This is a genomic window from Rhodococcus sp. USK10 (genome assembly GCF_019378875.1).
In the GTDB taxonomy this organism is placed as follows: Bacteria; Actinomycetota; Actinomycetes; order Mycobacteriales; family Mycobacteriaceae; genus Rhodococcus_F; species Rhodococcus_F pseudokoreensis.
This window is the reverse complement of record NZ_CP076048.1, coordinates 6,207,079-6,264,749: the sequence shown is the minus strand read 5'-3', so window position 1 is coordinate 6,264,749 and position 57,671 is coordinate 6,207,079. Positions and strand designations below refer to the sequence as shown.

Sequence of the window (57,671 nt, the reverse complement as noted above, 5' to 3'; positions counted from 1 at the left end):
CGAAGGCGCTGATCGAGCAGTACAACGCGTTCGAGCCGAAGGCGCTGCCCGGGCACACGGTGAACGGCGAGTTCACCATTGGTGAGAACATCGGCGACCTCGGTGGTCTGTCCATCGCCATCGCCGCGTACCGGATCGCGACGGACGGGTCCGATCCGGAGGTCCTCGACGGCCTGACCGGGATCCAGCGGGTGTTCTTCGGCTGGGCGCAGGTGTGGCGCACCAAGGCCCGGGACGCGGAGGCACTCCGCCGGCTCGCCGTCGACCCGCACTCGCCGCCGGAGTTCCGCTGCAACGGCGTGATCCGCAACCTGGACACGTTCCACGACGCGTTCGACGTCCAGCCCGGCGACGCCCTGTATCTGGATCCGGAGAAGCGCGTCAAGATTTGGTAGCCGGCTACCGCAGACGGTCGCCCGTCGCCGCGGAGAAGAAGTACACCTCGCCGGGCTTCGGCCGCAGGTGCACCCTCTCCCCCGCGGCGACGGTGCGGGTGCGATCCACCCGCACCACCACCTTCCCGGACGTGCCGGACGCGTACACGAACGACTCGGCACCGAGTTCCTCGAGCAGGTCGGTCTCGACGGTGTACGAGTCCTTACGCCACGACCCGACCAGCGTCCACGACTCCGGGCGCACGCCCACGATCACGGATCCGTCGCCGATCGCCGAGTGCGGCACGGGAATACGCAGGTCGCCCAGTTCGGCGACGCCGTCGCGAATCGGGGTGTCCATGAGGTTCATACCCGGGGAGCCGATGAACCCGGCGACGAACGTGTTGACCGGGTTGTCGTACAGATCGCGTGGCCGGGCGACCTGCTGGAGACGGCCGTCCTGCATGACCGCCACCCGGTCGCCCATCGTCATGGCCTCCGCCTGATCGTGCGTGACGTACACGGTGGTCGTGCCGAGCCGGCGCTGCAGCCCCGCGATCTGCGAGCGGGTGCTCACCCGCAGGGTGGCGTCGAGGTTGCTCAGCGGTTCGTCCATGCAGAACACCTTGGGGTGCCGCACGATGGCGCGGCCCATCGCGACCCGTTGGCGTTGCCCGCCGGACAGTTTCGCCGGTTTGCGACCGAGCAGCGGTTCGAGTTCGAGCATCCGCGCCGCTTCCAGCACCCGCACGGTGCGTTCCGCCTTTCCGACGCCGGCATTGCGGAGCGCGAACCCCATGTTGTCGGCGACGGTCATGTTCGGGTACAGCGCGCAACTCTGGAACACCATGGCCACGTCCCGCGCCCGGGGCGGCAGCGCGGTGACGTCGGCGCCGCCGATCTCGATGCGGCCCGCCTCGACGGCTTCGAGGCCGGCCAGCATCCGCAGGCTCGTCGACTTACCGCACCCGGACGGACCCACGAGCACGAGGAATTCGCCGTCCTCGATGTCGAGGTCCAGCCGATCGACCGCGGGTCGGTCGGCTCCGGAATAGCGGTGGGTGACACCCGCGAACTGCACGTTGGCCATGAATGTTCTTTTCCTCCTACTGGGGCAGTTTGGGGGTGATCTGGCGGTCGACGATGTGCTGGAGTTGTTCCCCGACACCGGCGAGCCGCTCGCGCACGGCTCCCGCGGTCACCGGCCGTCCCCGTGATCCATGATCCGCACCTGGTAGACGGTGATTCCGAGCAGGCCCAGGAACATGATGGTGGTGCCGGTGCCGAGCGGACCGCCCCTGGTCATCACGTTGATGATGTCGAACACCTGAAGCGATCCCAGCATCACCGTGATCGACAGGAAGTAGGTGGTCGGACGCAACTGCGGGAGTACGACCCGGCGGAACGTCGTCCACCCGCTCGCCCCGTCGATCTCCGCGGCCTCCGCCAGTTCGCGTCGCGTACCCTGCAGTGCCGCAAGGTAGATCACGAACGTGTATCCGAGGTTCTTCCACATATAGGTGACCGCGACCATGAACAGCGCCCAATGCGGATCCTGGTAGAAGTCGGGAACGGAGTCGACCCCGACGCGGTGCAGGAGATCCTGGATCAGCCCGAACCGGGGGTCGAACACGAATTGGAACGCCACCCCGATCGCGGCGCCGGAGATGACGAACGGCGCGAAGATCGCCGATCGAACGAGGTTGCGCCCGTGCAGCTTACGGTCCAGCAGCACGGCGAGCGCGAGACCGGCGGCCATCGATCCGACGACGGTCGCGGCGGTGAACACGACGGTGTTGCCGACGATCTGCCAGGTATCGGGGCGGCTCCACCACTCGCGGTAGTTGCCCGGGCCGACGAACGTGGCGGCGGGGTCGGCGATGTTCCAGTCGAAGAACGACAGCCGGATGTTGTCCACCAGCGGGCGGTAGGTGAACAGAACGAGCAGAACCAGATTGGGGCCCACCAACGCCGCGAACAGCGCGTAGTCCCGCCACGGACGTCCGAGGAATCCCTGCTTTCCCGGCGACGGCAGGGTTCGTTCCGGACTCGATCTCACTGCGGCAGTCTGACGACCGTTTACGAATAGCCGGTAAATTGCCGTGGCCCGCACATTGAACTGTGCGGGCCACGGGACATGCGGGTGCGGATCAGATTCAGCGGTTCCAGTCGCCGAGACCGTCGGAGCCGTTCAGCGTGCCGCCCGCGGTGTTCTGGACGACGACGGCGTCACCCTTCTTCGAGTTCTCGTAGAACCACTTGGCGTCCTCGGTGCTGACGTTGAGGCAGCCGTGGCTGACGTTCGTGTTGCCCTGGGCGTTCACCGACCACGGTGCGGCGTGGACGAAGATGCCGCTGTACGACATGCGGGTGGCGTACTCGACGTACGTGCGGTAGCCCTCGGCGGAGTCGACCGGGACCCCGTACGTGGAGGAGTCCATGTACATGTCACGGAACTTGTCGCCGATGATGTACGTGCCGTTCGGCGTCTCGTGATCGACCTTGCCCATCGACGTCGGCATGGTCTTGACCACCTCGCCGTTGCGGGTGACGGTGATCTGCTTGGTGTTGTCGTCGGCGGTCGCGACGAATGCGTCACCGATGGTGAACGTGGAGTGCGCGTCGCCGGCATCCACCGTGACCTCGGTGTTCGCGGGCCAGAACTCGGTGGGCTTCCAGCGCACCTGGCTGTCGTTGATCCAGTAGAACCCGCCCTCGACCGGCTGGCTGGTGGTGACCTTGATGGCCTTCTCGGCGGCGGCGCGGTCGCCGATGGCCTCGTTGAAGCGGATGATCACCGGTTGCGCGACACCCACGACCTCGCCCGCACCCGGGTTGAGGGACGGGGCCGAGAAGTTTGCGGGAGCCGGCGCCGGTTCGGGCAGCGGAAGCTGCGGCGCGCCGGGCAGACCGGGCAGGGTGGGAAGACTCGGAATCTCCGGTCCACCGGGAAACAGCGGTGCGGCCTGTGCGGCCCCGACCAGCGCAGTTCCGGAGACGACGGCCCCGGTCAGTGCGACAGCGACGCGTGACGACCAGATTCCTGACTTGCCCATATGACCACTCTCGTTCGACGACGTGTACAACGCGCGTCCCCGACGGACCTATCAATCGCGCACTGCCATTAACACACATCATCCGGCCACGAGCAATTTGCCCGCAATCGTTGCCGCTCCGCGGCCTGCGGGCCGTCGGTGTCACCGAGTGGTCAAGAAGAGCTCACGATCAGGTCTCGGCGCGGGCGGCGGCGAGCATGCTCTCGATGGTGATCAGCTTCGTGCGCGTGCGGCCCGCCGCCCTGCCCGCGGCACGCTCGGTCTTGTCGATCCGCTGCCAGCCCTGGAAGTCGACGGCGTCCGGCGCGCGCTCGGCGATCAGCCGGTCGAGACCCTCACGGTCGGCGGGCGCGTCGAGACGGCCGGCGGAGAAGTCGTCGATGAGCATCCTGACCGTCTCCGCGGAGCAATATTTGTTTGTGCCGATCACGCCCGTCGGCCCGCGCTTGATCCACCCCGCGACGTACACGCCGGGTACCGGCGCACCGGTCTCGGGATCGATCACGCGGCCGTTCTCGTTGGGGATGACGCCGCGCCGGTCGTCGAACGGGATACCGGCCACCGGCTGACCGCGATAGCCGATCGAGCGCAGCACCAGGCCGGTGTCCAGCGTCGAGGTGTCGTCGGACGGTTTGGCGCTGAGCCTGCCGGACGCGTCCGCGACCATCTCGTTCTTCGCGATGCGCACCGATTCGACGGCGTCGGTGCCCAGAATTTCCACGGGCGAGGTCAGGAAGCGCAGCACGATCCGCTTCTTCGCCGGGTCGGCGGTACGCCGGGAGAACTCCTCGACCTGGCGCACCTTGTGGCGCTGCCACGGCTCCGCGTCGTCGCCGTCGATGAACGCGCGGCTCGCGGGGTCGAGCACCGCTTCCTCCGGGTCGACGACGACGTCGACGTTCGGCATGCGCCCGAGCGCCAGGAGTTCGGGGTTGGTGTACGCGGCCTGGGCGGGACCCCGGCGGCCGAGGATGACGACCTCGCGGATGTTGCTCGCCCGGAGCGCCTCGAGGGCGTGGTCGGCGAGATCCGTCGTGGCCAGGACCTCCGGGTCGGTCACGAGGATGCGGGCGACGTCGAGTGCCACGTTGCCGTTGCCGACGATGACGGCCCGCTCCCCCGACAGATCGAACGTGCGGTCGGCGTAGTCGGGATGACCGTTGTACCAGGCCACGAACTCGGTGGCGGCGTGGCTCCCGGCGAGATCCTCGCCGGGAATGCCCAGTTCGCGGTCGCCAGCCGCGCCGACCGCGTAGATGACGGCGTGGTGGTGCGCAAGCAGTTCCTCGTGGGTCACGTCGGTGCCCACGTTCACGTTGAAATGGCAGTGCACCGTCCGCTTGCCGACGACCGAGCGGAACTGGTCCGTGACGCCCTTGGTACCTGGATGATCCGGGGCGACGCCGGCACGCACCAGCCCGTACGGGGTGGGCAGACGGTCGAAGATGTCGACCTCGACGCGGGGCTTCGCCGTCAGTTCCATCGCGGCGTAGCAAGCGGCCGGGCCCGACCCGACGACCGCGACGTGGAGCGTGCCGAGGGCTGCGTCGATCTGCGGCAGCTCGAGCGGCTCGGGCCAGTCGGGGCCGATCGGGTGCTTGGTGTAGTACTGCGCGTTGATGTCGAGGTACGGCTCGTCGACCTCGTCGAGGTCGTTCTCCGCGTAGATGGCCTCCACCGGGCACTCCTCGACGCAGGCCCCGCAGTCGATGCAGGTGTCCGGGTCGATGTACAGCATTTCCGTGCTCGCGAACGGCTTCTCGTCCGGTGTGGGATGGATGCAGTTGACCGGACAGACGTCCACGCACGACGCGTCGTTGCAGCACGGCTGCGTGATCACATATGCCACGGTTCTCCCCTACCTGAGTACGCGCAGTCCGACGTCGAGATATGACCCCAGACTATAACGTGTTCCACTTTTGTGCGAGAACCGTGCGCGAGGTCAGACCGCGTCGCCCGGCTCCACCCGGAATCCGACCTTGACCGTGACCTGGTAGTGCGCGATGGCGCCGTTCTCGACGTGGCCCCTGGTGTTGACGACCTCGAACCACTCGACGTTCCGCACGGTCTCGTTGGTCCGCGCAATGGCGTTCTTGATGGCCTGATCGGTGCTGTCGCTCGACGAACCGACGACCTCGACAACTCGGTACACGTGATCACTCATCAGGATTCCTTTCGTGGGTTACTTGCCGTTCCGGACGATCGCCTGCGCCTCGACACCGAGCCGGGCCAGACGAAGATCACCGAGAGCCGTGAGGGAACTGCCGAGGCGGTTGGTGACGAACCCCAGGGACAGTCCGCTGTCGAGGTCCGCGTAGGCGCCGGACCCGCCGACCCCGTAGTGCCCGATCGCGTTCCGTGGTTGTTCCAGGGAGGCGAGCATCGGCCGGTGGTAGCCGAGCGACCACTGCGGGCGGATACCGAGGACGTAGTCGCGGTCGCGCGTCTGCACCTCCGCCATCCGCGCGATGGTGGACTTGCGCAGGAACCGGCGTCCGTCAAGCTTGCCCCCGTTGGCGATGGCGCCGTACATCCGCGCGAGCGCCCGCGCGCTGAACACGCCGTTCCAGCCGGGCATCACCGCGTCGTGGACCGCGGGGTTCCGGACCAGCGCGTCGAATCCCTGCGGCATCGCCGCCTCGGCGAGCCCGCGAGTGGGGCCGACGAGCGACAGCATGTTCGAGGTGAGTTCCCAGTTGAGTCCGGCCGGGTTGATGTGCGGGAACAGCTTCGCGATCCGTGGACGGTGTTGTCCGGGAACCTGATACCAGAAGTCGTCCACACCGAGCGGGCCCGCGATCTCGTCCTGCACGACCTGCACGAACGGCTTTCCGGCAACGCGGGCGATCAGCTCGGCCACCAGCCACCCGTACGTGACGGCGTGATACCCGGGGCCGCGCAGCCTGCGCGGATCCGCCGGGGCCGCCGCGAGGGCCTCCACGACGGCGTCGTATTCGAGGAGGTCGAGCGGGCTCCGCATCAGCCCCCGGACCTTGTGTAGTCCGGCCCGGTGGGTGAGGAGTTCGCGGACGGTGATGCCGTCCTTGCCCGCCGCACCGAATTCGGGCCAGTAACGCGCCACGGGGGCGTCGTAGTCGATCAGCCGGCGTTCGGCGAGCCGGTGGACGACCGTGCTGGCCACGCCTTTTCCGGTCGAGAACGACAGTGCGACGGTGTCGCGGTCCCACCGGCGGTCGCGGTCGGCCCAGCCGGCCCAGATGTCGAGGACCTTCTCGCCCCGGAAGTACGCGGTGAGCGCCCCGCCGCCGTGCTGAGGCTGCCGGTACATCGCGAAGAATCGGTCGGCGAGCGGCAGGAACCGCGGATCGACGTGCAGTTCCGTCCGTGGCACGGACGCGGGCCGGGAAACTCGAACGCTGGTCGTCATCGACCACCTCCGATCTCGCTGCCGTAAGTCCTACGGCAGGTGCGTCAGCCCATTGTGACTACCGTCACCATACGACGCCGACCGGGGTGGCGTTCAGGGAAGCCGCCACACTGTTATGCCGTCGCTCAGACATGCTTGACCTGCAAGGAAATTGATGGCCAGCGAGGGACCGGCCGCGCACACCACGCCTTTGGCCGGATCCGCGACGAGCGCCTGCCCACCGGGACCGCTCAGCACCAGCGCCGGGCCGACGCTGTCGACCGTTCCGATGGCGACGCTCTCGGGCCCGACCGCGACCGCCGCGACGGCGCCGCGGCGTGCCTCTGCCGCGCCGACACCGCCGCCCAGTCCGGCGCCGAGCGCCGCTCCCGCGTGGGCCGCGTCGGCGAAACCGACACCGTCGGTGCCGAACGCCGCCGAATTGCTGCTGGTGTCGGCGATGGCCCCGCACGCGGTGCGGTCGACGACCGTCGTGTGACCCCGGCCCGGCGGGGACACACAGGAGAGGGAGACGGCCGACGCGGTGGCCGGCACGATCATCAGAGTCCCGAGTGCCGTCGCGACGACACCGAGGACGAGTCCGGCAGTACGAACCGTCTTACGTTCCATGGCGACCTCACATTGTTCCCGACCCGACAGCCTCCGAGCCTACGTGAGCGCCGGCTATTTGCGGTCTCGGTCCCGACTCGGTTGTACCCGCTTGGGTTCCCCGGGCATTTTGGGGTAATTGGGTGGGTACGGGAGATCGCCGAGGCCGTTCGCGGTGTCCCGTTCCGCCATCTCCAGCAGCACGTCGAGTGATTGCGCCACGTCACCCATGGTCGCCATCGGGTCGCCGCGTTTCTCGAGCAGTGCGGGCACCGTCGCGATGGTGAAGTCGTCGGGATGGACGTCGACGAGTTCCTCCCACGTGACCGGCGTCGACACGGTCGCGATCGGCGTCTTGCGGGCCGAGTAGGCGGACGCGATGGTCTTGTCCCGGGCGTTCTGGTTGAAGTCGAGGAAGATGCGTTCGCCGCGCTCCTCCTTCCACCAGGACGTGGTGGCCCGGTCGCCGCTGCGCCGCTCGATCTCCCGGGCGAGGGCGATGCCCGCGCGCCGCACCTCGATGAAGTCCCACCGCGGCTCGATGCGGAGGTACACGTGCAGGCCGCGACCGCCCGAGGTCTTGGGGTAGCCGATCAGCCCGAGTTCGTCCAGCAGCGGCCGGAGCACGTCCAGCGCGACCGCCCGGGCGTCGTCGAATCCGGTGCCGGGCTGCGGGTCCAGGTCGATGCGCAGTTCGTCGGGGTGATCGACGTCGGGGCACCGCACCGCCCACGGGTGGAACGTGATGTTGCCGAGGTTCGCCGCCCACACGATGTTCGCGGCGCTGCGCACTCGGAGCACGTCGGCCTTGCGGCCGGACGGGAACGTGACCTCGCACGACTCGACGTGGTCGGGGCGCTTCGCCGGCACCCGCTTCTGGTAGATCTCCTCGCCCTCGACCCCGTCCGGGAACCGTTGCAGGTGCGTCGGCCGATCGAACAGGGCACCGAGCAGAGCACCGCTCAGCGCCACCGTCCGGTAGTACTCCACCAGGTGCCGCTTCGTGCCGCCGTCGGCACCGAGTTTCGGGTAGTAGATCTTGTCGGGACTCGACAGCCGCACGGCGACGCCGTCGACGTCGAGTTCTTCGGCAGGACTCGCCATCTAGGAACCTCCGGCCAGGACGTCGGCAAGGTCGTATCGCACCGGGACCTCCAATTGTTGGTACGTGCACTCGTCGGGTGTCCGGTCCGGGCGCCAGCGCAGGAACCGCGCGGCGTGCCGGAACCGGGCACCCTCCATCTGGTCGTACGCCACCTCGACGACGCGTTCGGGTCGCAGCGGAACCCAGGTGCGGTCGTTGCCCGACTGCCACCGCGTCGGCGCCCCGTCGGCGACGACGTCGTCGCCGACGCGCAGTTCGTCGAGTTCGGCGAGCAGTTCGATCCGCCGCGCCGCCGTGAACGCCGACGCGCCACCGACCATCGCCATCTGGTCGCCGTCGTACAGTCCGAGCAGCATCGACCCGATTCCCGGCTGGCTCTTGTGCGGCCGGTAGCCGATGACGACGCAGTCGGCGGTGCGGGCGTGCTTCACCTTCACCATTTCCCGCTTGTTCGGCAGATACGGGCCCACCAGCTTCTTCGCCACCACCCCGTCGAGGCCTGCCCCCTCGAACGCCTCGAACCACTCGGTGGCCGTCGCACTGGATTCGGTGGCCGCGGTGACGTGGCAGGAGGGCCCGCCGCCGATATCGTCGACGAGTTGCGCGCGGCGCACGGAGAAGTCCTCCCGACTCAGGTCGCGGTCGCCGAGGGCCAGCAGATCGAATGCGACGAACTGGGCCGGGGTCTTCTCCGCCAGCATCGTCACCCGGCTCTCCGCGGGATGGATGCGCTCCGACAACGACTCCCAGTCGAGGCGGGTGCGGCCGTCGATGTTGCGCGGGACGACGAGTTCGCCGTCCACCACGCACCGCTCGGGCAGTTCGTCCTTCACGGCGCGGACGAGTTCGGGAAAGTACCGGGCCAAGTCTTTTCCGCCGCGGGAACCGAGCACCACCTCGTCGCCATCGCGGAAGACCAGGACGCGGAACCCGTCCCATTTCGGTTCGTACGACCAGGCGAGCCCGGACTCCGGTTGCGCCGGAACGGACGACGCAGCCTTCGCGAGCATCGGCTGTAACGGGGGCATCACGGGGAGGTCCACCCGTCCATACTGTCACCACGATTGGCAAATCGGACAGCGATGTAATCAAATAATGCGCGACACGGCAATCGCGGTGGACACGGTCGAGGTGGCAACGGTCATCTCAGAGGCACGGGTGGCGGGACGTCACCCGACGGAGGGGTCAGACATGACAGGGTTAGTTCGGCGGGTGTGTACCGCGGTCGTCGCGTTGTCGGCGACGGCAGTTCTGGCGGCAGGGTGCGGTTCGGACACGACGCCCACCGCGGTGCCGGAGTCGGGTGCCTCCGCGGCCACCTCCACGAGCGAATCGACCACCGTGATCGACGGGCAGGAAGGCGAGGACGCGGGCGGCGACGTCGACTTCGAGGTCGCGATCGGTGAGTGCGTGAAGCTCGGCGGCACCGTCACCGACGCCGAGATCGACAAGGCGGTGTGCGGCAGCCCCGACTCGAACTACAAGGTGATCGCGAAGGCCGCGAAGAACAGCCAGTGCATCAGCGACGCCGACTCGTACTACTACGAAACCCTCGGCGGCATCGAGCAGGGCGCGATCTGCCTCGACGTGGACTGGGTGATCGGCGGCTGCATGGACGTCGGCGGCGAGGATCCCGCGCGCATCGAGTGCGGTGACACGAAAGCCGTCGACGGTGTGAAGGTGACGGAGATCGTGCAGGGCGCCACGTCCGTGGACTCGTGCAGCACGTCGTCCAACGGCTACGAATACTCCGAACGCAAGTTCGTCGTCTGCGTCGACGAACTCTGACGGCGGGTCAGGCCGGCTGCGAGTCCCCGCCCGCAGCCGGCCTCGCTCACAACCAGCCCCGGCGTTTGAAGATCGTGTACAGCCCGGCACAGGTGAGCATCATCAGCGACAACGCGAACGGATACCCCCCGACCCAGTGCAGTTCGGGCATGTGGTCGAAGTTCATGCCGTACACGGTTCCGATCAGGGTGGGCGCGAAGAGGATCGCCGCCCACGCCGACACCTTCTTGATCTCCTCGTTCTGCGCGTAACTGGCCTGGGTCAGGTTGCGCATCTCCTCGTTCTGCTCCTGCGACACCAGGGTGGCGTTGACGGTGAGGATGTTCCCGAGCAGCTGACGGAACCCGTCCGCCCGCTCCACGACGACCGTCGCGTGGTCGGTGACGTCGCGAAGGTAACGCTGCAACTCCTCGTCGGTGTTGTACTTCTCGAAACCCTGCGACAACCCCCGCAGCATTCCGAGCAGCGGCCTTGTGGCCCTCTGGAATTCGATGACCTCGCGGGTGAGTTCGTAGATGCGCCGGGACACGCCGGGCGCCCCACTGAACACCTCGGTCTCGATCTCGTCGATGTCGTTCTGCAGCCCGGCCACCACCGGCGCGTACCCGTCGACCACGGCGTCGAGGATGGCGTAGAGCACGGCCTCGGGTCCGAGCCGGAGCAGGTCCGGGTTGCTCTCCATCCGCCTGCGGACCGCCGACAGGTCGGGGGATTCGCTGTGCCGGACCGTGAGCACGAACGTCGGACCGCAGAAGACGTGCAGCTCACCGAATTCGACGCGCTCGGTCTCGTCGCAGTACCGCGCGGCCCGGAGCACCACGAACAGCGTCTTGCCGTAACGCTCCAGCTTGGGCCGCTGGTGGGCGACAATGGCGTCCTCGACGGCCAGCTCGTGCAGGTCGAATTGCTTTGCCGCCGCGTACAGCTGGGCGTCGTTGGGCCGGTACATCCCGATCCACGCCATCGACGCCGCATCCGGCAGGCTCGCGAGCGCCTCCGACAACGTGGCCGGGGTGGCCGTCTTCCGGCCGTCGCGGTAGACGGCGCTGTTGACCACCGTTTCCTCCGCCGGCGTCGGTTCGACGGCGCGGCGTGTGACGGCGTGACCGGCGGCCGCGTCGGACAGACCGGCGGAGCGGCTGGGCAGGAGGGAACGGATCGGGCGCAACTGAGGCATGGCACGGGGCTTTCGAGGGAAAAGGGGCAGCGCGGGACGGCGCTGAGGAACACGGACCGTGAAACCGCGCACCTACCGGTGGAACGGTTTCAGTTGGTACTGGGAGGTTGGCTTCTCATCGGATGCCACACCTCCTTACCCTCTCGCACACTTCCCTCGAAAGAACGCTCTCTCGAGATAACACAGTTCACGACCTCGGCGAACTGCAGACCGCAGGACACGATACCCCCGGCGACCGGCCACGACAACCTGGGATCCCCGCCGTGTCGGTCCCCGATCCGGCGCCCGCCGCGGCAGATACTGGGCGCGCACCGAATCACCACCGAGAGGCCCCCATGACCAGCTGGTCGGACAGACCGATCTGCGCGTTCGATCTGGAGACGACGGGGCCCGACCCCTCCGACGCCCGCATCGTCTCCGCGTGCATCGCCGTCGTCGACGCTCACCACGTCGAGTCGCGCACCTGGTTGCTCGACCCGGGGGTTGCCATCCCGCAGGGCGCGTCGGACGTGCACGGAATCTCCACGGAGTACGCCCGGGCCCACGGGCAGGACTACGCGACCGGGTACGCCGAGATCCGCGACGCCCTGTCCGACGCGTGGACCCGGGACCACGCCGTCGTCGCGTTCAACGCCTCCTACGACCTGACCGTCATGCACACCGAGGGTCTACGGCTCGGCCTGCCCGAACTCGTCACCGGCATCGTCGTCGACCCGTACGTCATCGACCGCGAGATGGACCGGTACCGAAAGGGCAGGCGCACCCTCGGTGCGGTGTGCGAGTACTACGGCATCGCGCTGGAGGACGCCCACGAGGCGGAAGCCGACGCGCTCGCCGCCGCACACCTCGCCCGGACGCTGGCGCAGGAGTTCCCCAATCTGCGGGCCCTCGACATCATGACCCACCAGGCCGACTGGCACGCGGAACGGCAGCGCGACTTCGCCGACTACCTCGTCCGGCAGGGACGTGACGCGTCGGACGTCAACGGCGAGTGGCCGATTCGCGGCCTCACCCCGTTCCGCATCGCCTGACCCGGGTCACGGGCGGTCGGTGAGCGCGCGCGAGAGCACCGGCCCGATGACGGCGAGGGACTGCGGCTCGATCATGTCGTTGTGCCCGCAGTCCACGGGCTGCTCGTCGATGCGGCCGGTGACGAGCGGCCGCCATTCGCCGGCCGAGTGCGCGCGGGCGGTCCCGTCCCCGTCGCCGGTGGCGTGGAAGACGAGCAGGTCCCCGTCGTAGGCCCGGGGCACGAAGTGGTGCGCGAGCCACCGGGAGTTCTCGTAGCCGGCGGAGATCCGTTCGAGGTCGCGTCCCCGCACACCGGTCTCGGTGCCGAACGACTCGTCGATCAACCGGGCCGCGTGCTCGTATGACATCTCGGCGTCCGGGTCGGCCTGCAGTCCCAGCCCGCGCAAGAGGTCCCGGATGTCCAGCCGGCCGGACGGCGGCTCCTCGCCGCCCACGGGGTAGCTGTCCATGACGGCCAGCGTGCCGACCTCCTCGCCCGCCGCCTGCAGTTCGACGGCCATGGCATGCGCGATGACCCCGCCGAGCGACCAGCCGAGCAGGTCGTACGGGCCGGTGGGCTGGATGGCCCGCATCTCCTCGAGGTAGCGGTGCGCCAGGTCCTCGATCGTCCGGTAGTCGCCCTCCCCGCTGATCGTGGGCAGTTGCAGCCCGTACGCGGGCCGGTCCGGCGGGAGGTACTGCACCAGACCGGCGTACCCCCAGGACAGCCCGATTCCCGGATGCACGCAGAACAGCGGCCTGCCGCTGCCCTGCGCCCGCAGCGGAATCACCACGGCAAGCGCCTCTTCCAGGCCGGCGCTCCGGTGCGGAAGGTCGAGGCGGCCGGCAATCCCCGCCGGGGTCGGGTCGAGGAACATCCATTGCAGCGGAACCCGCCGATCCAGTGCGGCCTGCAGTGCGCTGACGATCCTCGTGGCGAGGAGGGAGTTTCCGCCGAGATCGAAGAAGCTGTCGGCGGTGCCCACCCGGTTCAGCCCGAGCACCGACGCGAAGACGTCCACGACGACGCGCTCGGTCTCCGTGGCCGGCGCCCGGAACGCGGCGCCAGTCGAACCGAACTCGGGGGCAGGCAACGCCTTCCGGTCGAGTTTGCCCACCGGGGTCATGGGTATCCGGTCGAGTACGACCACCGCGGACGGCACCATGTGGGCGGGCAGGCGCTCGGACGCGTAGGTGCGCAGCCCGGCGGGCTCGATGTCCTGGCCGTCCTGAACCCGCACATACGACGCGAGCATGGTGTCGCCGGACGGGCCGGTGTGACCGACGGTGGCGGCGAACGCCACCGCCGGGTGCCTGCCGAGCACGGCGTCGATCTCCCCGAGTTCGATGCGGAAGCCACGGACCTTGACCTGGAAGTCGCTGCGGCCCAGGTACTCCAGGGTGTGGTCATGTCTCCAGCGCACCACGTCGCCGGTCCGGTACATCCGGCACCCCGGCTCCCCGAAGTTGCAGGCCACGAATCGTTCCGAGGTGAGCGCAGGCCGGTTGTGGTACCCGCGCGCCATACCCGGCCCGCCGATGTACAACTCGCCGGGCACCCCGGCAGGCACGGGCTGCAGCCGCTCGTCGAGAACGAGGAAAGCGAATCCCACTGCGGGCGAACCGATGTTCACACCCTCGCCGGGGCGCATCGGGGCGCTGACACTCGCCTGGATGGTGGTCTCCGTGGGTCCGTACCCGCTGTGCAGGCTCCGGCCCGGCGCCCACCGTGCGACCACCTCCGGCGGGCACGCCTCGCCCACCAGGTCGAGGACGCGGAGCGAATCGAGTCCGTCGTTGTCGAGCGCCGCCAGCGCGGTCGGGGTGATGGTCGCGTGGGTCACGCGCTCGCGGCGGAACAGGTCCGCCAACTCGCTACCCCCGAGGACGGCGGGCGGCACGATCACGACCTGCGCCGACGCGCTGAACGCCATCATCAGTTCGAACACGGAGGCGTCGAAACTCGGGGACGCCAGTTGCGACACCCGGGACTCGTGGGTGACCTGGAACCGTTCGTGCGTCTCCGCGGTGAAATCGGCCATCCCCCGGTGGGTGACGGTGACGCCCTTCGGCCGTCCGGTCGACCCCGACGTGTAGATGAGATAGGCCGGGTGGGCGAGGTGCAACGGAGTCGTCCGATCCTCGTCGGTGACCGGTGCGGGGGACACCGCCGCCACCCGCGCGGCGGCCTCCTCGTCGTCGAGGATCAGCCACGGGACGGTGTCCGGCAGGTCGCTGCGGCGGCTTCTCACGGTGAGTCCGAGTGCGGCCCGGCAATCGGTGAGCATGTAGTCGATTCGCTCGCGCGGATAGGTGGGGTCGACGGGCACGAACGCCGCACCGGCCTTGGTGATCGACCAGATCGCGACCACCGATTCGATCGAGCGAGGCATTCCGACGGCCACGAACGTCTCCGGCCCCACCCCACGGCCGCGTAGGATCCGCGCCCACCGGTTGGACCACTCGTCGAGTTCGCGGTAGCTGACCTGCCGGTCCTCGTAGGACAGGGCCACCGAGTCGGGGGCGAATGCGGCGGCCGCGGTCAGCAGGTCGGGCCACAACTGCGCTCGCACGTCCGGCTCGCCGCGGGCCGGCGCCATCGCCCGCAACTCCGCCTCGTCGAGCATCGGGAGGTCGCCGACCGGCCGGTCGGGGTTCGCCGTCACGGCGTCGAGGATCCGCACGAACCGGTCGGCGAACCCGCGGACGGTGCCTGCGTCGAAGAGGTCGGTGGCGAAATCCACGGCGCCGCTCATCCCCGCCGGAGCACCGTCCACGTCGAACTCCTCTGCCAGCAGGAATTCGAGATCCACCTTGACCACGGCGAGCCCGGAGTCGACGGCGCGGACGTCCAGCCCCGGCAGCGTCAGGACGGGCCGCTCGTTGTTCTGGAATTCCAGCGAGACCTGGACGAGCGGCGCATACGCCGTCGACCGGGTGGGCCCGACCGCGTCCACCACGCGCTCGAACGGAACGTCGGCGTGGGCGAACGCCCCGAGGTCGACGTCCCGGCAGTGCGCGGCCAGAGCGGTGAACGACGCGGCCGCGTCCACCCGGGTGCGGAGCGCGAGCGTGCCCACGAACATGCCGACCAGACCGTCGAGCGCGGGGTCGCCGCGGCCGGCGATCGGGGTGCCGACGGCGACGTCCGCGGTGCCACCGAGCCGGCTGAGCAACACGGCCAGGGCTGCGTGCACGGTCATGAACTCGGTGGAGCCAAGGCGTCGCGACAGCTCCCGTACGCGTCGATGCAGGTCGGCATCGACGGAGAAGTGGATGCGCGCGCCGCGGAAGGACTGCTGGGACGGCCGATCCCGGTCGGTGGGCAGTTCCAGGAGATCGGGAGTACCCGCCAGCGCGGTCGTCCAGTAGTCGAGCTGCCTCGACAGCAGCGACTCGGGGTCGTCTTCCGAACCGAGTAGTTCCCGCTGCCACAGCGCGTAGTCGGCGTACTGCACCGGAAGCGGTGCCCAGTCGGGCGCTCCGCCGGATGCGCGGGCGCCGTACGCTGCCATCACGTCGCGCACCAGCGGGCCCATCGAGAACCCGTCCGCCGAGATGTGGTGCACCACCACGGCGAGGACGTGCTCGGTGGCGCTCAGCGAATACAACCCGGCCCGCAGCGGAAGCTCCGCGGTCACATCGAAACCCGCCGAGACGAACCGGGACACCTCGTCCCGCAGGTACTCTTCCGCGACGGGGACGGGGATCAGCGGGGGCACCGCGCCCGCCGCCGGCAGGATCTGCTGAACCGGCCAGTCCCCGCGGACCGGGAACATCGTGCGCAGCGACTCGTGCCGGAAAAGGACGTCGGTGAGGGCCGAGTTCAGAGCTCCCACATCGAGATCCCCGCTCAGTGTCACGACGATCGGGATGTTGTAGGCGGCCGAGGTGGTGTCGAGCTGGTTGACGAACCACATCCGCTGCTGCGCGAACGACAGCGGAATGTCGTCGGGCCGCGTGCGGGCCCCGAGTACCGGGCGGCCGGCCGTCTCCGCCCCGGACTGCTCGATCCGGGCCGCCAGCGCCGCGACCGTGGGCGCCTCGAACAGGTCCCGCACACCACAGTCGGTGCCGAGCAGCGCGCGCAACCGCGCCGTGACCCGGGTGGCGCTCAGGGAGTTGCCGCCGAGGTCGAAGAAATCGGCGTCGGCGCCGACCCGCCCCAGCGCGAGCACGTCCGCGAAGACACCCGCCACCGTTTCCTCGATCGGGCCGGCCGGGACCCGGTAGTGCCCTGCCCCGGACAGCAGGTCGGGTTCCGGCAGCGCCGAGCGGTCCAGCTTACCGACAGCCGTCAGCGGAATGCGCTCCAGCACCGTGATCGAGGTGGGCACCATGTGCGGCGGCAATCGGTCCGCCACGTGCCGGGTGAGTGCGGCGGTGTCGAGGGAGCCGCCCGAAGACGGCACGACGTAGGACACCAGCAGGGTGTCGCCCGCCGGCCCGCGGTGCGCGAGCGTGGCCGCGAATCCGACGTTCGGCTCCGACATGATTGTGGCGTCGATCTCGCCGAGTTCGATGCGGAAACCGCGCACCTTGACCTGGAAATCGGTGCGGCCCACGTATTCGATGCTGTGGTCCGGCGTCCAGCGCACGATGTCGCCGGTGCGATACATCCGCTCGCCGGGCCGGAACGGGTCGGCGACGAACCGTTCCGCGGTCAGCGCCTGGCGGCGGTGGTAGCCGCGGGCCAGACCTGCCCCGGCGAGATACAACTCGCCGGCAACACCCACGGGGACCGGTTGCAGCCGGGTGTCGAGCACCAATTCCGTCACGCCGCGGATCGGACCGCCGATGGTGATCGGCTCCCCCGGGACCATCGGTGCGCCGATGTTGGACATGATCGTGGTCTCGGTCGGTCCGTACGCGTTGTACAGCCTGCGGCCGGGCGCCCAGCGGGCGACGAGTTCGGGTGGGCACGCCTCGCCGCCGAACACCAGGTCCGTGAGGTGCGTCAGCCCTGCTGGATCGAGTGACGCCAGCGCGGCGGTGGTAATGAACGCGTGCGTGACGTTCCGGTCGGCCAGCAGCCGCGCGAGTTCGTCGCCGCCGAACACGGTGGGCGGCGCGATCACCATCGTCGCGCCTGCGCCGAACGCCTGGAGATACTCGAACAGCGACCCGTCGAAGCTCGGGGTGGAGAAGTGCAGGGTCCGGGATTGCGTTGTCGCACCGAAACGTTCGAGTTGGTCGAGGGCGAAGTTGTCCAGACCGCGGTGGGTGACCACCACCCCCTTGGGCAGGCCAGTGGACCCCGACGTGTAGACGGCGTATGCGGCGGTGTCCAGCGTGACCGGTCCGCTCCGGTCGGCGTCGGTCACCGGTGTCGCCGGACGCCCGGCGCATTCGCCCGCGAAACCGGGTTCGTCGAGCAGCAGCCACTGCGCGTCCCCCGGGAGCCGGTCTCGGTTCCCGGTCGTGGTCAGGCCGAGCGTGACTCCGGAATCGACGAGCATGTGGGTGATGCGCTCGTCGGGGTAGTTCGGGTCGATCGGCACGAACGCCGCGCCGGTCTTCGCCACCGCCCACACCGACAGCACCGAATCGAGGGACCGCGGTATCCCGATGGCCACGAACGTCTCCGGGCCCGCCCCGCGTGCGATGAGGGCGCGGGCCAGACGATTCGACTGCTCGTCCAGCGCACCGTACGTCACGTCGACGTCCTCGAAGGTCAGGGCGACCGCGTGTGCGTCGAGCGCGGCACCCTCCGCGAGGATCTGCGGCAGTGTGCGGGTCGATCCGCCCGGACTGCCGAGGACCGGCACCAGTTCGGCGCGCTCCCGGTCCGTCAGCAGCGACAGAGCGGCCAGCGGCCGGTCCGGACGGGTGCAGGCGTCGAGCACCCGGAGCACCCGGCCGGCGACGTCTGCGACGGTGTCCGCGGCGAAGACGTCCGGGAGGTACTCGAATTTCAGGTGCAGCCGCGCGTCGACCGACGCCACCAGGCTGAGCGGGTAGTGGGCGGCGTCCCGCGCGTCCACCCCGGTGACGCGCAGGCCGGCGATGTCGGTGTCGGTGGTGAGCCCGGCGCGGTCGACGGGGTACGACTCGAACACGGTCAATGTGTCGAATCCGACCTCCGGCCCCGCCGCGGCCTGAATCTCGGACAGGCCCAGGTAATGGTGATCCAGCAGCGCCGCCTGCTCGGCCTGCACCCTGTCCAGCAGCGCACCGACGGTCTCGCCGGGGCGCAGCCGGATCCGGACGGGGAGGGTGTTGATGAACAGGCCGACCATCGTCTCGATGCCCGCCAGCTCGGGCGGCCGCCCCGACACGGTGGCACCGAACAGCACGTCGTCGCGGGCGGTCAACGCGCCCAGCACGATCCCCCACGAGACCTGGACGAGAGTGTTGACGGTCAGCCCCCGCGAACGCGCGACGTCCCGCAACCGGGCGGTGCGCTCCTCGTCGAGGTCGAAGACGAACTCGTCGGACATCGTGGACAACCGGCCACCCCGGTCGGAATGCGCCAGCAAGGTCGGACCGTCCACCCCGGCGAGTGCCCGGGCCCACACCTCCCGGGACGCGTCCTGATCGCGGCGGATCATCCACGCCAGGTAGTCGCGGTATCCGCGCACGCGGGGCAGCGGCGACGCGTCCCCGTCGGTGGCGTACAGCGTCAGCAACTCCCGGACCAGCAACGGCATCGACCAGCCGTCGAGCAGGATGTGATGGTTCGTCGACACCAGCCGGTATCGGTTCGGCCCGGTCGCGATCAACATGAACCGGATCAGCGGGGCGCGGGTCATGTCGAACGGGCGGGCCCGATCCTCGGCCAGCAGGCGCGTGATCTCGGATGCCGCGCCGTCCTCGCCGAGATCCGTCAGGTCGACCTGGTGCCAGGGTGCGTGGACCCGTCGCCGGATCACGTGTACGGCGTTGCCCTCGGCGTCCCGGAGGAAGCCGGCGCGCAGGTTGTCGTGCCGGGCCAGCAGCACATCGGCGGCGCGGCGCAATCGACGCGGATCCACGGCGCCGTCGAGCTCGAGGCTCACCTGCACCAGGTAGGCGTCGAGGGAGTCGTCGGCGAGTTCGGCGTGGAAGAGCATGCCGGACTGCAGCGGCGACAACGGCCATACGTCCGTCAGGTCCGGGCAACGGCTTTCGAGTGTCTCGATCGCGTCCTGCCGCAGTGCGACGAGTTCGAGGTCCGACGGCGTGAACCCGGTGCCGCCCGACTCCGCGTGGGCGCCGAGGGCGGCGAGGGCCTGCAGCCACAGCCCCGCGAGTTCCTCGGCCTCCTCGCGGGCGAGGACCTCCGGTGGGTACGTCCACGTGGAACTCAGGAGGGGGCCGTCGTCCGAATCGACAGTCATGGCATTGATGTCGACGACGGCCGCGACAGGAACGGCCGGGTTCTCGCGCAGTCCGGGTTCGCCGATCGGCACCCACCCCTCCGCGGTCTCCGTGGCGGTCCCGCCCATTCTGCCGAGGTAGTTGAAGCTGACCTGGGGCATCGTCAGCGGTGAAAGAGACTGTGCCGTGTCGTCGTTCAGGTACCGGAGTAGCCCGAACCCGATGCCGTGGTCGGGGACGGCGAGGAGTTGTTCCTTCACCGACTTGAGTGCGGCCCCCGCGGACGGACCTGCCGCGAACGCGTCGTCGAGGTCGACCCCGCTGAGATCGAGTCGCACGGGGAAGATCGTGGTGAACCAGCCGATGGTGCGCGCGAGGTCGGCGCCGGGCACCACCTGTTCTTCACGACCGTGGCCTTCGAGCCCGACCAGTGCGCCGGGAAGGTCGATGCCGCGGTGTCGCTGCCATCGCGTCAGCGCCATCGCCAATGCCGTCAGGAGGGCATCGGCCACGCTGCCGTGGAACGCCCGCGGCACGGTCGTCAGCAACGTCTCGGTCAGCGCGGCGGGAACAGATACCGCGAGGTCGGCTGCGGTGGCGGCGGTGTCCGACAAGGTCAGCGGGCGTGACCCCAGCAGCGGGTCGGGTGCGTCCAGCATCGCGCGCCACAGGTCGAGTTCGGCGGCGCGCCGGGGCTCACGCGCGGCGTCGGCGAGGCCGTGCGCCCACCGGCGCATCGACGTTCCCGGCCGCTCCAGGACCGGTGCGCTGCCGGACTGCAGTTGCGCGCACGCCGCGGCGAGGTCGGGGATCAGGATCCGCCAGGACACCCCGTCCATCGTCAGGTGATGCACGACGATCAGCACGCGACCCGGACGTTCGCCTTCGTCGAACCAGACCACCTGCATCAGTACGCCCGACTCCGGGTCGAGCCGATCGAGAGCGCTGTCGAATTCGGCGCCGATCTCGTCCGCCCGGCCCCGGCGCAGCACGGTCGTCGCCCGCACCGACCCTTCGGCCTGCACCTCCATCGACCAGCCCGGTTCGGTTCGGGACGTGCGATACAACCGCGCCCGCAGGACATCGTGCCGGTCCAGCACGGCCTGCAAGGCCTCCGTCAGGGTGTCTTCGGTCATCGTTGTCGGGAGCGTGAACAGCGCGGACTGCGCGTAGCGGCGGAAATCCCCGCCCCTGGCGAGCATCCACCGCACGATCGGCGTCAGCACGATCTCCCCGACCCCACCGCCGGGCAGTTCGTCGAGAACCACCGCCTCGTCGTCCGTGCAGGCTGTCGCTGCCAGCCCGGCAACGGTTTTGCGCTCGAACACGTCCCGCGGCGAGATCAGTACCCCGGCGACCTTGGCACGGGTGACCAGCTGGATCGACATGATCGAATCGCCGCCGAGGGCGAAGAACGAGTCGTCGACACCCACCGAGTCGAGACCCAGGACCTCCGCGAACAGGCCGGCGAGGATGCGTTCGGTCTCGGTGACCGGTCCGCGGCCCGCGGTCACCCGCTGCCCGAAGTCCGGTTCGGGCAGCGCCTTCCGATCGAGTTTGCCGTTCACCGTCAGCGGCATTGCGTCGAGCACCACCACCGCGGCCGGCACCATGTGCGACGCCAATCGCTCCGTGGCGGCGTCGGCAATCACGGCCGGGTCGATTGCGACGCCGGCCTCCGGCACCACGTACCCCACCAACCGGTCGCCGCGCGCCGCCACCGCCGCCTGTGCCACCCCCTCGTTGGCGAGCAGGGCCGACTCCACCTCCCCGAGTTCGATCCGGTAGCCCTTCACCTGCACCTGGAGGTCGTTGCGGCCGAGGTACTCCAGCTGTCCGTGCGCGTTCCACCTGCCCAGATCGCCGGACCGGTACATCCGGTCCCCGGGCACGAACGGGTCGGCGACGAATCGGCCGGACGTGAGGGCGGCCCGGCCGAGGTAGCCGCGCGAGACCTGCGGCCCGGCGACGTACATCTCCCCCACCACTCCCGGCGGCACCGGGTGGAGTCGTCCGTCGAGCACGTACACGTGCAGTCCCGGCACACCCCGGCCGATCACAGACCCGGACGCCTCCTCGACGAGGTCCCGGTCGATCGGCAGGTGGGTGACGTGCACGGTCGTTTCCGTGATGCCGTACATGTTGGCCAGGACCGGCGCGGTGTCGCCCCGGCGGGCGTACCAGCGCCGCAGGTGGCCGAAGTCGAGGGCCTCCCCGCCGAAGATCACGTACCGCAGCGACAGTGCGGGGCCGCCGGCGAGGCGATCCGACTCCGCCAATTGGTAGAAGGCGGTGGGAGTTTGATTGACGACCGTGACATGTTCGTCGCGCAGAAGTTCGAGGAACTTCTCGGGTGAGCGCGCCGTGAAGTAGTCCACCAGAACCAGTCGGCCGCCGTGCGCGAGCGCTCCCCACATCTCCCACACCGAGAAGTCGAATGCGGCGGAATGGAACATGGTCCACACGTCGGCCGGTCCGAACCCGAACAGCGTCTGCGTGTTCGCCATCAGCGTGACGACGTTGCGGTGCGAGACCTGCACGCCTTTCGGCTGCCCGGTGGAACCGGAGGTGTAGATCACGTAGGCCACCGAGTCCAGGTGCAGTGGCGTGCGGCGGTCGTCGTCGGTCACCGGCAGCGGTGACAGCGGCTGTAGTGCAGTCACGGTCGCGGGGTCGTCCACCACGATCACCGGCACCCCGGAGCTTCGGAAGGTCTCGGCGTCCGCGGCGGTGGTGAGCACACAATGCGGCCGGGCGTCGCCGAGCAGGAAGGCCAGTCGCTCGGCGGGAGAGGCCACGTCCACCGGGAGGTACCCGGCGCCCGCCTTCACCACCGCCACCAGCGCCACGACGAGGTCGGTCGACCGCGTCATCCCCACCGCCACCAATGTTTCCGCGCCCGAGCCCCGCGCCACCAGCAGTCGGGCGAGGCGGTTGGCCCGCTCGTCGAGTTCCCGGTACGTCACCGACGAGCCCTCGCACCGCACCGCGACGGCGTCGCCCTCGGACGCCACCGCCCGATCGAACAGATCGACCAGCGACAGCGGTGCGACGTCGGTCCCCGGCCGATACGCGGAGGTGAGCACGAGTTCGCGTTCGGGCTCGTCCAGGATGTCGACGTCCCCGACGGGCGCGGCCGGGTCGGTGGTCACGGCCTCGATCACCCTCGCGAGGCGCTCCGCGAACCTCTCCACCGAGGCACGATCGAAGACGTCCGTCGCGTAGCGGACACCGGCGTCGATCCCGGCGTGCACGCCCTGCTCGTCGACCCGCTCCACCAGGCTCAACTGCAGATCGAATTTCGCCACGTCCAGGTCGACGTCGAGCGACCGGGCGGTCAGCCCGGGCAGTTCCAGGTGTGTGCGGGTGGCGTTCTGGAATTCGAGCAGCACCTGGAACAGCGGTGAGTGCGCGGTGGACCGCTCGGGTGCGAGTTCGTCCACCAGTCGCTCGAACGGCAGGTCTGCGTGCTCGAACGCACCGAGGTCCACCGACCGCACGCCGGTGAGCAACTCGGCGAACGACGATCCGGCGCGCACCGGGGTGCGGAGTACCAGCGTGTTGACGAACATTCCCACGACGTCGTCGAGGGCGGCGTGGCCGCGGCCCGCGATCGGGGTTCCCACCACCACGTCTTCCGATCCCGTCACTCCCGTCAGCAGCACGGCCAAGGCGGCGTGCACCACCATGAACAGCGTCGAATTACTCTGGTGTGCAAGGTCGGCCAGGGTCTTGTGGACGTCGGGTGGGATGTCGAACGGAACGACGGCCCCGACCAGGGACCGCTGCGCGGGCCGTGGCCGGTCGAGGGGCAGCGGCAGCACGTCCGGGATGCCGGACAACGTCCGGGTCCAGTAGTCGAGCAGACCGGAGATCATCGAATCGGGCTGCGTGTCGGTGCCCAGGGCCTCACGCTGCCACAGGCTGTAGTCGGCGTACTGCACGGGCAGCGGCGCCCAGCCGGGCGCCTGCTGTTGCACGCGTGCCGTGTAGGCGAGCATCACGTCGCGTGCCAGGGGCGCCATCGAGAAGCCGTCGGCCGCGATGTGGTGGACGACGAGGGCGAGGACGTGCCGCTCGGGGGTGAGTTGCAACAGCCGCACGCGAAGCGGAAGGTCCTCGGTGACATCGAATCCGACGCCGAAGAACGCGATGAGCGAGTCCCGGAGCGCTTCTTCGGCAACCGGGACCGCCTGGAGGTCCGGGGTGACGAGTGCGGAATCGGCGATCATCTGCCAGGGACCGTCCGCGGAACCGGGGAACACGGTGCGCAGCGATTCGTGTCGCTCCAGGACGTCGCCGAGTGCCGCGCGCAGTGCATCGAGATCGAGAGCCCCGTCCAGTTGCAGCGCGACCGGAATGTTGTAGGCCGGTGAGGCGGTGTCGAACTGGTTGACGAACCACATCCGCTGCTGCGCGAGCGACAGCGGAATTCGCTCGGGTCGTGGCCCCGCAGTGAGCGCCGGAGTGCCGGAACTCGGCATGTCCGAGTCGATCCGGACGGCGAGATCGGCCACCACGGGTGCGTCGAACAGCGCCGCGACACCCAAGTCGGTGTCCAGCGCGCTGTTGATGCGTCCCACCGCACGGGTGGCGCTGAGGGAATCTCCGCCGAGGTCGAGGAAGCTGTCGTCGGCGCCGACGCGGTCGATGTCGAGGACGGCGGCGAAGGCGGACGCGACCGCTTCTTCCGCGGGTGTCGTCGGTGCGCGGTATCCGCGGGTGGTCGTGCCGAAGTCGGGTGTCGGCAACGCCTTCCGGTCGAGTTTGCCGTTCACCGTCACCGGCAACTCCGGCAACACCACCACCACCGACGGCACCATGAACCCCGGCAACACCATCGCCGCCGACTCCCGCACCGCCCGCTCGTCCACCACCATCCCGGCCACCGGCACCACATACCCCGCCAGATACTCCCCCGCCGCCCCGTCCCCACGCAGCACCACCACCGCCTGCGCCACCTCCGGCCGGCGCAGCAACACCGCCTCGACCTCACCCAGCTCGATCCGCTGACCCCGCAGCTTCACCTGAAAATCCGTGCGACCCAGATACTCCAACTCCCCCGACCGCAACCACCGGACCCGATCCCCCGTCCGATACAAGCGCGCACCCAACCCGAACGGGTTCGCCACGAACCGATCCGCCGTCAACTCCGCCCGCCCCGCATACCCCCGCGCCAACTGCACCCCACCGAGATACAACTCCCCGCCACCCCCACCGGCACCGGCCGCAACCGCCCATCGAGCACGAACGTCTGCGTATTCCACACCGGCGCCCCGATCGGCACCACCACCGAATCCGCCCCAGTGACCTCGTGGAACGTCACATCCACCGCAGCCTCCGTCGGACCGTACAGGTTGTGCAGCGCCGCGCCGCTCGTCCCGCGCAGCCGTGCCGCCGTCTGGGCGGGCAGCGCCTCACCGCTGGTGAACACCCGGCGCAATGCACCGCAGCCTTCGACGTTCGCACCCGCCAGGAACACCTCGAGCATCGACGGCACGAAATGCACCGTCGTGACCGACTCCTCGCGGATCACCCGCTCGAGGTACGCGGGGTCGCGATGCCCGTCCGGGGCGGCGATCACCAACCGCGCCCCACACAACAACGGCCAGAACAACTCCCACACCGACACATCGAACGTCACCGGAGTCTTCTGCAACACCACATCATCAGCATCCAGCAGATACCGGTCCTGCATCCACAACAACCGATTCACAATCCCCGCATGCGGAACCGACACCCCCTTCGGACGACCCGTCGACCCCGACGTGAACATCACATACCCCGGATGCTCCGGCCGCAGCCGCGACACCCGCTCCTCATCCCCCACCGGACCCGCAGGCAACCCCGACACATCCAGCCTGTCCACCGCGACCGACCCCGGCAACGCGGCCGCATCCGCGGCAGTGGTCAACACCACCACCGGATCAGCCGTGCCCACGACGTACCCGACCCGCTCCGAAGGCTGATCCGGATCGATCGGCACATACGCCCCACCCGCCACCACCACCGCATACATCCCCACCACCATGTCCACCGACCGCCGCACCGCCACACCCACCGACGACTCCGGACCCACCCCCACACCGATCAACCACCGCGCCAACCGATGCACCCGCGCAGCAAACTCCCCATACGACAACACCACACCCTCGAACACCACCGCCGGCGCATCCGGAGACCGCACCACCTGCGCCTCGAACAACTCCACCAACGTCGAACTCGGCACCACGTGCGACGTCGCATTCCACGACCCGACCACCAACCCCCGCTCACCCGCCCCCAGAACCTCCACATCACCGACCACAGTGTCCGGATCATCGGCGATCGTCGCGAGGATCCGGACCAGGCGGTCGGCGAACGTGGTGACAGTGGCCCGGTCGAGGATTCCCGGCTGGTAGCGCAGACTCAGCCGCAGTCGCGGTTCGACGATCGTGAGCAGCGTGACCGGGTAGTGCGTCGCGTCTCGGGCATCGAGACCGGTTACCCGCACGCCACCGATGTCGGTGCTCTCGTCCAGTCCGGACGTGTCGATCGGGTACGACTCGAACACCGACAGCGTGTCGAACAGGCTGCCCAGACCCACCAGCGACTGAATGTCGCCGAGGCCGACCTGATGGTGGTCGAGCAGGGCCGTCTGCTCGTCCTGCAGGCGGGCGAGCAGTACCGCGATGCTCTCGTCCGGGTCCAGCCGCACGCGCACCGGGACCGTGTTGATGAACAGTCCCAGCATGTTCTCGACACCGGACAGTTGCGGCGGACGTCCGGACACGGTGGCCCCGAACACCACGTCGTCACGGGAGACCAACCGGGACAACAGCACACCCCACGCGGCCTGGATCACCGTGTTCATCGTGACACGCGCGCGTTCGGCCGTCGTCGCGAGCCCGTCGAGAATCCCGGAGGGCAGGTCGACGTCGAGTTCGTGGGGCACACCGTAGAGCGCCGCGGACGCGTGCGGCGCGACCAGCGTCGGCTCCTCGAGACCGTCGAGTGCTCGTTCCCAGGCCAGGGCCGAAAGGTTCGCGTCCCGGTTCGCGACCCATTCCAGGTACGTGCGGTACGAGGGCGGCTGAGACAATCCGGCCGGGTCGCCGCCCGATGCGTAGCGGACCAGCAGTTCCCGTACCAGCAGCGGCATCGACCAGCCGTCGAGGACGATGTGGTGGTTCGTGATCGACAGGACGAAACTGCTTGGAGCGGTGTGGAACAGCGTCAGGCGGAGCAGAGGTGGCCGGGCGAGATCGAATCGGGCACTGCGGTCCTCGTCGAGCAGTCGCGCAAGTTCCGACTCGGTTCCGGCGATGGTGAGATCGACCTCCCTCCACGGCACCTCCACCGCGTCGAGAACGATCTGCGCGGGTACCCCGTCGTCGTAGACGAACGCGGTGCGCAAATTCGCGTGGCGAGCCAGTAGTCCTGCGGCGGCCGCCCGCAGGCGCACCGTGTCGACCTCGCCCTCGAAATCGATCCGCAGTTGGGCCGTGTAGACGTCCATCGACTCCGCGGCCAGCGCGGCATGGAACAGCAACCCCGACTGCAGCGGCGACAGCGACCACACGTCCTGCAGTGCCGGGAACCGCCCCTCCCAGCGGTCGATCTGCTGCTGGTTCGCAGGCACCAGCGGAAGATCGGACGGTGTCAGCCCGCCCGCGTCCGGTTGTGCCGTGTGCGCGGCGAGTCCCTCCAGTGCACGGCGCCACAGTTCCGCGAACGCCGCGACCTCGGTCTCGGGGAGGACACCGGTCGGGAACGCGAACGACGCCCGTAGCCGGGGCCCGTCGGGGGTGTCGGAGACGAAGGCGTTGATGTCGATCACGGACGCGACGGGCATGTCGGGGTTCCTGGTGCCGCCGAGTGTGCTCTCCACCGGCAGCCAGTCGTCGCCTCCGCCGGAGAGGGTCACCCGCCCGAGATAGTTGAAACTGACCTGAGGAGAGCGGAATCCGCGGAGCGCCCTCGACGTCTCGTCGTCCAGGTAGCGCAGCAGTCCGAAGCCGATGCCGTGATCCGGGATCGCGAGCAACTGTTCCTTGACGGCCTTGATCGCCTGCCCTGCCGCGGTGCCGCCTGCCAGGGCGTCGTCGACATCGAGTCCGGTGAGGTCCAATCGCGCCGGATACACGGTGGTGAACCATCCGACGGTGCGGGAGAGGTCCGCGCCCGGGACGATCTGCTCCTCGCGGCCGTGGCCTTCGAGGGTGAGCAGCGCGTCCGAGACGGCGGCGCCGCGTTCCCGTCGCCAGGCGATCAGCGCCAGGGCAACCGCGGTGAGCAGGCCGTCGCCCACCGTCCCGTGGAATGCGTCGGGCAACGTGGTGAGCAGGGCGTCGGTCACCGCCGGCGGCACATCGACCGTGACGGTGCCGACGGTCGCGTCCACGTCGATCGCGGGATCCAGGGGACGCGAACCGATCAGCGGATCGGGGCCGTCGAGGATCCTCTTCCACGACGCGAGTTCGCCCGTCCGGGTTCGAGCGGCCTCGGTCAGGCCGTGCGACCACCGCCGCATCGACGTTCCGACTGCCGGCAGCGCAGGTGTGAGTCCGGCCTGGAGTCGGCCCGCCGCCGAAACGAGGTCCGCGACGAGAATCCGCCAGGACACACCGTCGACCACGAGGTGGTGCACCACGACGAGCAGTCGCCCGACGTCGTCCGGGACGTCGAACCAGACCACCCGCACCATGCGGGCCGCGGCCGGGTCCAGGTGGTCGGCCGCGGCCTCGAGTTCGGCGCCGGCGAGTGCGGTGAAGTCTTCGCCCTGCAGCGCGTCGACGGGCACCCGGCGGATGTCCGCCGGTGCCGAACCCGCATGCAGCACGTCCATGCCGTCCGCGGACACCCGTGCCCGGAGCATGTCGTGCCGGTCCAGTACCGCCTCGACGGCGCCGACGAGCACCTCGTGAGTGAGACCGGCGGGGGTCGCCAGCAGTAGCGCCTGCGAGAACCTGTCGAGCCGTCCGCCGCTGCGCTCGAACATCCAGCGCGCGACCGGTGTCAGCGGCAGGGGGCCGACGCCGGCACCCGGCAACTCGCCGAGAGCGGTGCCGTCGTGGTCGAATCGCGCGGCCGCGGCGAGTCCGGCGACGGTTCGGTGGTCGAATACGTCGCGGGGAGAGAGGATCACACCGGCGGCGCGTGCGCGGGCCACCAACTGGATCGACAGGATGCTGTCGCCGCCGAGGGAGAAGAACGAATCGTCCGCGCCGACCGAATCCAGTCCGAGCACGTCCTCGAACAGTCCGGCGAGAAGTTCCTCGGTCTCGGTCTGCGGCGGCCGGCTTCCGGACCCGGTGAAGTCGGGTGCCGGAAGGGCTGTGCGGTCGATCTTTCCGTGAACGGTCAGGGGAATCGAGTCGAGTACCATCAGCGCGGCCGGAACCATGTACGACGCCAACTGGCCGGCGACGAAGTCGAGGACTGCCCGCGAATCGATCGCCGCACCGGATTCGGGCACCACGTACCCGATCAGCCGGTCGCCGCCGCCGTCGGCGTTCCACACGCTCGCCGCCGCGTGCGCCACGGAGTCGTGGGTGAGCAGCGCCGACTCGACCTCCCCGAGTTCGATCCGGAAGCCCCGGATCTTCACCTGGGAATCGGTGCGCCCGAGGTACTCCAACTGACCGTCGGCCAGCCAGCGCGCCCGGTCCCCGGTCCGGTACATCCGGCTGCCCGGTGGACCGAACGGATCGGCGACGAAGCGTTCGGCGGTGAGCGGGTACCGCCGGCGGTAGCCGCGTGCAAGGGCCGGACCTGCGAGGTACAACTCCCCGGCGACACCGGCAGGCACCGGGTGCAGTCGCGAGTCGAGCACGGTCTCGGCGAAGCCGAGGGTGGGTGTGCCGATGGTGACCGGATCGCCCGGCACCAGTTGGTCGCTGATACTCGACACGACCGTTGCCTCGGTCGGCCCGTACGCGTTGAACATGCGCCTGCCCGGCGCCCACCGGGCGACCAGTTCGGGCGGACACGCTTCCCCGCCGGTCACGACGCACTCGAGCGCCGTGAGTCCGGCGGGGTCGACCGACGCGAGTGCCGCCGGAGTGACGAAGCAGTGCGTGACCCGCTCGGTTTCGAGCAACTGCGCCAATTCGGCGCCGCCGTAGACGGACGGTGGTGCGATCACCATCGTCGCTGCGGCGCCGATCGCCAGCAGCAGTTCGAGGACGGACGCATCGAAACTCGGTGATGCGAAGTGCAGGGTCCGGGATTCGGGCGTCGTGCCGAACGTCTCCCTCTCCTGTGCCGCGAAGGCAGCGAGACCACGGTGGGTGGTGATCACTCCCTTGGGTGTGCCCGTCGACCCCGACGTGTAGATGAGGTACGCCGGATTGTCGGCCCGGATGGGCGCGATCCGCTCGTCGTCGGTGATCGCCGACGCCGGATGGTGCGACAGATCGTCCTCGATGCCGGGGGCGTCCAGCACCAGCCAGGGCACGACGTCGGGCAGTGCGCCACGTTGCGCGGATCCGGTCAGCCCGCATACGGCGCCGGAGTCGGTGAGCATGTATTCGATCCGCGCCGGTGGGTGGTTCGGGTCCACGGGGAGGAACGCAGCCCCCGATTTCGCGATCGCCCAGACGGCCACTATGGATTCCACGGACCGCGGCACACACAGTGCGACCACCGACTCTGGCCCGACACCGCGCTCTATCAGCATGCGGGCCAACCGGTTCGATCGCCTGTCGAGGTCTGCGTAGCGCACGGCACTGCCGGCGAAGACCAGGGCCGTGGCCTCCGGATCGTGCACGACCGCGTCGGCCATCAGGTCCGGCAGCGTCCGCGGCGCGACGGCGGCACCACCCGGCACCGGGGAGAGCAGGGCACGCTCCAAAGATCCGAGGATATCGATGTCGCCGACCCGGGCGCCGGGGTCGGCGGTGACCGCCGCGAGGATGCGCACGAGTCGTTCCGCGAACCCGATCGCCGTGTCCTCGTCGAAGAGGTCGGTGGCGTAGCCGAGACCCGCGACGATGCCTGCCGGGTTGCCGTGTTCGTCGAACTGCTCGGCCAGGGTCCATTGCAGATCGAAGTTGGCGGTGTCGATCTCGTAGTCGATGTTCCGGACCTGCAGGTCCGGCAGTTCCAGTGTGGGGCGCTCGATGTCCTGGAACTCGAGCATCACCTGGAACAGCGGCGCGTACGCCGTCACCCGGGACGGGCTCAGGACCTCCACCACCCGTTCGAACGGAACCTCCGCGTGTGTGAAGGCACCCAGATCGGTTTCCCGGACACGACCGAGGAACTCGGCGAAGGTGTCGTCGCCGTCGACGTGGGTGCGCAGGACGAGGGTGTTGACGAACATGCCGACCACGTCGTCGAGTTCGCGTTCGCCGCGACCGGCGATCGGCGTCCCGACGGCAATGTCGTCCGCGCCGCTCACGCGTGCGAGCACGACCGCCAGCGCGGCATGCAACGTCATGAACACCGTGGTGGTGTGTTCCCGCGCCAGCCTCATGACGCCGGCATGAATGTCCGGGTCGATCACGAACTCGACGTGACCGCCGCGAAGGGACCGGACGGCGGGCCGGGGACGGTCGGTGGGCAGCTCCAGCAGTTCGGGCAGGTCCGACAGCGTGGTGGTCCAGTAGGCGAGCTGCCGCGAGATGGGCGACTTCTCATCGGATTCCGATCCCAGCCACTCCCGCTGCCACAGCGCGTAGTCGGCGTACTGCACGTCCAGGGGCGCCCAGTCCGGGGCGGACCCAATCGCCCGGGACGCATACGCGGCCATGACGTCCCGGGCCAGCGGTGCCATCGAGAAGCCGTCGGCGGCGATGTGATGCACCACCACCGCGAGCACGTGCACGTTCTCGTCGAGCCGGAACAGTCGCGCGCGCAACGGCAATTCCGTGGTCACGTCGAATCCTGCGGACAGCAGTGTCAGCGATTGTTCGCGGAGTTCGGCTTCACCGGGCACACTGACCGGAGCGAGATCGGGCACTGCACTCGCCGCGGGCAGGATCACCTGGCGGGGGCCGTCGTCGGCGAGGGGGAAGAGGGTGCGCACGGCCTCGTGCCGTTCGATGACGTCCGCGACCGCCGACTGAAGCGCGTGCACGTCGAGCCGGCCGTCGAGCCTCAGTGCGAAGGCGACGTTGTAGGCGGAGGAGGACGTGTCGAACTGGTTGATGAACCACATCCGCTGCTGGGCCGGCGACACGGGGACTTCCGCGGTGCCTTCCCTCGGTTTCAGCGGGGGGCGGGCCTCGAGCCCGTCCTGCGACTCGGCCAGCAGTGCCAGACCCGCGACGGTGGGGGCGTCGAACACGTCGCGTAGTCCAATTCGGTCTCCGACGACCGCATTGATCCGGGCCACCAACCGGGTGGCGATCAGCGAGTTCCCACCGAGGTCGAAGAAGTTGTCGTGCGCGCCCACCCTGTCGAGTCCGAGCAGGTCGGCGCAGACGGCGGCCACGATCTCCTCGATGGGAGTACGAGGCGCCACGAAACCTTCGGCCATGCTGCCGAAGTCGGTTTTCGGCAACGCCTTCCGGTCGAGTTTGCCGTTCACCGTCACCGGCAACTCCGGCAACACCACCACCACCGACGGCACCATGAACCCCGGCAACACCATCGCCGCCGACTCCCGCACCACCCGCTCGTCCACCACCATCCCGGCCACCGGCACCACATACCCCGCCAGATACTCCCCCGCCGCCCCGTCCCCACGCAGCACCACCACCGCCTGCGCCACCTCCGGACGGCGCAGCAACACCGCCTCGACCTCCCCGAGTTCGATCCGCTGACCCCGCAGCTTCACCTGAAAATCCGTACGACCCAGATACTCCAACTCCCCCGAGGACAACCACCGAACCCGATCCCCCGTCCGATACAAGCGCGCACCCAACCCGAACGGGTTCGCCACGAACCGGTCCGCCGTCAACTCCGCCCGCCCCGCATACCCCCGCGCCAACTGCACCCCACCGAGATACAACTCCCCCGCCACCCCCACCGGCACCGGCCGCAACCGTTCGTCGAGGACGAACGTCTGCGTATTCCACACCGGCGCCCCGATCGGCACCACCACCGAATCCGCCCCGGTGACCTCGTGGAAGGTCACATCCACCGCAGCCTCGGTCGGGCCGTACAAATTGTGGATGCGGGACTCGGGGAGCAGTGCCCGCATCCTCGACACCGTCTGCGCGGGCAACGCCTCACCCGAGGCGAACACCTGCCGCAGGCTCGTGCAGCGCGCCGCGGCCGGCTCGGCGGTGAACACGGCGAGCATGGAGGGAACGAAATGCACTGTGGTCACACCGTGTTCAACGATCAGGCCGGAAAGATATGCGGGGTCGCGATGCCCGTCCGGGGCGGCGATCACCAACCGCGCCCCACACAACAACGGCCAGAACAACTCCCACACCGACACATCGAACGTCACCGGAGTCTTCTGCAACACCACATCATCAGCATCCAGCAGATACCGATCCTGCATCCACAACAACCGATTCACAATCCCCGCATGCGGAACCGACACCCCCTTCGGACGACCCGTCGACCCCGACGTGAACATCACATACCCCGGATGCTCCGGCCGCAGCCGCGACACCCGCTCCTCATCCCCCACCGGACCCGCAGGCAACCCCGACACATCCAGCCTGTCCACCGCGACCGACCCCGGCAACGCGGCCGCATCCGCGGCAGTGGTCAACACCACCACCGGATCAGCCGTGCCCACGACGTACCCGACCCGCTCCGAAGGCTGATCCGGATCGATCGGCACATACGCCCCACCCGCCACCACCACCGCATACATCCCCACCACCATGTCCACCGACCGCCGCACCGCCACACCCACCGACGACTCCGGACCCACCCCCACACCGATCAACCACCGCGCCAACCGATGCACCCGCGCAGCAAACTCCCCATACGACAACACCACACCCTCGAACACCACCGCCGGCGCATCCGGAGACCGCACCACCTGCGCCTCGAACAACTCCACCAACGTCGAACTCGGCACCACGTGCGACGTCGCATTCCACGACCCGACCACCAACCCCCGCTCACCCGCCCCCAGAACCTCCACATCCCCCACCGCGGTGTCCGCACCCCGCGCGAACGCCCCCAGGATCCGAACGAACCGCTCCCCGAACCTGACCACCGTCGCCCGGTCGAACACGTCGGACGCGAATGTGAACGATGCGGCGATACCGGCTCCGGTCCCCGTCGCGTCGTACTGCTCGGTGAGCGTCAACTGCAGGTCGAACTTGGAGACACCGGGGTCGACGTCGACGGTTTCCACCGTCAGTCCCGGCAGGTCCACGTGGACCGGGGCGGTGTTCTGGAACTCCAGCAAGATCTGGAACAGCGGTGAGTACGCGGTCGAACGGTTCGGCGCGACGGCGTCCACCACGCTCTCGAAGGGCACGTCCGCGTGTCCGAACGCCGCCAGATCCGACTCCCGCACCCGGGACAGCACGTCGGCGAACGTCGCGGCGGGGTCGACGGCGGTCCGCAGGACCAGGGTGTTGACGAGCATCCCCACGACGTCGTCGAGTGCTTCCTCGCCGCGACCGGCGATCGGCGTCCCCATCGCGACGTCTCCGGTCCCGCTCAGCCGCGCGATCAGCACCGCGAGCGCCGCGTGCATCACCATGAACATCGTGGAATCGTGTTGCCGCGCAATGGCGAGAAGCGTCCGATGGTCCTCTGCGGGCACCGTGAATCGGACGGTTCCGCCGCGGAGCGCCCTGTCGGTGGGCCTCGGTCGGTCCAGGGGAAGGTCGATCGCGTCGGGGAGGCCGGACAGCGTCTGCTTCCAGTACTCCACTTGCGCCGACATCACGCTGCCGGGATTCTCTTCGCGACCGAGGGCGGCCCTCTGCCAGAGGCTGTAGTCGGCGTACTGCACGGGCAGCGGCCGCCAGTCCGGCGACTGTTGCTGCACCCGCGCCGAGTACGCGACCATCAGGTCGCGGGCAAGCGGTGCCAGCGACGCCCCGTCCGCCGAGATGTGGTGCACCACCAGCATGAGAACGTGGTCGCCCCGGCCGGTCCGGAACAGGGCGCCGCGGACGGGCACCTCGGTGCTCACGTCGAAGCCCCGCCCGGCCAACTCGGCCATTCGCGCACGCAACGCCGCCTCGTCCTCGACGGTTTTCGGGTCCAGGTCCGGAATCATCCCGCCCAGTGGCTGGATCACCTGATGCGGTCCGTCCACGGACGCCGGATACACGGTGCGCAGCGATTCGTGTCGGTCGAGGATGTCCCCGACCGACGCTCGGAGTGCCGCCACGTCGAGGGTTCCGTTCAGGCGCAACGCCATCGGGATGTTGTAGGCGGGCGAGGAGGTGTCGTACTGATTGACGAACCACAGGCGCTGCTGGGCAAGCGAGAGCGGGATCCGGTCGGGACGCTGCTGCGCGACGAGGTCCGGGCGGCCCGAGGGCCTCGCGTGCGCACTCCCGATGCGTTCGGCCAACGCCTCCACGGTCGGCGCCTCGAACAGGGTCCGCACCACGAGTTCGACGCCGAGTGCGGCATTCACCCGTGCGACGACCCTCGTCGCGACGAGCGAGTTCCCGCCGAGGTCGAAGAAGCTGTCGTCGAGACCGATTCGCTCCACGCCGAGGACGTCCGCGAACACCCGGGCGACGGCCTTCTCCTCCGCGGTGGCGGGGGCGCGGAATTCGGCGGTCGTGGACAGGAATTCCGGCGCGGGGAGGGCGGCTCGATCGAGTTTCCCCACCGGTGTCAGCGGCAACTCGTCCAGTATCACGATCGCCGCAGGCACCATGTACGTCGGCAGTTGCCGTGCGGTGTGGTCCGTCAACTCGGTCACGGTGACGTGCTGCCCGGCGGCGGGCAGCACGTACGACACGAGCACCGGGTCGCCGGACGGCGCCGTGTGCTGCATCGTCACGGCGGTCCGCACCCGCGGATGGGTGTGGAGGACCGTGTCGATCTCGCCGAGTTCGATGCGGAATCCGCGCACCTTCACCTGGAAATCACTGCGGCCCAGATACTCCAGTGTGCGGTCGGGTCGCCACCGCACGACGTCCCCGGTGCGGTACATCCTCTCGCCGGGGCCGCCGAACGGGTCGGCCACGAACCGTTCCGCCGTGAGCGCCGACCTGCCGTGGTATCCGCGGGCGAGGCCGTCGCCGGCGATGTACAACTCCCCGGCCACGCCGGCGGGCACCGGCATCAGCCGTTCGTCGAGGACGACCTCGCGGAAACCGCGGAGCGGGCCGCCCAGCGTGACGGCGCCGTCCGGGGACAGCGGTGCGCTGATGTTCGACATGACGGTGGCCTCGGTGGGCCCGTACGCATTGGACAGCCGGCGGCCGGGCGCCCACCGCTGCACCAGTTCCGGCGGACACGCCTCGCCGCCGAACACCACATCCCGTAAGTCGGAGAGTCCGTCCGGCTCGATGGTGCCGAGCGCCGCGGTGGTGACGAATCCGTGCGTGACCGTCTCCGACTGCAGGAACCGGGACAGTTCCTCCCCGCCGTAGATTGTCGGCGGGGCGATCACCATGGTCGCCGCGGCGGCGAACACGTGCAGGTACTCGGAGACGGACGCGTCGAAACTCGGCGTGGAGAAGTGCAGAATCCGGGAGGTCTGCGTCGCACCAGATCGGGTGCGTTGCTCGGCCGCGAAGTTGTCCAGACCGCTGTGGGTGACCACGACCCCCTTGGGCCTGCCCGTCGAACCGGACGTGTAGATCACGTAGGCCGGATTCTCCGGGCGGAGCGGTCGCACCCGGTCGGCGTCGGTGACGGCGGACAAAGGTCGACTCGCACAGTGCAACCGGAACTCGTCTTCGTCGAGCACCAGCCAGGGCACCGATCCGGGGATCCGGGACCGCACGGCCGACACCGTCACACAAAGTGCGGCACCCGAGTCGTCGAGCATGTGCTCGATCCGCTCGGCCGGGTAGTTCGGGTCGGCGGGCAGGAACGCTGCACCCGACTTCGCGACCGCCAGCATCGACAGCACCGACTCGATCGATCGGGTCATGCCCAGTGCCACGACGTTCTCCGGCCCGATGCCGTGCTCGATCAGGACGCGGGCCAGTTGGTTGGAGCGCTCGTCCAATTCCCGGTACGTCACGTCGATTCCGAGATACGAGAGCGCGATACCGGTGGAGTTGACTTCCGCTGCCGCCGAGAACAATTCGGGTAGCGTGCGCCCCGGTTGCCCTGTGACACCGGGTACCGGCACGAGGGTGGCGCGTTCGGTGTCGGACAGGATGTCGATGTCGCCGACTACGCAATCGGGGTCGCCGGTGACCGCCTCCAGGATTCGGCGGAATCGTTCGCCGAGTCGACGAACCGAGCCGGGGTCGAACAGGTCGGTGGCGAACCCGAGGGTCACGGTGATGCCGGTCGGGATGCCGTCGGCGTCGACGGTCTCCGCCGCGGTGACGCGGAGGTCGAATCGTTCGATCCCGGGGGTTCCGGCCGCGTCGCCGCACTCGAACAGCACTTGGACGATCGGCGAGTAGGCGGGCGAATCACGGACCGCGAGCGCCCCGACCACCCGCTCGAACGGGACGTCACGGTGCTCGAACGCCTCCCGGTCGACGTCGCGAACGTGACGGAGATGCTGGGTGAAGGTCGCGTCCGGTTCGGCGCGGGTCCGGAGCACGACCAGGTTCTGCCCACGGTCCACTGTGGCCGGCGTCCCGACCGCGACCTCCGGGGCGCCGGAGAGCCTGCTCAGCAGCACGGCCGCGGCCGCGTGCAGAACGCTGAACGTGGTGGTGTCGTGTTCGTCTGCCAGCGCCCGCAGTCCGCGGTGAGTCCCGGCCCCGACCGGGACGTCGACGCGGTCGGCGTTCCCGGACTGCGCGGGCGGCCGGGCCCGATCGGATGGCAGGTGCAGCACCTCGGGCATCCCCGACAGCCGATCGGTCCAGTACGCGAGGTGGTGCGCCTCGCGGCGTCGCCGCTCACCTTCGCGGGCGGTCGCCTCGTGAACGGTCGCGAGCCGGGCCTGCGGATCCGCCGAGACGAATTCTTCCAGGAGTTCGACGAAGTGCCGGTGGTGCCGTCGCAGCGCCGCATCCTCATACCGGTTCGGGTTGGCCCGGAAATCGACGAAGATCTCCGCCGGCGTCCCACTCGGATACACGTTGACGAGGAGGTCTTCCACCGGGCCCGAGGTGACGATGTGGTATTCGCCGACCAGGGGGCCGAGCACCACGTCCTGGTGGAACAGCATGACGTTGACCATGGGTCCGTGCAGTTCCGCCACACCGCCGGCGCCGGCGTCGCGGCGGATGTCCTCGACGCTGCACCGCTGATGCCGCAACGCGCCCATCAGCTCTCGCCTGACCTGCGACACGAGGTCCGCGACCGTTGTATCCTCGTCGACGGTGATCGGCAACGGTGCGACGCTGACCGTCATCCCGCCGGAATTGCGCAGCAGCGACGTGGTCCGCCCGGACATCGGAACATTGACGAGGACTTCGGTTTTCGCCGTGGCCCGCGACAGGTAGCAGGCGAACGCGGCGATGATCGTGACGGCCGCCGCGGCGGTCGCCTGGCTGTCGGAACTCTGGATGCCGGACGCGGCCGCCTCGGACAGCAGCGCACTCTCGACCTTGCTCCTGGCGAGTGCGGGTGCGGGCGCGTCGGCCAGCGTCGACCCGCCGATTCCCTCGACGCGCGTGGCCCAGTACTCCCGATCGGCCACGAAGCGATCGGACGCCCGGTAGAGGGCGTCGACGTCGTACAGTGCGCGCAGCGTCGCGGCCCGGCTCGGATCCGGTTCGCGACCCGCGACCGCGGCCGAATACCGGTGCGCGATGCGGTTGATCAGCGTCATGGCACCGTAGCCGTCGAGCGCGACGTGGTGAATGCGGCTGTACCACAGGTAATGCGCCTCGCCCACGCACAGGATCGACGTCTCGAACAGCCGATCGGCTTCGAGGTCGAGTGGGGCCTGGTAGTCCCGGTCCATCCATTCGTGCGCAGCGGCGACCGGGTCGTCGTCGCCGCGAAAGTCGACGAACGCGATGGACGTGTCGGTGGTGGGGTCCACGTACTGCATCGGCCCGCCGTCGACCTCGACGACCTTGAGGAACGGCGACTGGAACTCGCGGGCCACCACGATGGTCTCGCGTCGCAGCAGGTCGATGTCGAGGTCGCCGTGCAACTCCACGTAGTGCGCTACCGAGATCGGCACCGCGGGGTCGAGTTGCTGCGCGAACCAGGTGGCACGCTGCGCCGCAGACAGCGGGAACGAGGCCGCCTCCGAATCGTCTGCAGCCGGCTTTCGCATGTCTGGGGACTTCACGGTGGTTCCTCCCCGTAGGGTATCCCCGACCGTCGACGTCGTGAGCGCGTCCGGATCCTGACTCGCGAATGCGGGAGGCGGTGACTTCTCCCCGCCCCCCAGATCGATCGTTCGCCGTCCACAGGGCGCACAGACCCCATCGTCGCACAGCGGCGTGGCCGCATTCAGCCGATTCGGTCGTCGCGGCTCGGGGTCCGATCGGCGTCCAGATACCTCGACAGCACCGGGCCGATGACGGCGAGGGACTGCGGCTCGATCATGTCGTTGTGCCCGCAGTCCACCGGATGCTCGATGATCCGGCCGGTCACCAGCGGCCGCCACTCGTCCGCCGACCGGGCGCGGGTGGTGCCGTCGTCTTCGCCGGTCGCGGGGAAGATCAGCAGCTCACCGTCGTAGACCTGCGGCTCGAACCGGTGGACGAGTTCCCGCGAATTCTCGTATCCGGCGTTGATCCGCTCGAGGTGTTCTCCGCGCAGTCCGGAGTCGCTACCCCACGATTCGTTGAGCAGTTGCGCGGCCCGTTCGTACGTGAGTTCGCCGTCGGTGGCGACGACGAGGCCCAGCCCGCGGAGCAGATCCCGCATGTCGAGTTTCCCGAACAGCGGGTCCTCGCCGTTGTCGGGGTAGCTGTCCATGACGGCGAGGGTCGCGACGTCGTCGCCTGCCCGCTGGAGTTCGACGGCCATCGCGTGGGCGATGACCCCGCCCAGCGACCAGCCGAGCAGGTCGTACGGTCCCTCCAGCTGAATGGCCTTCATCTCCTCGACGTACCGGTGCGCGAGTTGCTCGATCGACCGGTATTCGCCGTCCCCGCTGATCGTGGGCAGTTGCAGACCGTACGCGCGGCGGTCGGCGGGCAGATACCGGACGAGGCCCGCGTACCCCCAGGACAGCCCTATTCCCGGGTGAACGCAGAACAGCGGTCGTCCGGTGCCCTCGGTGCGCAGCGGAATCACCACCGCCAGCGCCTCCGTCACTGCGCCCTCCGCCGACGGCAGTGCGATCCTGCGGGCGAGGCCGGACGGGGTGGGATCGAGGAACATCCACTGCAACGGGATCTTCCGATCGAGTCGCTCCTGCAAGGCGGCGACCGCCTTCGTGGCGAGCAGGGAGTTGCCGCTCCTCTCGAAGAAGTTGTCGTCGGCCCCGACCCGGTCCACACCGAGCACCTCGGCGAACACGTCCACGATCGCCGCCTCGAGGTCGGTGGCGGGCGGCCGGAAGCGGGTGCCCGAGAGGAACTCGGGAGCGGGCAGCGCGGCGCGATCCAGCTTGCCCACCGGCGTCAGCGGGATCCGGTCGAGCACGACGATCGCGGCGGGCACCATGTGGGACGGCAGCCGTTCACCGACGAGGCGGGAGAGTTCCGCGGTGTCGACGTCCGCGCCGCCGACCGGCCGGACGTAGGAGACGAGCAGCGGTTCCCCGGCCGGCCCGTCCCGGCCGATCGTGACGGCGAACCCGACGCCGGGGTGGGCGGTGAGGACGGCGTCGATCTCGCCGGGCTCGATGCGGAACCCGCGGATCTTCACCTGGAAGTCGCTGCGCCCGACGTATTCGAGCGTGCCGTCGCGGCGCCACCGCACCACGTCGCCCGTGCGGTACATCCGGTCGCCGGGGGCGCCCCAGGGGGCGGCCACGAAACGGGACGCCGTCAGACCGCACCGGCGGTGATACCCGGAGGCCAGGGCGCGCCCCGAGACGTACAACTCACCGACCACACCGACCGGCACCGGGCGCAGCCGGGAATCGAGCACCACCTCCGCGACGCCGCGGGTGGGTGCGCCGAGTGTGATCGGGTCGCCCGGCACCAGCGCGTCGCTGATGTTCGACATGATCGTCGTCTCGGTCGGCCCGTAGGCGTTGAACATCCGGCGGCCGGGCGCCCATCGCGCGACGAGTTCGGGTGGGCAGGCCTCACCGGCCACGACCAGCGTCCGCAGCGACTCGAAGCCCAGCGGGTCCATCGACGCCAGTGCGGTCGGGGTGACGAATCCGTGGGACACCCGCTCGTCGCTCAGCAGCGCGGCCAATTCGGCGCCGCCGTAGATCGTGGGGGGCGCGATGACCAGCGTCGCACCCGCGCAGAACGCCATGACGAGTTCGAAGACAGACGCGTCGAAACTCGGCGACGCGAAGTGCAGCACCCGCGAGCCTCGGGTGACGGCGAGACGGTCCCGTTCCTCCGCGGCAAGGTTCGCCAGGCCGCGGTGCGTGACGGCCACTCCCTTGGGGACGCCCGTGGATCCGGACGTGTAGATGAGATACGCGGGATGCGATTCGTGGAGCGGTGCGGTCCGGTCCGCGTCGGTGACGGGGTCCGGCGACTGCATACGGATCCGGTCGGCGTCCCGGACGTCGTCGAGCACGATCCAGGTCACGGCGGCGGGCAGCCGATCTCGGTGTTCCCGGACGGTCACGCCCGACACCGCACCCGAGTCGGTGAGCATGTGCTCGATCCGGTCGGGCGGATACCCGGGGTCGACGGGCAGGAACGCGGCGCCCGCCCGGGCGACGGCCCACACCGACAGCACCGATTCGATCGACCTCGACAGGCTCAGCGCGACAGTGGTTCCCGGTCCCGCACCGGCCTCGATCAGCCGGCGCGCCAGCCGGTTCGACGTCTCGTCGAGTTCGCGGTACGTGATCACCCGGCCCCGGTACGACAACGCGTCGGCGCCCGGGTCGAGTCGGACCGCGGCCGTCAGCAGGTCCGGCAGCAGAAGGTTCGGCGCGTCGGGTGCTCCGCGCGCCGGCGTGAGCGCCGCGACCTCGTCGGTGCCGAGGATCTCGATGTCGCCGACCGGGATGCCGGGTTCGGCGGTGACGGAGTCGAGGATGCGCACGAACCGTTCCGCGAAACCCGTCACCGTGTCGGCGTCGAACAGGTCGGTCGCGTAGTCGATCGCACCCGTCATGCCCGCCGGGGCGCCGTCGGTGTCGAACCGCTCGTCGAGGATCACCTCGAGGTCCACCTTGACGACGGCGAGGTCGGGATCGAGTCCCTCGACGCTCAGCCCGGGCAACCGCAGCGCGGGATTGTCGGTGTTCTGGAATTCGAGCGACACCTGGAAGAGCGGCGAGTGGGCGGTCGAGCGCACCGGGCCGACTGCGTCCACCACCCGTTCGAAGGGCAGGTCGGCGTGCGCGAAGGCACCGAGATCGGCGTCGCGGACCTGCGCGAGCAGGTCGCGGAACGGCTGCCCCGCCTCGATCGCGGTGCGCAGGGCCAGCGTGCCGACGAACATGCCGACGAGGTCGTCGAGCGCCGCCTCACCGCGGCCGGCGATCGGGGTGCCGATCGCCACGTCGCTCGTGCCGCCGAGCCGCCCGAGCAGGATGGCGAGTGCGGCGTGCACGATCATGAACTCGGTGGACCGGTGCTCGCGGGCCGCCGCCCGGATCCGCTCGTGCAGCCCCGCGTCGATCGTGAAGCCCACCCGGTCGCCGTGGAACGACTGTTGTGCGGGACGCCGGCGGTCGGTGGGCAGTTCGAGGAGTTCCGGCAGCCCGGCGAGCGCGGACTCCCAGTAGGACAGCTGCCGCGAGATCAGCGACCCGGGGTCGTCCTCCGAACCCAGCAGCCTGCGCTGCCACAGTGTGTAGTCGGCGTACTGGACCGGTAGCGGTGTCCATGCGGGAGCGCGACCGTGGGCTCGGGATTCATACGCCACCATCACATCCCGCACCAGCGGCGCCATCGAGAAGCCGTCGGCCGAGATGTGGTGCACCACGACGGCGAGGACCCGTGTGGTCCGGTCGAGCGTGAACAGGGCGATGCGCAGCGGGACCGCGGCGGCGACGTCGAAGCCGGCCGACACGAGCCGGGTGAGTTCTTCCCGGAGCCGGCTGTCGTCCGCGACCGCGGTCGGCGGAGGCATCGGCGCCGCCAGCGGGAGGATCTCCTGCACCGGTTCGCCGTCGCGGAGCGGGAATCGGGTGCGCAGCGACTCGTGTCTGGTCACGACGTCCGTGACCGCCAGCCTCAGCGCGTCCACGTCGAGGTCGCCGGTGAGCCGCACGACCATCGGGATGTTGTAGGCGGGCGAACTCGTGTCGAACTGGTTGATGAACCATATGCGCTGCTGGGCGTAGGACAGCGGGATGCGGCCCGGGCGGTCCCCGGCGGTCAGCGCGGGACGGCCGGACGGGCCCGCTCCCGCGTGCTCGATGCGCGCGGCGAACGCCTCCACGGTGGGCGCCTCGAACAACGCCCGCACGCCGATGTCGGTGCCGAGCGCGGCGCGCAGGCGGGCCACCGCGCGGGTGGCGCTCAGCGAGTTGCCGCCGAGGTCGAAGAATCCGGCGTCCGCGCTGACCCGGTCCAGTCCGAGCACCTCCGCGAAGACGTCGGCCACCGTCTCCTGCACCGGGTCGGCGGGTGCCCGGTATTCTCCAGCGCCGACGTCGAATTCGGGGGTGGGCAGGGCCTTGCGGTCGAACTTGCCGACGGCGTTCAGCGGGATCTCGTCCAGGACGGTGATCGACGACGGAACCATGTGGGCGGGCAGCCTGCTCGCGAGAGTGCGGGTGAGGTCGCCGGTGTCGAGGGTGTGCCCCGGGGCGGGCACGACATAGGACGCGAGGAGGGTGTCGCCGGCGGGGCCGCGGTAGGCGACCGTGACCGCGAACCGGACGCCGGGGACCGCCGCGAGCGTCGTGTCGATCTCGCCGAGTTCGATGCGGAATCCGCGGACCTTCACCTGGAAGTCGCTGCGGCCCAGGTATTCGATGGTGCGCCCGGCGGTCCAGCGCACGACGTCGCCGGTGCGGTACATCCGCTCGCCGGGACGGCACGGGTCGGCCACGAACCGCGTCGCGGTGAGCCCGGGGCGGCGGTGGTAGCCGCGCGCCAGTCCCGCGCCTGCGAGGTACAACTCCCCCGGAACCCCGGCCGGAACCGGCTGCAACCGCGAATTCAGCACCAGTTCCGTGACCCCGCGGATCGGTCCGCCGATGGTGATGCGCTCCCCCGGGGTCAGAGGATCGCTGATGTTGGACATGACCGTGGTCTCGGTCGGTCCGTACCCGTTGTGCAACCGGCGGCCCGGCGCCCACCGGGACACGAGTTCCGGTGGGCAGGCCTCGCCGCCGACCACGACGTCGGCGAACAGATCCAGCCCGGCGGGGTCGAGGGATGCGAGCGCCGCGGTGGTGACGAACGCGTGCGTGACCCGCCGGTCGCGGATCAGCTGGGCGAGTTCGTCGCCGCCGAACACGGTGGGCGGCGCGATCACCATCGTCGCCGCGGCACCGAACGCCTGAAGGTATTCGAACACGGATCCGTCGAAGCTCGGCGTCGAGAAGTGCAGCGTCCGGGACTTCCGGTCCGCCCCGAGGCGGGCGAGTTGGTCACGGGCGAAGTTGTCCAGGCCGCGGTGCGTCACGGTGACGCCCTTCGGCATTCCGGTGGAGCCCGACGTGTAGACGACGTACGCGGCGGAGTCGAGCGTGACCGGCGCCGTGCGGTCGCCGTCGTCGACCGGTGCCGCGGAACCGGCCGCGCACTCGGTGTCGAACGCGGGGTCGTCGAGGACGAGCCAGCGCATGCTGCCGGGCAGCCGGACGCGATGCTCGGACGTCGTCAGTCCGAGTGCGCATTCCGAGTCGGTGAGCATGTGCGCGATGCGTTCGTCGGGATAGTTCGGGTCGACGGGCACGAACACGGCCCCGGCCTTGGCCACCGCCCACACGCACAGCACGGACTCGATCGAACGCGGAATACCCACGGCCACCGATATTTCCGGTCCGAGGCCGCGACCGATCAGGGCACGCGCGAGCCGGGTGGACCGCTCGTCCAGCTCCCGGTACGACACCTCGACGTCGCCGGACGACAGGGCGACCGCTTCCGGGTCGACGGCGGCGGCCGCGGTGAAGATCTGCGCGAGAGTGCGGACGGACCCGGCCGGGCCACCGCGGACCGGCACCAGTTCCATCTGTTCCCGCTCGGTGAGCAGCGGCAACCGGGCCAGCGGCACATCGGGTCCGGCGCAGGCGTCGAGCACCCGCACCACCCGGTCGGCGATGTCCTCGACCTCTCCGGGGGCGAACAGGTCGGGGATGTACTCGAACTTCAGGTGCAGGCTCGCCGCCGCGGACGCGACGAGGCTCAGCGGGTAGTGGGCGGCGTCGCGGGCGTCGACGCCGGTGACGCGGAGCCCGGCGATGTCGGTGTCTTCCGACAGCCCGGCCCGGTCCACCGGGTACGACTCGAACACGGTGAGCGTGTCGAACCCGGCGCCGGGGCCGGCGGCGTCCCGGATCTCGGCGAGACCGGTGTAGTGGTGGTCGAGCATCGCCGCCTGCTCGGCCTGCACCCGCTCCAGCAACGCGCCGAGCGTCTCGTCGGGGCGCAGCGTGACGCGCACCGGCACGGTGTTGATGAACAGCCCGACCATCGTCTCGATGCCGGCGAGTTCCGGCGGTCTGCCGGACACGGTGGCACCGAACACGACGTCGTCGCGTCCGGTGAGCGTTCCCAGCACGATGCCCCACGCCGTCTGCAGGATGCTGTTGAGCGTGAGCCCGCGGGTGCGCGCGGATTCGCGCAGCCGGTCGGTCCGGTCCTCGTCGAGGTCGAACACCCACTCCCGCGACACGGCCGACAATTGCCGCGCCCGGTCCGCGGGGATCAGCAGCGTCGGTTCCTCGACCCCGTCCAGGGCGTCCGCCCAGGCCCGCGCGGACAGGCCCGTGTCGCGCCCGCTCATCCACGCCAGGTAGTCGCGGTAGTCCCGCACGCGGGGCAGCGGCGAGGGGTCGCCGTCCGTGGCGTACAGCGTGAGCAGTTCCCGGATCATCAGCGGCATCGACCAGCCGTCTAGCAGGATGTGGTGGTTCGTCGACACCAGTCGGCAGCGGCCGCCTGCCGTCCACACCAGCAGGAACCGGATCAGCGGTGCGGTGGCCATGTCGAAGGGGGTTGTCCGGTCGGCGGCCAGCAGTCGCTCGATCTCGGTTTCCGCCGCGTCCCCGTCCAGCCCGCTCAGGTCGATCTCCCGCCAGGGCACGGTGACCAGGCCGGAGACGATCTGCACGGCTCCGCCGTCGGCGTCGTGGCAGAACGCGCTGCGCAGGTTCGGGTGACGGTCGAGGAGCGCACCTGCGGCCCGGCGCAACCGTGCCGCGTCGACGTCGCCGGCGAGGTCCAGAATCAGCTGGACGAGATAGGCGTCCACCGACTCGTCGGCCAGTTCGGCGTGGAACAGCATGCCCGCCTGCAACGGCGACAACGGCCAGACGTCGGTCATCGCCGGGTACCGGCGTTCGAGGTCGTCGATCGCGCTCTGGCCGAGTCGGACGAGGTTCAGGTCGGACGGGGTGAAGCCGCCGCCACCGGACCTCGTGTGCTCGGACAGGGCCTCCAGCGCCCGCACCCACAGCCGCGCGAGTTCGCCGACGTCCTCCGCCGCGATCACCCCGACGGGGAACGACCAGGTCGCCGTGAGTACCGGGCCGGCGGCGGTGTCGGTGGTTCTGGCGTTGACGTCGACGACGGCCGCCGCGGGCAACCCGGAGTGCGCGGCGGCGGCGAGTCCCGCGTCGGAGACGGGCATCCAGTCGCCGCCGGGGGCGGTGCCCGCCCCGAGCCTGCCGAGGTAGTTGAAACTCACCTGCGGACTCGCCTGCGCCGACAGTTCCCGGGCCGTGTCGTCGTCGAGGTACCGGAGGAGCCCGAACCCGATGCCGTGGTCGGGGATCGAGTGCAGCCGCTCCTTCACCGCCTTGACCGCGTCGCCGGCGGCGGGGCCCGCGGCAAACGCGTCCGCCACGTCCACACGGTCCAGGTCGAGGCTCACCGGGAAGATCGTGGTGAACCAGCCGACCGTGCGCGCCAGATCGGCGCCGGGGACCACGTGTTCCTCCCGACCGTGTCCTTCGAGGTTCACGAGCGCGGCGGACGACTCGATCCCGCGGTCGCGTCGCCACCGGACGAGCGCCAGCGCCAGCGCCGTCAGCAACCCGTCCGCCACGTTCCCGTGGAACGCCTGCGGGAGCGAAGTCAGCAAGGTCTCGGTGACGGCGACGGGTACCTGGACCTCGACGTCGGAGGTCTGGATGTCGGCAGGCGTCAGCGGCCGCGACCCCAGCGGCGGGTCGGGGGTGTCGAGCATCCGCCGCCACAGGCCGAGTTCGGCTGCGCGGGAACGTTCCTGCGCGACGTCGGTGAGAGCGTGCGCCCATGTGCGCATCGACGTTCCGGTGTCGGGCAGGACGTGCGCCTCACCGGACAGCACGCGGGCGCAGGCGAGGGCGAGATCGGGGACGAGGATGCGCCACGACACCCCGTCGACCACCACGTGATGGGCGACGATCAGTAACCGCCCCGTCGCGGATTCTCCGGTGCTCGCGAACCACACCGCCTGCACCATCACACCCGACTCCGGGTCGAGGCGGCCTGCGGCGGCGTCCAATTCGCGGGACGCGGCGTCGGCGAACGAGTCCGCGGCGGCGAGCGGCACCGTGCGCACCACCTCGGTCGCCCGCACCCACCCCGGCGGCGCGGTCGCCATGATCCAGCGGTCGCTGCGGTACAGGCGCGCGCGCAGCATGTCGTGCCGGTCCAGGACGGCCTGCATCGCCGCGGTCAACGTGTCCTCGTCGAGTTCGGCGGGGGTCGTGAACAGCGCGGCCTGCGAGTACCGCCGGAAATCGCCGTCCCGGCCCAGCATCCAGCGCACGATCGGGGTCAGCGGGAACTCGCCGACGCCGCCGCCGGGCAACTCCTCGAGGGTGATCGTCTCCTCCCCCGACGTGGCGACCTCCGCGAGCGCGGCCACCGTCTTGCGTTCGAACACGTCCCGCGGGGTGATGACCACCCCGGACGCCTTCGCCCGGGTGACCAGCTGGATCGACATGATCGAGTCGCCGCCGACCGCGAAGAACGAATCGTCGACGCCCACCGTGTCGAGGCCGAGGACCTCGGCGAACAGGCCGGCGAGGATCCGCTCCGTCTCCGTCGCCGGTGCGCGGCCGAGCGACACCTGCCGACCGTAGTCCGGTTCGGGGAGCGCCCGGCGGTCGAGTTTGCCGTTCACGGTGAGGGGCAGGGCGTCGAGCACCACTACGGCGGCGGGCACCATGTGCGCCGCCAGCCGGCCCCCGACCGTGTCGACGATCCCGGCGGGGTCCAGCACCCGGCCCGCCTCGGGCACCACGTAGCCCACCAAGCGCTCGTTCCGCGCCAGCACCACCGACTGCGCCACACCGTCGCAGGCGAGGAGCGCCGACTCCACCTCGCCGAGTTCGATGCGGAATCCCTTGACCTGAACCTGGAAGTCGTTGCGGCCCAGATAGTCCAGCTGCCCGTCTCCGTTCCACCGGCCGAGGTCGCCGGACCGGTACATCCGCGATCCGGGGGTGTACGGGTCGGCCACGAACCGGGTCGACGTGAGCGCGAACCGGCCCAGGTAGCCGCGGGACACCTGCGCGCCGGACACGTAGAGTTCGCCGACCACTCCCTGCGGCACCGGGTGCAGACGGGAATCGAGCACGTGCACGCGCAGTCCGGGCAGGGCCCGGCCGATCACGGACGCCGACGCGGACGCGGCGAGTTCCCCGTCCAGCGGCAGGTGGCTGACGTGCACGGTGGTTTCGGTGATGCCGTACATGTTCACCAGCGCCGGGACGGTGTCTCCGTGTCGCGTGTACCAGCGGGTGAGCTGCCCCAGGTCGAGGGCCTCGCCGCCGAACACCACGACGCGCAGGGCCAGTTCGGTGCCGCCGGCCACCCGGTCCGCCTCGGCGAGTTGGTAGAAGGCGGTGGGGGTCTGATTCAGGACGGTGACGTTCTCGTCGCGCAGCAGTCGCAGGAACGCGTCGGGCGAGCGGGTGGTGAAGTAGTCGACCACCACCAGCCTGCCGCCGTGGAGCAGCGCACCCCACAACTCCCAGACGGAGAAGTCGAACGCCGCCGAGTGGAACATGGTCCACACGTCGGAGGCGTCGAAACCGAACAGCGGCTGCGTGTGCGCGAACAGGGTGGCCACGTTGCGGTGCGACACCTGAACGCCTTTCGGCTGACCCGTCGAGCCGGAGGTGTAGATGACGTACGCCACCGAGTCGGGGTGCAGGGGTCCGCTCCGATCGCCATCGGTCACCGGCAGCGGCGACGTGCGGTCGAGGTCTGCCACCGTCTCCGGGCTGTCGACGAGGACGGCGGGGATCCCGCTCGCCCGGACGGCGCCGGATTCGGCCTCGGTGGTCAGCACGCATACCGGCCGGGCGTCGGCGAACACGTACGCGAGCCGCTCTTCCGGATACGTGACGTCGACGGGCACATAGCCTGCCCCCGATTTCACCACCGCGAGCAGCGACACCACCAGGTCCACCGACCGTGCGGCGGCGACGGCCACCAGGGTCTCCGGGCCCGCGCCGCGCGCGATCAGCAACCGCGCCAGGCGATTCGCCCGGGTGTCCAGTTCTTCGTACGTGAGCGACGCGCCCTCGCAGACGACGGCCGTCGCGTCGTAGGACCGCTGCGCCGCCCGCTCGAAGAGTTCCACCAGCGTCGCGTGCGCTCCGACCGGTTCGGCGAGCGCGGGCAGCACCGACTCCCGCTCCGCCGGGTCCAGGATGTCGATGTCCCCCACCGGGATCGCTCCGGCCGCGGCGATCGAGTCGAGCACCCGCAGGAACCGTTCCGCGAACCGGGTCACCGTGTCGCGGTCGAGCACGTCCGTCGCGAACCGCAACCCGGCGGCGAGTCCGGCGGGTGCGCCGTCCTCGTCGACCTGTTCGGCGACGCTCAGTTCCAGGTCGAATTTCGCGACACGAAGGTCCACGTCGAGCGAGTCGACGGTGAGTCCCGGCAGCTCGAGGTGGGTGCCTTCCGCGTTCCGGAATTCGATGAGCACCTGGAACAGCGGGGTGTGCGACGTGGACCGCTCGGGGGCGAGGTGGTCGACGAGCCGCTCGAACGGGATGTCCGCGTGCTCGAACGCGCCGAGATCCGCGGCCCGGACCGCGGTCAGGACCTCACCGAACGACGCCCGCGGGTCCACCACCGTCCGCAGGACGAGGGTGTTGACGAACATGCCGACCACGTCGTCGAGTGCCGCCTGCCCGCGGCCGGCGACCGGCGTCCCCATCGTGACGTCGCCGGTGCCCGACAACCGCGACAGCAGCACGGCGAACGCCGCGTGCACCGCCATGAACAGGGTCGAATTGTGCTGGGCCGCGATCGTGTTCAGCGCCCGGTGCAGTCGCGCCGGTACGTCGAACTCGACGACGTCCCCGCGGTACGACCGCTGGGCGGGGCGAGGCCGGTCGACCGGGATCTGCAGCACCTCGGGCGCACCGGACAGCGTGTCCGTCCAGTAGCCCAGTTGCCTCGACATCACCGAGCCCGGATCGTCCACCGCTCCGAGGACGTCCCGCTGCCACACGCTGTAGTCGGCGTACTGCACCGGCAGCGGGGTCCACCCGGGTGTCTCCCCCACGGTCCGGGCGGTGTACGCGAGCATGACGTCGCGGGCCAGCGGCAGCATCGAGAACCCGTCGGCGGCGATGTGGTGCACGACGATGGCGAGGACGTGCTGCTCGGGTTCCAGTGCGAACAGCCGGGCACGGAACGGGATCTCGTCGCTCACGTCGAAACCCGTTCCGACCAGTGCCGCGACGGCGTCCCGCAGTGCACGGTCCCCGGACACGGGCACCGGGTCGAGGCCGGGGGTCGCCGGCCGGGGATCGACGATCACCTGGTGCGGTCCGTCGACCGACCCGGGGAACACGGTGCGCAGCGATTCCTGCCGCTCCACGACGTCGCCGACCGCCGCGTGCAGGGCGGCGCGATCGAGGGCGCCGGTCAGCCGCAGGGCGATCGGGATGTTGTAGGCGGGCGAGGACGTGTCGAACTGGTTGACGAACCACATCCGCTGCTGCGCCAGCGACAGCGGTATCCGGTCGGGTCGCGGCCCGGCGGCGAGCGACACCGACGGCGTCCTCGTCGACGCGGCCGAATCGATCCGGACCGCCAGATCGGCCACCACGGGCGCGTCGAACAGTGCGGCCACCCCGATCCCGGCGTCGAGGGCGGAGTTGATGCGCGCGACGGCCCGGGTGGCGCTGAGCGAGTCGCCGCCGAGGTCGAAGAAGCTGTCGTCCGCACCGACCCGCGGGGCGCCGAGCACCTCGGCGAACACGTCCGCGACGGCCTCCTCGACCGGCGTGGTGGGCGCCCTGTACCCGAGCGTCGCCGTGACGAATTCCGGTGCCGGCAGCGCCTTCCGGTCCAGTTTGCCGACAGGAGTCAGCGGGATCTCGTCGAGAACCACCACGGCCGCGGGCACCATGTACTTGGGCAGGATGCGGCCCGCGAACGCGAGCACGTCCGGCGCCGCCACCTCCTCGCCGTCGTGCGGCAGGACGTACGACACGAGCGCCGTGTCCCCCAGCGGGCCCGGCCTGCCGAGGGTCGCGGCGAAGTCGAGGTGCGGGTGGGTGGTGAGCACGGAATCGATCTCCCCCAGTTCCACACGCTGACCGCGGATCTTCACCTGGAAGTCGCTGCGCCCGAGGTACTCGAGGGTGTGGTCGCGACGCCACCGCACGACGTCGCCCGTGCGGTACATCCGGCCACGGCCGTGGGGGTTGGCGACGAACCGCTCCGCGGTGAGCGCCGCCCGCCGGTGGTACCCGCGGGCCAGAGCCGTTCCCGCGATGTACAACTCGCCGGGCACCCCGGCCGGGACGGGCTGCAGCCGGGCGTCGAGGACGGACAGTGCGATGCCACGGACGGGGCTCCCGATCGTGACCGGTTCTCCCGGCGCCATCGGTGCGCTGAAGGTGGTGAGGACGGTCGCCTCGGTGGGGCCGTAGCCGTTGAACATCGCCCGGTCGGCGCCCCACGTGGCCACCAGTTCGTCGCCGACGGCGTCGCCGGCCACGACGAGCGCCTCGAGGTGCTCGATGCCGTCGCGCTCCACGGTGGCCAGCACGGCCGGGGTGATGCAGGCGTGGGTGACCCGTTCGCGGCGCAGCAGGTCCGCGAGTTCCGCACCGCCGTAGACGTCGGGGGGCGCGATCACGAGCGTCGCCCCCGCCGCGCACGACTGGACGAGTTCGAGGATCGCCACGTCGAAGCTGGGTGAACAGATGTGCAGGCAGCGGGAATCCGACGACACGGTGTAGTGCTCGGTCTGCTCGGTGAGCAGGTTCGCCAGACCGCGGTGCGTGACCACGACACCCTTCGGCCTGCCGGTGGACCCGGACGTGTAGATCGCGTAGGCGGCGTGGTCGACGTCGAGTACCGACCGGCGGTCCAGGTCGGTGACACGGGCCGGGGAGGCGGCGGACCAGGTGCGCTCGAAGTCCGGATCGTCCAGCACCAGCCACGGCACGGAGCCGGGCAGCCGGCGCCGGTGCGCCGACGTCGTCACCCCCAGTGCCGCACCGGAATCGGCCAGCATGTTCTCGATGCGGTCGGCGGGATAGGTCGGGTCGACGGGCACGAACGCGGCTCCGGTCTTGGCGACCGCCCACACCGCGGGCACCGATTCCGGTGATCGGGGCAGCCCGAGCGCCACGAACGTCTCCGGCCCGGCACCCCGTTCGATCAGCACGCGGGCCAGCGCGCTCGACCGCTCGTCGAGTTCCCGGTAGCTCGTCCCCTGTCCGTCGAAGACGAACGCGGACGCGTCCGGCCGGTTCCCGGCAGAGGCCGTGAGGAGCTCGGGCAGCGTCCTCGGCGGCCCGGCGGGGGCGCCGCACACTGCGGTGTACTCCTCGAGTTCGGCCTCCGACAACAGCGTCAGGTGCGCGAGCGGGGTGTCGATGTCGGACAGCAGGATCTGCACGACCCGTGCGACACGGGCGGCCACCGACTCCGCGAACTCGCTGCCGAAGACGTTCGGCTGGTATCGCAGTCGCAGGTGCAGTGCCGTGTCGACGTGCGCCATCAGAGTGAACGGATAGTGGGTCGAGTCGATCCCCTCGATCCCGGCGACGTGCATGCCGCTAATGTCGGTGTCTTCCGACAGCCCCATCCGGTCGACCGGATACGACTCGAACACGGTGAGCGTGTCGAACGCGGCTCCCTCCCCGACGGCGCGCTGGATCTCGGTGAGTCCCAGGTAGTGGTGATCGAGCAGAGCCGATTGTTCGCGCTGGAAGCGCTGCAGCAGTTCGGCGAGCGTTTCCTCCCGGCGCAGGCGCAACCGGACGGGCACCGTGTTGATGAACAGCCCGACCATCGACTCGATGCCCTGGACCGCCGGTGGGCGGCCGGACACGGTGGCACCGAACGTCACGTCCTCCCGGGTGCCGAGCGTGGTCAGCACCAGCCCCCACGCCACCTGGACGAGGGTGTTCATCGTCAGTCCGCGCTCGCGCGCGAGGGCCTCGAGCGCGCGGGTCTTCTCCTCGCCCACCTCGAGGCGCACGTCCTCGGGTTCGGCGAAGGACTGTTCGCCGTGCGCCGCGGGCGCCACGAACGTCGGCTCGTCCGCGCCGGCGAGGGCGGACACCCAGGCGGCCGTGGACCGTTCGTGGTCCTGCCTGCCGATCCACTGCAGGTAGTCGCGGTAGGGCGTGACGCGGGGCAGGGCGGTCGGGTCGCCGTCCGTGGCGTACAGGACGAGCAGGTCCTTGATCACCAGCGGCGTCGACCAGCCGTCGAGGAGGATGTGGTGGTGGGTGAGGACCAGCCGGTGCCGGTCGGGTGCGTTGCGCAGCAACGTGAATCGGAGCAGCGGCGCCTCGGACATCTCGAACGGGACGGCGCGGTCGGCGGCCAGGAACGCGGTGTCGTCGAGGTCTGAGACATCGACGTCGGTCCACGGCGCGATCGCCGAATCGAGTACCACCTGCACCGGACCGTTGCCGGTGTCGGCGAACGCCACCCGGAGATTCGCGTGCCGGTCCAGCAGACCCTGCGCGGCGCGGCGCAGCCTCGCCGGGTCGACGGTGCCGCGCAGGTCGAGGACCAACTGCACCTGATAGGCGTCGAGGCGATGCTCGGACAGTTGCGCGTGGAACAGCAGACCCGCCTGCAGCGGGGACAGCGGCCAGATGTCGGCGAGGTCCGGGTACGTGCGCTCCAGCCGGTCGATGTCGGCCTGCCCGACGGACACCAGGTCGAGATCCGACGGGGTCAGCCCGCCCGCGCCCGGGGTGCCCGCATGCTCGGCGAGTGCGGTGAGCGCCCGCACCCACAGTGCGGCAAGCTCTTCCACATCCCCGGCTGCCAGTACACCGGTGGGGTACGACCACGTCGCCGTCAGCACCGGCGCCCCGTCCCGGACCGTGGTCGCGGCGTTGACGTCCACGACCCAGGCGGCAGGCATGTCGTGGTTCTGCGTCCCGCCGAGGTCCCCGCTGTCCGCGACCGGCAACCAGGGCACGTCGCCTGCGTTCGTCGCCACCCGGCCGAGGTAGTTGAAACTCAGCTGCGGCGGCCGGAATCGGCGCAGTCCTGCGGAGTCGCCGGGGTCCAGGTACCGCAGCATGCCGTACCCGATGCCGTGATCGGGGATGGCGAGCAGTTGTTCCTTGACGGCCTTGATCGCGGCCCCGGCCGCGTCGTCGCTGTTGATCGCGGCCCCGGCCGAATGGTCGGCGGCGAGTGCGGCGTCGACGTCGATGCCGGTGAGGTCGAGTCGTGCCGGGAAGAGGGTAGTGAACCATCCGACGGTGCGGGACAGGTCGGCGCCGGGCACGACGTGGTCTTCGCGGCCGTGGCCCTCGAGGTTGATCAGCACGTCGGCCGTGTCGATCCCGCGGTGCCGCCGCCACCGGATCATCGCCAGAGTGAGGGCGGTGAGCAGGCCGTCGCCGACGGCGCCGTGGAACGCGGCGGGCAGCGTGGTGAGGAGTGCGTCGGTGACGCCGGTGGGCACGTCCACGACGACGCGGCCCGTCGTGGCGTCGACGTCGACGGCCGGATCCAGCGGCCGGGAGCCGAGAAGCGGATCGGGTCCGTCCAGGATCGACTGCCACAGTGCGCCTTCGGCGTGCCGGGACCGCGCGGCATCGGTGAGCCCGTGCGACCATCGCCGCATCGACGTCCCGACCGCGGGCAGAGCGGCGGGCAGACCCTCGGCGACGCGGGTGTGGGCGGCCGCGAGATCCGCGATCAGGATCCGCCAGGACACGCCGTCGACGACGAGATGATGCGCGACCAGCAGCAGGCGCCCCAACCCGTCCGGGCCGTCGAACCAGAGCACCTGCACCATGCTGGCCGCGGCCGGGTCCAGCCGGTCGGCCGCCGCGTTCAGTTCCGCCCTCGCGACCGCAGCGAAGTCGCCGACGTGGAACGACGTCACGGGCACGCGGTGGATCAGCGCGTCGGCCCGCACCGATCCGGTCGGCAGCACCGTCATCGCCCACCGTCCCGCGTCGTCGGCGGCGAGTCGCGCGCGGAGCATGTCGTGACGGTCCAGCACGGCGTCGACGGCGGCGGCGAGATCCTCGCGGGTGAGGCCGCGTGGTGCGGTGACCGGCACCGACTGGGAGAACCGGTCCAGCCTGCCGCCGCTGCGGTCGAGCATCCACGCGACGACGGGGGTCAGCGGCACCGGGCCGATTCCGCCGCCGGGAAGTTCCTCCAGCACCACGGCATCGGCGCGTTCGTGGTGGGCCACCTCGGCGAGACCGGCGACGGTCCGGCGCTCGAACACGTCTCGCGGGGAGAGGATCAGTCCGGCGGCCTTCGCGCGGGCCACCAGTTGGATCGACATGATGCTGTCGCCGCCCAGCGCGAAGAACGAGTCGTCGACGCCCACCGCGGCGAGGCCCAGAACGTCCCGGAACAGGCCGGCGAGCAGCGCCTCCGTCTCGGTCCGCGGCGGCCGGCTGTCGGTGACGGTGACGCCGAAGTCCGGTTCCGGCAGTGCCTTTCGGTCGATCTTGCCGTGCACCGTCACCGGGAGCGCGGCGATCACCAGAACGGCGGCGGGCACCATGTACGACGCGAGCCGGGTGCCCGCGAACTGCAGGATCTCGCCCGGATCGACGGCCGCGCCGGGTTCGGGGACGACGTACCCGATCAGCCGCGGGCCGGAGTGTCCGTCCCGGCGCACGTCCGCGACCGCCGCCGCCACGTTCTCGTGGGCGAGCAGCGCCGACTCCACCTCGCCGAGTTCGATGCGGAATCCGCGGATCTTCACCTGGAAATCGGTGCGCCCGAGGTAGTCGAGTTGCCCGTCCGCCGTCCAGCGCACGAGGTCGCCGGTCCGGTACATCCGGCTGCCCGGCGGCCCGAACGGGTTGGCCACGAAGCGTTCCGCGGTGAGGGCGTGCCTGCCGTGATAGCCGCGCGCGAGCGCGGGGCCCGCGAGGTACAGCTCCCCGGCCACCCCTGCCGGTGCCGGGTGCAGTCGCGCGTCGAGGACGGTCTCGGTGAACCCGAGTGTCGGGGCGCCGATCGTGACCGGTTCGCCCGGCGCCAGCGGGGTGCTGATGCTCGACACCACCGTCGACTCGGTCGGACCGTAGGCGTCGAACATGGTCCGGCCCGGCGCCCAGCGTGCCACCAGTTCCGGCGGGCAGGCCTCGCCTCCGGTCACCACGCACCGCACGCTCTCGAGGCCGGCGGGATCGACGGAGGCGAGCGCCGCCGGCGTGACGAAGCAGTGCGTGACCCGCTCGCGCCGCAGCAGGTCCGCCAAATCCTCGCCGCCATAGACGGACGGGGACACGATCACCATCGTCGCGCCCGGCCCGGTCGCCAGCATCAGTTCGAGTACCGAGGCGTCGAAGCTCGGCGACGCGAAGTGCAGGGTCCGGGACGCCGCCGTGGTGCCGAACGTGTCCTGCTCCGCCGCAGCGAAATTCGCCAGACCGCGGTGTGTGGTCACGACGCCCTTCGGCCTGCCGGTCGATCCCGATGTGTAGATCACGTACGCGGGGTGGTCGACGTGCAGGGCCGCCGCGCGGTCGGTGTCGGTCACCGGCGTCGCCGGGAACAGTGACAGTTCGGCGTCGGTGCCGGGGTCATCGAGCAGCAGCCACGGGATCGACGCGGGCAGGGCGGACCGCACCGCGGCCGTGGTGAGACCGGCGACGGCGCCCGAATCGCCGAGCATGTACTCGATGCGCTCGGCCGGATGGTTCGGGTCGACCGGCAGGAACGCGGCCCCGGCCTTGGCCACCGACCAGACGGCCAGCACGGATTCGATCGACCGCGGCAAGGCCAGCGCCACCACCTGTTCCGGGCCGATGCCGCGCCCGATCAGGAGCCGGGCGAGCCGGTCCGACCGTTCGTCGAGATCGCGGTAGGGCACCCGGTGTCCGTCGAAGACCAGTGCCGCGGCATCCGGGTCCGCGGCGGCGGCCGTCAGCAACTGCGGCAGCGTCCGCGCCGGCACGCCGGGGCCCCCGCTCACCGGCGTCAGGGCGGTCCGCTCGCCGGCGCCGAGGACGTCGACGTCGCCGACCGGGGCGTCCGGCGAGTCGGTGACGGCGCCCAGGATCCGGACCAGGCGCTCGGCGAACGCGGCCACCGTGTCCTCGTCGAAGATGTCGGTGGCGTATCCCAGCGCCGCGCTGATCCCGGCGGGACGACCGTCGGCGTCGACGTTCTCCCGCAGGGTCAGCTGGAGGTCGAAGTTGATCGTGTCGAACGCGAGGTCGAGGGGTTCGACGTGGAGACCGGGCAGCTCCAGCTCGGGGCGCTCGGTGTTCTGGAATTCG

Annotated in this window: 14 protein-coding genes and 1 pseudogene (2 of these 15 only partly in view); 3 read left to right on the top strand and 12 right to left on the bottom strand. The window is 70.0% G+C overall.

Annotated features, from left to right (window positions below; all coding sequences use genetic code 11):
* Positions 1-395, top strand: the final stretch of a protein-coding gene (locus tag I1A62_RS35795; RefSeq protein WP_124395255.1) for a M13 family metallopeptidase. The gene continues 1,555 nt to the left of window position 1, outside the view; 395 of the gene's 1,950 nt are visible here — the last part of the coding sequence; the start codon falls outside the window, past its left edge; the stop codon is at positions 393-395.
* Positions 396-399: 4 nt separating this feature from the next.
* Here the strand turns inward: I1A62_RS35795 and I1A62_RS35790 are convergent, their stop codons facing one another.
* The 9 genes from I1A62_RS35790 to I1A62_RS35750 all read right to left on the bottom strand — a co-directional run bounded on the left by I1A62_RS35790 (position 400) and on the right by I1A62_RS35750 (position 9,554).
* A complete protein-coding gene (locus I1A62_RS35790; RefSeq protein ID WP_219456949.1) occupies positions 400-1,464 on the bottom strand; it encodes an ABC transporter ATP-binding protein in 1,065 nt (354 codons plus the stop codon).
* 108 nt (positions 1,465-1,572) lie between these two features.
* Positions 1,573-2,472, bottom strand: coding sequence for a carbohydrate ABC transporter permease (locus tag I1A62_RS35785; RefSeq protein ID WP_374710848.1), 900 nt, complete (start codon positions 2,470-2,472; stop codon positions 1,573-1,575).
* Between the two features lie 58 nt (positions 2,473-2,530).
* On the bottom strand, positions 2,531-3,430 hold the full coding sequence (locus tag I1A62_RS35780) for an Ig-like domain-containing protein (protein WP_124395257.1): 900 nt from the start codon (positions 3,428-3,430) through the stop codon (positions 2,531-2,533).
* Positions 3,431-3,599: 169 nt separating this feature from the next.
* Positions 3,600-5,279, bottom strand: a complete 1,680-nt coding sequence (locus I1A62_RS35775; protein ID WP_124395258.1) for an FAD-dependent oxidoreductase — start codon at positions 5,277-5,279, stop codon at positions 3,600-3,602.
* A 93-nt stretch (positions 5,280-5,372) separates the two neighbouring features.
* Positions 5,373-5,594, bottom strand: a complete 222-nt coding sequence (locus tag I1A62_RS35770) for a dodecin (RefSeq protein WP_087556818.1) — start codon at positions 5,592-5,594, stop codon at positions 5,373-5,375.
* 18 nt (positions 5,595-5,612) lie between these two features.
* Positions 5,613-6,818 (bottom strand): serine hydrolase, encoded by a 1,206-nt coding sequence (locus I1A62_RS35765; RefSeq protein WP_124395259.1) that lies wholly within the window; start codon positions 6,816-6,818, stop codon positions 5,613-5,615.
* A gap of 93 nt (positions 6,819-6,911) precedes the next feature.
* Positions 6,912-7,427, bottom strand: a complete 516-nt coding sequence (locus I1A62_RS35760) for a DUF6764 family protein (RefSeq protein WP_124395260.1) — start codon at positions 7,425-7,427, stop codon at positions 6,912-6,914.
* A 54-nt stretch (positions 7,428-7,481) separates the two neighbouring features.
* Positions 7,482-8,510, bottom strand: a complete 1,029-nt coding sequence (locus I1A62_RS35755; RefSeq protein WP_124395261.1) for a DNA polymerase domain-containing protein — start codon at positions 8,508-8,510, stop codon at positions 7,482-7,484.
* Positions 8,511-9,554, bottom strand: coding sequence for an ATP-dependent DNA ligase (locus tag I1A62_RS35750; RefSeq protein WP_219456947.1), 1,044 nt, complete (start codon positions 9,552-9,554; stop codon positions 8,511-8,513).
* 52 nt (positions 9,555-9,606) lie between these two features.
* Here I1A62_RS35750 and I1A62_RS35745 point away from each other — a divergent pair, with 52 nt between their 5' ends.
* Positions 9,607-10,299: a hypothetical protein gene (locus I1A62_RS35745; RefSeq protein ID WP_124395263.1), complete on the top strand. Its 693-nt coding sequence runs from the start codon at positions 9,607-9,609 to the stop codon at positions 10,297-10,299.
* A gap of 46 nt (positions 10,300-10,345) precedes the next feature.
* Here I1A62_RS35745 and I1A62_RS35740 read toward each other — a convergent pair whose 3' ends face one another.
* Entirely contained in the window at positions 10,346-11,476 is a 1,131-nt protein-coding gene (locus I1A62_RS35740; protein WP_087556824.1) for a magnesium and cobalt transport protein CorA, read from the bottom strand.
* A 335-nt stretch (positions 11,477-11,811) separates the two neighbouring features.
* Between I1A62_RS35740 and I1A62_RS35735 the strand changes: the two genes are divergently transcribed.
* The gene (locus I1A62_RS35735; RefSeq protein WP_219456945.1) at positions 11,812-12,507 is read left to right on the top strand and encodes a 3'-5' exonuclease; all 696 of its coding nucleotides are present in this window, start codon (positions 11,812-11,814) and stop codon (positions 12,505-12,507) included.
* A gap of 6 nt (positions 12,508-12,513) precedes the next feature.
* On the opposite strand, the pseudogene I1A62_RS35730 reads toward I1A62_RS35735, so the two are convergent.
* Both I1A62_RS35730 and I1A62_RS35725 read right to left on the bottom strand, forming a co-directional pair.
* Positions 12,514-39,026 (bottom strand): annotated as a pseudogene (locus I1A62_RS35730) (non-ribosomal peptide synthase/polyketide synthase).
* A gap of 179 nt (positions 39,027-39,205) precedes the next feature.
* On the bottom strand, positions 39,206-57,671 hold the 3' portion of the coding sequence (locus tag I1A62_RS35725; RefSeq protein WP_219456943.1) for a non-ribosomal peptide synthase/polyketide synthase. It continues 8,252 nt past the right edge of the window; the window shows 18,466 of its 26,718 coding nt (coding positions 8,253-26,718); the start codon falls outside the window, past its right edge — the gene reads right to left on this strand; it ends in the stop codon at positions 39,206-39,208.

Bases quoted from the DNA above. Each gene is read 5' to 3' on its own strand.
- I1A62_RS35790 (WP_219456949.1), bottom strand. From the start codon at position 1,464: ATGGCCAACGTGCAGTTCGCGGGTGTCACCCACCGCTATTCCGGAGCC.
- I1A62_RS35780 (WP_124395257.1), bottom strand. From the start codon at position 3,430: ATGGGCAAGTCAGGAATCTGGTCGTCACGCGTCGCTGTCGCACTGACC.
- I1A62_RS35770 (WP_087556818.1), bottom strand. From the start codon at position 5,594: ATGAGTGATCACGTGTACCGAGTTGTCGAGGTCGTCGGTTCGTCGAGC.
- I1A62_RS35765 (WP_124395259.1), bottom strand. From the start codon at position 6,818: ATGACGACCAGCGTTCGAGTTTCCCGGCCCGCGTCCGTGCCACGGACG.
- I1A62_RS35760 (WP_124395260.1), bottom strand. From the start codon at position 7,427: ATGGAACGTAAGACGGTTCGTACTGCCGGACTCGTCCTCGGTGTCGTC.
- I1A62_RS35755 (WP_124395261.1), bottom strand. From the start codon at position 8,510: ATGGCGAGTCCTGCCGAAGAACTCGACGTCGACGGCGTCGCCGTGCGG.
- I1A62_RS35745 (WP_124395263.1), top strand. From the start codon at position 9,607: ATGCGCGACACGGCAATCGCGGTGGACACGGTCGAGGTGGCAACGGTC.
- I1A62_RS35740 (WP_087556824.1), bottom strand. From the start codon at position 11,476: ATGCCTCAGTTGCGCCCGATCCGTTCCCTCCTGCCCAGCCGCTCCGCC.
- I1A62_RS35735 (WP_219456945.1), top strand. From the start codon at position 11,812: ATGACCAGCTGGTCGGACAGACCGATCTGCGCGTTCGATCTGGAGACG.